At 39.1% G+C, this 57,671-nt stretch carries 39 protein-coding genes (2 of these 39 cut by a window edge); 32 read left to right on the top strand and 7 right to left on the bottom strand.

All coding sequences use genetic code 11. The annotated features are described in order from the left end of the window. Positions 1-909: the 5' portion of an ROK family transcriptional regulator gene (locus J2S74_RS02930; protein WP_307321630.1), read on the bottom strand. Its footprint begins 273 nt before the window's first position; only the first 909 of its 1,182 coding nucleotides appear in the window; it begins with the start codon at positions 907-909; its stop codon lies off the left edge, out of view. A gap of 410 nt (positions 910-1,319) precedes the next feature. Between J2S74_RS02930 and J2S74_RS02925 the strand changes: the two genes are divergently transcribed. From J2S74_RS02925 to J2S74_RS02885, 9 genes are all read left to right on the top strand, one after another. Then, a complete protein-coding gene (locus tag J2S74_RS02925) occupies positions 1,320-2,618 on the top strand; it encodes an extracellular solute-binding protein (RefSeq protein WP_307321627.1) in 1,299 nt (432 codons plus the stop codon). Between the two features lie 90 nt (positions 2,619-2,708). Further along, positions 2,709-3,647, top strand: coding sequence for a carbohydrate ABC transporter permease (locus J2S74_RS02920; RefSeq protein ID WP_307321624.1), 939 nt, complete (start codon positions 2,709-2,711; stop codon positions 3,645-3,647). 15 nt (positions 3,648-3,662) lie between these two features. Then, positions 3,663-4,499: a carbohydrate ABC transporter permease gene (locus tag J2S74_RS02915; protein WP_307321621.1), complete on the top strand. Its 837-nt coding sequence runs from the start codon at positions 3,663-3,665 to the stop codon at positions 4,497-4,499. A 144-nt stretch (positions 4,500-4,643) separates the two neighbouring features. Beyond that, entirely contained in the window at positions 4,644-5,255 is a 612-nt protein-coding gene (locus J2S74_RS02910; protein WP_307321618.1) for a YesL family protein, read from the top strand. Positions 5,256-5,417: 162 nt separating this feature from the next. After that, a complete protein-coding gene (locus tag J2S74_RS02905; RefSeq protein ID WP_307321616.1) occupies positions 5,418-7,019 on the top strand; it encodes a glycoside hydrolase family 43 protein in 1,602 nt (533 codons plus the stop codon). A gap of 63 nt (positions 7,020-7,082) precedes the next feature. Continuing rightward, positions 7,083-8,240, top strand: a complete 1,158-nt coding sequence (locus J2S74_RS02900; protein WP_307321613.1) for a Gfo/Idh/MocA family protein — start codon at positions 7,083-7,085, stop codon at positions 8,238-8,240. 34 nt (positions 8,241-8,274) lie between these two features. Then, the gene (locus tag J2S74_RS02895; RefSeq protein ID WP_307321610.1) at positions 8,275-9,378 is read left to right on the top strand and encodes a Gfo/Idh/MocA family protein; all 1,104 of its coding nucleotides are present in this window, start codon (positions 8,275-8,277) and stop codon (positions 9,376-9,378) included. 82 nt (positions 9,379-9,460) lie between these two features. After that, on the top strand, positions 9,461-10,003 hold the full coding sequence (locus tag J2S74_RS02890; RefSeq protein WP_307321608.1) for a D-lyxose/D-mannose family sugar isomerase: 543 nt from the start codon (positions 9,461-9,463) through the stop codon (positions 10,001-10,003). A gap of 250 nt (positions 10,004-10,253) precedes the next feature. Further along, the gene (locus J2S74_RS02885; protein ID WP_307322288.1) at positions 10,254-14,240 is read left to right on the top strand and encodes a family 43 glycosylhydrolase; all 3,987 of its coding nucleotides are present in this window, start codon (positions 10,254-10,256) and stop codon (positions 14,238-14,240) included. A 218-nt stretch (positions 14,241-14,458) separates the two neighbouring features. On the opposite strand, the gene J2S74_RS02880 is transcribed toward J2S74_RS02885, so the two are convergent. Further along, complete coding sequence (locus J2S74_RS02880; RefSeq protein WP_307321606.1) at positions 14,459-15,226, bottom strand: helix-turn-helix domain-containing protein; 768 nt, start codon at positions 15,224-15,226, stop codon at positions 14,459-14,461. A gap of 282 nt (positions 15,227-15,508) precedes the next feature. On the opposite strand from J2S74_RS02880, the gene J2S74_RS02875 reads away from it, so the two are divergent. The 20 genes from J2S74_RS02875 to J2S74_RS02780 all read left to right on the top strand — a co-directional run bounded on the left by J2S74_RS02875 (position 15,509) and on the right by J2S74_RS02780 (position 47,598). Continuing rightward, positions 15,509-16,900 (top strand): ABC transporter substrate-binding protein, encoded by a 1,392-nt coding sequence (locus tag J2S74_RS02875; protein WP_307321604.1) that lies wholly within the window; start codon positions 15,509-15,511, stop codon positions 16,898-16,900. Between the two features lie 242 nt (positions 16,901-17,142). Next, entirely contained in the window at positions 17,143-19,938 is a 2,796-nt protein-coding gene (locus J2S74_RS02870) for an extracellular solute-binding protein (protein WP_370875950.1), read from the top strand. A 57-nt stretch (positions 19,939-19,995) separates the two neighbouring features. Next, positions 19,996-20,913 (top strand): carbohydrate ABC transporter permease, encoded by a 918-nt coding sequence (locus J2S74_RS02865; RefSeq protein ID WP_307322287.1) that lies wholly within the window; start codon positions 19,996-19,998, stop codon positions 20,911-20,913. Between the two features lie 74 nt (positions 20,914-20,987). Then, the gene (locus J2S74_RS02860) at positions 20,988-21,791 is read left to right on the top strand and encodes a carbohydrate ABC transporter permease (protein WP_307322285.1); all 804 of its coding nucleotides are present in this window, start codon (positions 20,988-20,990) and stop codon (positions 21,789-21,791) included. 16 nt (positions 21,792-21,807) lie between these two features. Further along, positions 21,808-23,271, top strand: coding sequence for an NHL repeat-containing protein (locus J2S74_RS02855; RefSeq protein ID WP_307321600.1), 1,464 nt, complete (start codon positions 21,808-21,810; stop codon positions 23,269-23,271). 4 nt (positions 23,272-23,275) lie between these two features. Further along, positions 23,276-23,890, top strand: coding sequence for a YIP1 family protein (locus J2S74_RS02850; protein ID WP_370875949.1), 615 nt, complete (start codon positions 23,276-23,278; stop codon positions 23,888-23,890). 16 nt (positions 23,891-23,906) lie between these two features. Next, positions 23,907-26,462 (top strand): DUF5696 domain-containing protein, encoded by a 2,556-nt coding sequence (locus J2S74_RS02845; RefSeq protein ID WP_307321595.1) that lies wholly within the window; start codon positions 23,907-23,909, stop codon positions 26,460-26,462. Beyond that, a complete protein-coding gene (locus J2S74_RS02840) occupies positions 26,459-27,373 on the top strand; it encodes a carbohydrate ABC transporter permease (protein WP_307321593.1) in 915 nt (304 codons plus the stop codon). The genes J2S74_RS02845 and J2S74_RS02840 overlap by 4 nt, the downstream gene beginning before the upstream one ends. 78 nt (positions 27,374-27,451) lie before the next feature. Continuing rightward, positions 27,452-28,396: a carbohydrate ABC transporter permease gene (locus J2S74_RS02835; RefSeq protein ID WP_307321590.1), complete on the top strand. Its 945-nt coding sequence runs from the start codon at positions 27,452-27,454 to the stop codon at positions 28,394-28,396. A 1,073-nt stretch (positions 28,397-29,469) separates the two neighbouring features. Then, the gene (locus tag J2S74_RS02830) at positions 29,470-30,786 is read left to right on the top strand and encodes a glycoside hydrolase family 10 protein (protein ID WP_307321588.1); all 1,317 of its coding nucleotides are present in this window, start codon (positions 29,470-29,472) and stop codon (positions 30,784-30,786) included. 205 nt (positions 30,787-30,991) lie between these two features. Further along, positions 30,992-32,944 carry an ABC transporter ATP-binding protein gene (locus J2S74_RS02825; protein ID WP_307321585.1) on the top strand — a complete coding sequence of 651 codons (1,953 nt, stop codon included), beginning with the start codon at positions 30,992-30,994 and terminating at the stop codon, positions 32,942-32,944. Between the two features lie 152 nt (positions 32,945-33,096). Then, positions 33,097-34,113: an endo-1,4-beta-xylanase gene (locus J2S74_RS02820; protein WP_307321582.1), complete on the top strand. Its 1,017-nt coding sequence runs from the start codon at positions 33,097-33,099 to the stop codon at positions 34,111-34,113. A gap of 380 nt (positions 34,114-34,493) precedes the next feature. Next, the gene (locus J2S74_RS02815; protein ID WP_307321580.1) at positions 34,494-35,525 is read left to right on the top strand and encodes a Gfo/Idh/MocA family protein; all 1,032 of its coding nucleotides are present in this window, start codon (positions 34,494-34,496) and stop codon (positions 35,523-35,525) included. Positions 35,526-35,780: 255 nt separating this feature from the next. Beyond that, positions 35,781-37,466: an extracellular solute-binding protein gene (locus J2S74_RS02810; protein ID WP_307321575.1), complete on the top strand. Its 1,686-nt coding sequence runs from the start codon at positions 35,781-35,783 to the stop codon at positions 37,464-37,466. A gap of 65 nt (positions 37,467-37,531) precedes the next feature. Further along, a complete protein-coding gene (locus tag J2S74_RS02805; RefSeq protein WP_307321573.1) occupies positions 37,532-39,280 on the top strand; it encodes a sensor histidine kinase in 1,749 nt (582 codons plus the stop codon). Further along, positions 39,273-40,910 carry a response regulator transcription factor gene (locus tag J2S74_RS02800; RefSeq protein ID WP_307321572.1) on the top strand — a complete coding sequence of 546 codons (1,638 nt, stop codon included), beginning with the start codon at positions 39,273-39,275 and terminating at the stop codon, positions 40,908-40,910. The genes J2S74_RS02805 and J2S74_RS02800 overlap by 8 nt, the downstream gene beginning before the upstream one ends. 39 nt (positions 40,911-40,949) lie before the next feature. After that, on the top strand, positions 40,950-42,359 hold the full coding sequence (locus tag J2S74_RS02795; RefSeq protein ID WP_307321569.1) for a family 43 glycosylhydrolase: 1,410 nt from the start codon (positions 40,950-40,952) through the stop codon (positions 42,357-42,359). Between the two features lie 460 nt (positions 42,360-42,819). Then, positions 42,820-44,367 carry a glycoside hydrolase family 43 protein gene (locus tag J2S74_RS02790; protein ID WP_307321567.1) on the top strand — a complete coding sequence of 516 codons (1,548 nt, stop codon included), beginning with the start codon at positions 42,820-42,822 and terminating at the stop codon, positions 44,365-44,367. A 216-nt stretch (positions 44,368-44,583) separates the two neighbouring features. Continuing rightward, positions 44,584-46,875, top strand: a complete 2,292-nt coding sequence (locus J2S74_RS02785) for a glycoside hydrolase family 95 protein (protein WP_307321565.1) — start codon at positions 44,584-44,586, stop codon at positions 46,873-46,875. Between the two features lie 78 nt (positions 46,876-46,953). After that, entirely contained in the window at positions 46,954-47,598 is a 645-nt protein-coding gene (locus J2S74_RS02780) for a YesL family protein (RefSeq protein WP_307321563.1), read from the top strand. 107 nt (positions 47,599-47,705) lie between these two features. On the opposite strand, the gene J2S74_RS02775 is transcribed toward J2S74_RS02780, so the two are convergent. The 5 genes from J2S74_RS02775 to J2S74_RS02755 all read right to left on the bottom strand — a co-directional run bounded on the left by J2S74_RS02775 (position 47,706) and on the right by J2S74_RS02755 (position 53,070). Beyond that, positions 47,706-48,818: a Gfo/Idh/MocA family protein gene (locus J2S74_RS02775; RefSeq protein WP_307321560.1), complete on the bottom strand. Its 1,113-nt coding sequence runs from the start codon at positions 48,816-48,818 to the stop codon at positions 47,706-47,708. Between the two features lie 26 nt (positions 48,819-48,844). Next, positions 48,845-49,570 (bottom strand): ThuA domain-containing protein, encoded by a 726-nt coding sequence (locus J2S74_RS02770; RefSeq protein ID WP_307321557.1) that lies wholly within the window; start codon positions 49,568-49,570, stop codon positions 48,845-48,847. A gap of 301 nt (positions 49,571-49,871) precedes the next feature. Beyond that, entirely contained in the window at positions 49,872-51,038 is a 1,167-nt protein-coding gene (locus tag J2S74_RS02765) for a Gfo/Idh/MocA family protein (RefSeq protein ID WP_307321555.1), read from the bottom strand. 17 nt (positions 51,039-51,055) lie between these two features. Then, entirely contained in the window at positions 51,056-52,090 is a 1,035-nt protein-coding gene (locus J2S74_RS02760; RefSeq protein ID WP_307321551.1) for a LacI family DNA-binding transcriptional regulator, read from the bottom strand. 134 nt (positions 52,091-52,224) lie between these two features. Then, positions 52,225-53,070, bottom strand: a complete 846-nt coding sequence (locus tag J2S74_RS02755; protein WP_307321549.1) for an AraC family transcriptional regulator — start codon at positions 53,068-53,070, stop codon at positions 52,225-52,227. Positions 53,071-53,395: 325 nt separating this feature from the next. Here J2S74_RS02755 and J2S74_RS02750 point away from each other — a divergent pair, with 325 nt between their 5' ends. From J2S74_RS02750 to J2S74_RS02740, 3 genes are all read left to right on the top strand, one after another. Then, positions 53,396-55,402: a beta-galactosidase gene (locus J2S74_RS02750; protein WP_307321546.1), complete on the top strand. Its 2,007-nt coding sequence runs from the start codon at positions 53,396-53,398 to the stop codon at positions 55,400-55,402. Positions 55,403-55,508: 106 nt separating this feature from the next. Further along, positions 55,509-56,336, top strand: a complete 828-nt coding sequence (locus tag J2S74_RS02745) for a sugar phosphate isomerase/epimerase family protein (RefSeq protein WP_307321543.1) — start codon at positions 55,509-55,511, stop codon at positions 56,334-56,336. Between the two features lie 336 nt (positions 56,337-56,672). Then, positions 56,673-57,671 carry the 5' portion of an ABC transporter substrate-binding protein gene (locus tag J2S74_RS02740; RefSeq protein WP_307321541.1) on the top strand. It continues 351 nt past the right edge of the window, so only the first 999 of its 1,350 coding nucleotides appear in the window; the start codon lies at positions 56,673-56,675; its stop codon lies off the right edge, out of view.

Raw genomic sequence — 57,671 nt, 5'->3', positions numbered from 1 at the left:
TGCCATAAAGTGGATAAACTTATCTACTATTCTAACAGCATAATTCTCTTTAGTATTATAAGCGTTTTTTAATTCATTAAATGTTACGTCCCTTCCTTTATACTTACTATATTCCATTAAAAGAGATTTCTCCGACGCATATTGTTCAAAGCAACCGTAGTTGCCGCATGGACACTCCAACCCATGTGGTACTAAAATGGTATGTCCGATCTCTCCGCTAAACCCTTTACGCCCTTTAAATAGTTTATTATCAATAATTATTCCGGATCCAATACCAGAGCCTATACTTATACAAATTAAATTTGCTGTATTCGTAGAACAAAACTTTTCTCCAAGAGCAGATAAATTGGCTTCATTTTCTAGAACTATTGGAATATTAAAATGCTTCTCTAATTCTTCAGAAAAGTTAAGTTTACTTAAATTGTAATTAGGTGAAAATATAATTTCATTGTCGTTAATGATTCCGTGAATTCCGATAGAAATGCCAATGATACCATAATAAGTTTTTGGAGAAGCTTTAATATAATTATTAATTATCGTTATTAGTTCATTTAAGATAGATTCTCTTTTAATTTCAACTGTCGTATTTCGATAATCTATTTTGGTTCCATCTAAATAAGTAAGCATGGAAGAGATATAATTATAGCCAATATCTATACTTAATGATAAACCAGCCTTTTCTTGAAACCGGAACATAACAGGGCGGCGCCCCCCTTTGCTATCTCCGATTCCTACTTCTTCTATTAAGTTTTTTTGGACTAAGCTTTTAACAATAGAGGAGACTGTAGCTTTGTTTAGTCCGCAAACTTTTGAAATCTCAGCTCTTGAAATTAACCTTTTCTTAATGATCATTTCCAAAACCTTACTTTCATTTAGCTCTCTAATAAAATGGCTATCAACTATTGTCAAGATGTGCACTCTCCTTAACGGCAGCAATTTTCTTTCTAAAGCTATATTAACATTTTTTGTCGAAATTATGTCAGAAATTTCTAAAAATACTACTTTACAAGTAATAGAAAATAAATTAGAATGTTCTTAAAAGTTAGTTTAAAACCTAAACAAACTTACGGATTTCACCTTATATAAAGTACATATATGCTTTTGATATCTTAAAGATAACACAGAATTATCAAAAAACTCAATAAACTTACTTTAGTCATTAAACAAAGGATATGTACATTTATATTTTTACACATTTGTAAGCGCTTTATAGTCTGAAGAGACGCACTATTTTAACTTATTTAATTTATAAATAATAGCGTGCTTTACTATTATTTATAAATTTATAAGATATAAAAAATCATAGGGAGGCAATTCTAATGAAAAAGTTTTTGTTTATGCTTGGATGTCTTGGTTTACTATTTGGACTAATTGCTTGTTCATCGGAGAGTAGTACAGACAATGGTGATACAGGTGGGTCCGGTGATGATGGGGGATCTGGAGATCCGGAAGAGGTAGAATTAACGATGTGGCTATGGCCGGGAATGGGGCTTGATGAGAAAATAGCTGAATATCAAGAATTAAACCCACACATTAAGATTAATGTGCAAGAGGCTGAATATAGTGACCATCATACGAATCTCCTTACTGTATTAGGTGCAGGTTCTGGTGCACCAGATATTGCAGGTGTTGAGCAAGGCCATTTACAAAGATTTAAAGAATTCCCTGAACAATTTCATAATCTACTAGATTTTGGTGCAGCAGATATAAAAGACGACTTCCTAGAGTGGCGTTGGAGAGAAGCATCTTCACCGGATGGGGAATTTGTATTCGGTGTTCCGACAGATGTGGGACCAATGGCTATGGCATATAGAATTGATATTTTCGAAGAAGCAGGCCTTCCAACAGATCCAGACGAGGTTTCTGCAAAGTTAAGTACTTGGGAAGATTACATTGCTGCAGGAAGACAAGTTAAAGAAAGAACTGGCAGCAATATGTATAACTTTATTGGTGATATGTTTAACGCTACAAGAGAGCAAGGTGAACTTCAATATTTTGATGCAGAAGGAAATCTTATCATTGAAGAAAGTGAACTTATTAGAAGAGCTTGGGATTTATCCATTGAGTCTATTGACATTCATAACAACACACCAAGAGGTGAAGCAGAGTGGGGTGCAGCTTTAGCAGCTGGAGATTTCGCTACTGTATTCCTTCCGCCATGGATGTTGCAAAATATTAAAAACAATGCACCTGATACGGCAGGCTTATGGAATATCGCCTTAATGCCTGAAGGATCTGGAAACTGGGGCGGATCTTTGTTAACTCTTCCAAAACAAGGGGAGCATCCGCAAGAAGCATATGATTTTATCAGCTGGTTAATGTCTCCAGAAAATCAGTTGGATATCTTTAAAACTTATGGTAACTTCCCTTCAACACCATCAATTTATGATGATCCGGCTGTACAAAATCATGCTGACGAATTCTTTAATCGTGATGATTTAGGCGCTATTTTCTCTGAAGCAGCACAGCTTGTAGACTTTGTTTACAGATCTCCGGATACTGGAACAATTAACACCATTATGGGTGATGCTTTAACGACTGTTGCAGATGGCCAGGCAACTCCTGAAGAAGCATGGGACAATGCTATGCAAGAAGTACGTCGACAAATTAGTCGTTAGTTATTATATGCCTGAAAATAAGAGGCTGTATTTTCCGCCTCTTATTTTCATTCTATCTTCTAATTATTCTAAGTTAAAGGAGGTTTACATATGAGTAACGTACCATTATCAACAGAAAACAGCCTGAAAAATAGAAAGAAGTTTAGAAGGAAATATAGCCAAAAAGCTTCCGATAGAAAATCAGGTTATTTATTTATATCTCCCTTCTTTATTTTATTTGGGATTTTCGGTGTTTTTCCTCTATTATTTACGGCCTATATATCCTTTCATAGATGGAATGTTTTAGGAACAAAGGAATGGGTAGGTTTCCGGAATTACCAGTTACTCTTTACGGACGACCCATTATTTTGGAAGTCGATAGGTAATACATTTAGTATTTGGTTTTTATCTACTATACCGCAATTAATTGCGGCCTTGATCATAGCTTTTCTACTAAATCAAGCATTCTTAAAAGGGAAAGCCCTGTTTAGATTAGGTATCTTTATGCCAAACGTAACATCCGTTGTTGCAGTTGCAATCGTCTTCTCTGCGATGTTCGGTACACAGTATGGATTAATCAACTATGTCATTACTCTCTTCGGATTGGAGCCAATTCATTGGAGGGGATCCTACTTTGGGACACATGTGGCAATCTCGGTGATGGTAATGTGGCGCTGGGTAGGTTACAATGCCATTATTTATCTAGCAGGATTGCAAAGTATTTCAAAGGATTTATATGAGGCTGCAACCATTGACGGTGCTAACAAAATGCAACAATTATTTTATATTACTATTCCAATGTTGAAGCCAATCATTATCTTTACGGTTCTACAATCAACCATTGGCGGAATGCAAATATTCGCTGAGCCGTTATTATTCGGTGTTGGTGGTAATAACCAAGGTTTAACAGTTACCTTATACCTGTATGAAGAAGCATTTTCAAGGTTTGCATTCGGTTATGCCGCAGCTATCGCCTGGTTACTATTCTTTATCATCATTATTTTCTCATTAATCAATGTTTTATTGGCGAGAAAAATTAAGTCAGCGTAAAAAGGAGGAGGACAAATGAAAGAAGTTGGAGAAAAAAAATTACCGAAGATACTGTTATATATCTTTTTAACGATTAGTGCTTTGTTATCAATCTTTCCTTTTTATTGGATGTTTGTTATTGGGTCCAACACAACGACTGCAGTAAATAGGTTTCCGCCAGCAGTAGTTCCAGGTGGGAACTTTGGAGCGAACGCCGCATTGGTATTTGAGAGAATTGATTTCTTTGGAGCTATACTTAATTCCATCATCATTTCAACTGCAGTTACGGCATCTGTTCTTTTCTTTTGCTCATTAGCTGGATTTGCTTTTTCCAAGCTTCATTTTAAAGGTAGAGATGCGTTATTTATCTTCTTATTAGCAACAATGATGATTCCACCGCAGTTGGGGCTTATTCCTAACTTTATGATTATTAGTGCATTAGGGTGGCTAGACGACCTAAGAGCGGTAATTGTACCAGCGATGGTAACGGCATTTGGAGTATTCTGGATGCGCCAATACATGTCAACAGCTGTCCCATATGAACTTATTGAAGCAGCAAGAATTGATGGCTGCAGTAACTTTAGAACATATTGGAACATAGCTCTGCCGGCAGTGCGACCAGGTCTTGCCACATTAGGTATTTTTACATTTATGGGTACTTGGAACGACTTCTTATGGCCGTTAATTGTATTAAAAGATAGAAGTGTTCATACCATTCAAATAGCACTTAGAACCTTAAATGATGTGTACTTTACGGATTATTCTATGGTATTAGCAGGAACCTTTATGGCGACCATTCCAATATTAATTGTTTTTCTTATCTTTAATAAACAATTTATTGCTGGTATTACAGATGGGGCAGTCAAAAACTAAAAATCCATCTTTCAGGAGGAAAGGGTATCAAAGGGTCATTCACAACCATTTGATACTCTTTTAATTGCAATGTTAGATGAAAGTTTGTAGATTTAGAGTGTAGAAAACTTCTAGGAGTATCATAAAAAAGTCAGAGGTGTAGGAATGAATAGAGTTTTTGTATTTGCAGAGTGGTTATATGAATTATTAAAGTTACACTTTTACTGGATAGTATACATCTTGAAAGGTTTTGTTGTTTTGGGAATATTCCCTTCCACTGCTGCAATGTATAGTGTTGTTCGACATTGGCTTAGGGATGAATACCATGAAGAACAATCTAAATTATATAAAAAATTTTATAGTGAAAACTTTGTCGTAGCAAACATTTATGGGTGGATGCTGACAGCTACGAGTGGAGTTATAGCATTAAATGTCTTGTTTATTCCATATTATACTGACACGTTAAAAATCATTATGTACGCCATCATTATATTTTTTACTATACTCCTTATAATTTTATGGAGTTATACTTTTCCGGTTATAGCTCATTATGCTTTACCAACAAAAAACTATTTTCTTGTTATCTTGAAAACAGGCGTATTTTCTATAACGGCAACGATCATGCAACTATTACTGTTAGGTATCTATCTTTTCATCATTTATTTTTTTCCACCTCTAGTTATATTATTTGGGATCACTCCATTTGTTATCGTCCAAATGGCTATAAGTAATAATATTTTTAGAATGGTAGATAGGGCGCCTAGTAAAGAAAGTTAAATTGTTAAAGTGTTGTGGAAGATAGGAGGCAATTTCAAAGTGTTGATTTGGGTAAGTGAAGACGGAAACTTACATAGATAAAATAAATGACCGTTGTTATAATAGTTACAATTAAAATTTTGCAAGCGCTTTTATGGGGCATTAAAAAAGGAGGTTTTTACATTGGGTTACATAAAAAATCCAGTATTAAAAGGTTTTAATCCAGACCCATCGATTATCCGTGTAGAGGATGATTACTATATTGCAACGTCTACATTTGAATGGTTTCCAGGGGTACAAATTCACCATTCAAGAGATTTAAAGAATTGGAAGTTGATTACTCATCCATTATCAAGGAAAACTCAGGTTGATATGGTGGGAAACCCCGATTCTGGAGGAGTGTGGGCTCCTTGTTTAAGCTATGATAATGGAACCTTTTATTTAATCTATACGGATGTAAAAAGTCACTCTGGCGGCTTTAAAGATACACATAATTATTTAACGATGGCAAATGACATAATGGGCCCGTGGTCTGAACCTATTTACTTAAATAGCAGCGGCTTTGATCCTTCCCTGTTCCATGATGAGGATGGGAAAAAGTGGTTAGTAAACATGGTGTGGGATCATCGTAAAGGGAGAAATTCATTTGGTGGTATCCTACTACAAGAATATTCTGCAGAAGAAAGGCGTTTAGTGGGACCAATAAAAAATATTTTTAAGGGTACAGAGCTTGGATTGACCGAAGCTCCCCATTTATATAAGAGGGATGGCTATTATTATATAATGACCGCAGAAGGTGGAACTCGTTTAAAGCATGCCGTAACGATGGCAAGATCTTCCTCTATTTGGGGCCCCTATGAGGTAGATCCAACTAACCCAATACTTACCTCTTATGAAAAACCAGAACTCACCTTACAAAAAGCAGGACACGGAAGTCTTGTTCAAACACAGTCTGGTGAATGGTATATAGCCCATTTATGCGGACGTCCCCTTGAGCCATCTGGTTATTGCAATCTTGGAAGGGAAACGGCGATTCAAAAGTGTGAGTGGACGGAAGATGGCTGGCTGCGTATTGTTGGCAATGATGCTCAAGTTAAAGTAGAAGCCCCTTCTTTACCAGAGCATTCTTTTGATCAAGAGCAACGAAAAGATGATTTTGATAGTGAGAATTTGAATATAAACTTTAATTCTTTAAGAGCTCCCGTAGAGGAAGACTGGGCGTCATTAAGAGCTAGACCTGGCTTCTTACGTCTTATTGGTAGAGAATCTTTAAACTCTGTACATAAACAAAGTTTAATAGCCAGAAGACAACAGGCCTTTCGTGTAAGTGTGGAAACGGTTGTTGAGTTTACACCTGAGAATTTTCAACAAATGGCTGGGTTAGTTTATTACTACAACACGAAGAATTACTATTATTTACATGTGAGCTATGATGAAGAAATTGGGAAGTCTCTTGGGATACTCTCGAATACACGTGGTCTTTATGACGAACCTTTAGATGGCAGGATATGTGTGGAAGGTTTAGACCGCTGTTACTTAAAAGCCGTCTTACATTATTCTGATTTACAGTTTTATTTTTCTAGAGATGGCCAGGAGTGGGAAGCGATAGGACCTGTGTTAGATGCAAGTACCATATCCGACGAAAATGCAGAGATTAATATTAATGGATTCTTTTTGGATCAAGGCTTTACTGGCGCGTTTCTTGGAATGTGTGTTCAAGATTTAAGCGGCCAAAAGAAGCATGCTGATTTCGACTATTTTATTTATGAAGAATTAAGTGAGTAATTAGAAAATAATCTAGTTTTATAGGTTTTAAATAATAAGAAAAGTATTAAGGGAGTTGAAATGATGTTAAAAATAGCGATAGTTGGTACAGGAGCTATAGCTTCATCCCATATTGAGGGATATCTCCAGTTTGATGATAAGTGTGAAATTGTAGCTCTTTGTGATACCTATTTAGAAAAAGCGGAAAAGAAAGTAGCGGCATTTAAATTAGATGCAAAGGTTTACGACGATTATAAAAAAATGGTGGAGGAAGTAGATTTTGATATTATATCTATTTGTACGCCGCCATATACTCATGCGGATATAGCAGTGCATTGTTTAGATGCTGGGAGGCATGTCCTTGTAGAAAAGCCAATGGCTTCTTCTTTAGAGGAATGTGATGCCATGAATGAAGCAGCGAAACGGAATAATAAAATTTTGTCCGTAGTTTCGCAAAACCGATTCAGAACACCGATGATGAAGCTGAAGAGTGTACTAGATTCTAAGTTAGCGGGACCTGTTGTACATACTCAGGTAGATTCTTATTGGTGGAGAGGTCACTGTTATTACGATTTATGGTGGAGAGGAACTTGGGAAAAAGAAGGTGGCGGCTGTACGTTAAATCATGCTGTACATCATATCGATATTTTTAAATGGATGAATGGAATGCCTTCAGAAGTAACGGCAGTAACAAGTAACACGGCACATGATAATGCTGAAGTAGAGGACATCTCCGTTGCTATTTGCCGATACGAGGATGGCAGTTTAGCACAAATCACAAGCTCTGTTGTCCATCATGGTGAGGAGCAGCAATTGATTTTCCAAGGAAAGGATGCTCGTGTCTCTGTCCCTTGGAAGGTAAAAGCTTCTAAATCAAAAGGTAATGGTTTCCCTGAAGATAATCCTGAATTAGAAGAGAAAATCCAAGCCCTTTATAATAGTGAACCAGATTTAGCACATGAAGGGCATGCAGGGCAAATTAATGACATCCTTACAGCGGTAATGGAAAATACGCCAGTTTTAGTAGACGGGGTACAAGGTAGACAAACGTTAGAACTTATAACAGCAATCTATGAATCTTCGAGCCTAAAAAGGACAGTAAAATTACCGTTAGATGACAGCAGCCCTTTCTACACGCGAGAGGGTATCATGAAGCATGCCACACGATTTTATGAAAAGAAAACATCCATTGAAAACTTTGCGGACGAAGTTATAACCACTGGCGGGAATTATGAGAAATAAATCTACAATGATCATTGTTTAAGGGGGAGTAATTTTGAGTAAACAGGACGGAATGAATTATGCACCGAAAGGGAAAGTAAGCAAGGTGGTGGAAGCAGGGGAATTTCTTTTTGCAGCTATAGGCTTAGACCACGGTCATATATATGGGATGTGTAATGGATTAATCGAAGCAGGAGGAGAACTTGTTGCCGTTTATGATCCAGATCCAAAAAAGGTGGAAGGGTTTGTTAATAAATTCCCTCAGGCAAAGGTAGCAAAATCAGAGGAAGAGATACTCCAAGATCCTACGATTACCTTAATTGCTGGGGCAAGTATTCCTTCAGACCGAGCTGCCTTAGGACTTAAAGCTTTAGATCATGGTAAGCATTACTTTGTAGATAAGCCAGCTTTTACAACGATGGAACAGTTGGAAAAGGCGAAGGCCAAAACGAAAGAAACAGGTTTGAAGTGGGGGATTTACTACAGTGAACGCCTCCATGTAGAAAGTGCCATCTTTGCTGGTCAGCTTATTGAAGAAGGAGCGATTGGCCGGGTTATTCAAGTGATTGGTACTGGTCCACATCGCGCCAATCCAAAAAGCAGACCTGACTGGTTCTTTGATCCAGAATTTTATGGTGGTATTTTATGTGATATCGGAAGCCATCAAATTGAACAATTTCTCCATTATACAGGAGCAAAGGACGCCCAAGTCCTTCATAGTAAAGTAGCAAACTATAACTTTAAGGATTACCCTAAATTCCAGGATTTTGGTGATGCTACCTTAGTAGCGGACAATGGGGCAACCTTTTACTTCCGTGTAGACTGGTTTACTCCTGATGGACTAGGTACATGGGGAGACGGACGGGTGCTTATTTTAGGAACAGAAGGATATATTGAGGTTAGAAAATATATTGATATTGCCCGGGATTTATCGGGCGATCACCTATATCTAGTTAATCAACAAGGAGAAAAGCATTTCGAATGCCATGGCAAAGTTGGCTATCCATTCTTCGGTGCATTCATTTTAGATTGCTTAAATGGTACGGAAAATGCCATGACACAGGAGCATGCATTTAAGGCCGCTGCCTTATGTATAGAAGCTCAAGAGAAGGCCGTGCATATTGAAACAGCGGACACACCAGTCCCATCTAGCAATTAATTTAACAGGAGTGGCAGTAGGAACAAACGTTAACTGCTGCCACTCTTTTTTTCGTATCAACTTATAAAGGAGTGAGCCAATCATGTTGTCAAAGAAGGAGCATTTACAGGCACAGCAAAAGACTGTCGAGCTGTTAGAACGTGCAGGAATCATTTTAACAGAAGAAGAAAAGCAGGTCATTGAGGTAGCTGATTTTGGATTGAACGAATTACAATCCCAAGGGTTACAAGTAATAACCTATATTAACAATGAACATTATTGTGCCAAGGAATTAGTATTATTTCCCCATCAAACATGCCCTGAGCACAAGCATCCGCCAATTAACGAAAAAGAAGGAAAAACAGAAACGTTTCGCTGCCGGCAAGGAAAAGTATGGTTGTATGTGGAAGGGGAAGCACCTGAGACAATAAAAGCAAACCTTCCTAAATCAAGTGAAGATTACTATACCGTTTTCCACGAAATTGAGCTCCAGGCTGGGGAGCAATACACCATACCGCCAAATACACTCCACTGGTTCCAAGCAGGAGAAGAAGGTGCTATTATTTCTGAATTTTCCACTACTAGCAGGGATGAATATGATATATTCACAGATCCAAATATAGTACGAGTACCGGAACTTAACTAGCCTTAGTTATCTAGGGCTATTTTTATTATACTTTTTATATTTGTTATACGAACGATTTAGAAAAAAAGCCTCTGGCTATAATCTAGAACTTGAAGGGTGAATTAGGAACTAATCCGCAGGTTGTTCCCTATTTGTGCAAGCGTTACAATTTTTTTAGTTAACGTAAGGGGGAATGTCCTTGAAAATAAAGAATAAACAATTAGTAATTACATCTGCCGTCATAATATGTTGTTTAGCAGCAGTCCTTATTATGTCTAATCGACCGAGTGATGTTACTACAACTAGTAAGGAAAACACCTCTACCTCCAATGAAATAGCCTCAAATCCGATTATCTACGCCGATGTGCCTGATCCTTCAGTGATCCGTGTTGAAGATAATTATTATATGGTGAGCACTACGATGCATATGATGCCTGGATCGCCCATCATGCGGTCTACGGATCTTGTAAATTGGGAGATCATTGGGTACCCATATGATCGGCTTGAGGAGAATAGTACGTATCAGTTACGGGATGGTCAAAATGCTTATGGTCAGGGAACTTGGGCGAGTAGTTTGAAATACCATAATGGCACGTTTTATGTCCTTACGGCAGCCTTGGATACAGGTAAAACCTATCTATTCAGCGCAGAAGATCCAAGTGGAAATTGGGATAGGACGGAGTTTCAAGGGTATATGCACGATCCGACTTTACTGTTCGATGATGACGACACAGCTTATATCATCTATGGCGTGGAAGACTTCCACATCAAGGAGTTAACGGAGGATTACAAGGCAATCAACCCTGACGGCCTGGACAAGGTTATTCTATCTTCTGGTAAAGAGGGGATGGAAGGTGCACATGCACACAAAATCAATGGAAAGTATTACCTTACCTTTATTTGGTGGGAAACAGGGGAGATTCGAAGGCAGTATGTTTATCGTGCTGACCAGATTGATGGTCCGTATGAAGGGAAGCTTGTCCTCAGTGATACGATGGGCAATAACCAAAATGGCGTAGCCCAAGGTGGTTTAGTAGATACACCAGATGGAGATTGGTATGCCATGCTCTTCCAGGATCATGGTGCTGTCGGGCGGGTTCCTGTATTAGTTCCAGTACACTGGGAAGACGATTGGCCTGTTTTTGGAGATGCAGATGGAAAGGTTCCATTGCAGTTTGAAAAGTCAGGATCTAGTAATTTTACAACACAATTAACAAAGAGTGATGATTTCTATCAAGAAGAACCAGTAGTCGTGGAATGGGAGCCAGTTCAATCAGAATCGACTGCCTCTTCTTATAACGGGCTAGGAGAGGAACTCGTTAAAAATGGTGACTTTTCGATGAGAATCATGGATTGGTGGGCCAAGGATGGAGCTAAAGTGTCGATTATCCCCGATGACTCTGATTCGGATAATTTTATCGCCCATATAACGGAACGCCCATCTACCATTGCTGGCATCGGACAGAACTTCACAGGGCGCATCGTGCCAGGCGAACGATATAAAGCAAATTTTCGAATTAAATATGAAGAAGGACCTGAAACGAAGGAATTTGTTCTGACAGCAAAGAAAATCCAAGGCAGCGACACGAGCTATGCTAACTTGGTTCGCGGTACCGTAAAGCGAGGAGAATGGACCGAGCTGTCCGGGACTTTCACGATTGATGGCAATCCGAATATGCTGCAACTATTTTTTGAAACACCGTGGACGGAAAATCCAGATCCAGTAAATGACAATATGGACTTTTACCTCGATAGTGTTTCGATTAAAGCCAGTCCTCAAAGTAACGAAGATTTGTCAGAAGCGATGCCGAACGGGTCGGAACTGGGCCTTCACTGGCAGTGGAATCATAATCCAAACAATTCAAAATGGTCACTAACGGAAAGAAAAGGTTTTCTTCGATTGACGACAGATGGTGTTGTCAGTGATATTCACCATGCAAGGAATACACTAACTCAGAGAAGTCAAGGTCCTGAAAGCTCGGGTTGGATTGCTATGGATACTAGCAGCATGCTCGATGGCGACTATGCTGGCTTAGCCGCTTTCCAACAAGAATATGGATTTATCGGTGTTACGCAAGAAGGTAGCGATCGTTTTATCGTAATGGTCGATAAAGGTATCGAGAAGGCAAGAAAAGAGTTAAAGCAGGAACTAGTTTATCTAAAAATCGATTTTGACTTTTTAACAGACACAGCAACTTTCTTCTATAGTTTAAATGGCTCAAACTGGACCGAATTTGGAACGGAATTGCAAATGCAATATACACTCCCACATTTCATGGGATACCGCTTTGCGCTTTTTAATTATGCTACTCAAATAGAGGGAGGACATGTCGATTTTGACTTCTTTAAATTCAGCAATGAGAAAACAGGAAGTACAACACCATCCCAATTGACAGCCTATTTAAAAGAAGATGTTATTGAGTTAAGTCAGGAAACGGATAGGACTTATGATGTTCGATTGCTGTTAAATGACATACCAGAGGGAAAAGATGTCCGTGAAATTAATGCGATGATTCAAATTCCTGAGGTAATGGAGGTTAGGGAGGTAATTCCGAATTCGAATAATTTACAAGCGGACAATGTCTTTTTTGAGCATGTAGAGGAAGGGATTTTACTTAAGATCCATAACAACGAAGATTCTGCTGTATTTTTCACCAACCAGGATACTACTATGGAACTGGTTACGATAAAAATTAAGCAAAAACAGGAGTTGAAGGAAATAATGAGTGATGAAATTAAGGTAAATAATTTGGAGAGTGTCGATTCTGATGGTCAATTGGAAGCATACGATGTCCGTGGTGCGGTTAGCAAAGTAAACTTTACTCCACCTAACAGTGCACTTGGTAAGCTTCCACCTAATGGAAACCCCCTTGTTTCTCATAAATTTGGTGCGGATCCATTTGCTCTCGTATTTGAGGATCGGGTATACATCTATGCTACGAATGATGTACTAGAATATGACGAGCATAACAACGTAATAGACAACACGTATGGTAACATTAACAAGCTTTCGGTTATTTCGTCTGATGATTTGGTAAATTGGACGGATCATGGTGTAATTAACGTTGCAGGTCCAGACGGCGCTGCTAAATGGGCAACGCAATCATGGGCACCTGCAGCTGCACACAAAGTGATTGATGGAGAAGATAAGTTCTTCTTATATTTTTCTAACAATGCCAGTGGTATCGGTGTGTTAACAAGTGAGAGTCCATTAGGACCTTGGGTGGATCCGATTGGTGAACCACTTATTTCAAGATCCACACCAGGGGTGGAGGATGTCACATGGATATTCGATCCTGCAGTGTTGGTAGACGATGACGGGAAAGGGTATCTCTATTTTGGTGGTGGTATACCTGAAGGTGAGTATGAAAATCCGAATACCGCACGAGTCATGGAACTCGGTGAAGATATGGTGAGTGTAGTTGGGGAAGCTGTTCCTATTCCGGCTCCATTTATGTTTGAGAATTCAGGAATTAACAAAGTAAACGGTATTTATTACTACACCTATTGTTCAAATTTCTATAACGGTGTTCGTCCTGAAGGTAGTCCAGCAGCAGGAGAGATTGCTTACATGACGAGTGATAATCCGATGGGACCATGGACGTACCAAGACACTATTCTAAAAAATCCAGCCTACTTCTTTGAGGTTGGAGGCAATAATCACCACGCCATTTTCCAGTTCCATGATACTTGGTACATTGCATATCATGCACAGACTTTATCCAAGGAGATGGGAATTCCGAAAGGGTACCGCTCTACACATCTTAATAACGTGTACTTTAATGAAGATGGTTCGATTCAAGAGGTTAATGCTGACATGAAAGGGGTGGAACAAATCAAACATGTTAATCCATTTGAACGTGTTGAGGCGGAGAACTTTGCATGGAACGCAGGAATACAAGTTGAACCGATAGTTACGGAAGAGGACGATGCTGTCCATTCTACAAATCTAGCAGTAACTGACATTAACAATGGAGATTGGACGGCAGTTTCTGGAGTCGATTTCGGTGAAGGAGCATCCGAATTTTCTGCATCTGTTTCTAGTGGAACAGATGGAAGTGCGATCGAACTTCGTTTAGGCGATCCTACCGGTAAGTTGATTGGGACACTCACTGTACCGAATACGGGGTGGAATCAATGGACAAATGTAAGTACGGAAGTTTCTGGTGTTGAAGGTGTTCATGACCTGTACTTTGTTTATAGAGGAAAGTCCAATCAAAAGCTATTTATGTTTGATTCCTGGCAGTTCAGTGAATAAGTTGTAATTATAGAAGGGAGAGTATAGAAACGTAGGGTAAGATAACAAAAAAAAAGAAGATTGCATCCTGGAGCATGCAAAATCCAGAGGTGCAATCTTCTTCATTTTATAAACCTAGTATTGTACATGTACTAGATTATTATAGTTTGAGAGGCATAATAAAAGAACGTCTCAAATCTATGATAGGATGACGTCCTTCATCGTGTTACATTTCATAATTACTTAGAAATAGATAATTTTCTATTCCTATATTCAGTGGCGCTTATGCCTACGTAAGACTTGAATTTCTTGTAGAACCAGTCTAATTCTATATAGCCCACTTCATTCGCAATTTCATAAATTTTCATATTTGTATTTTCAAGCAGGAGTTTGGCTTTTTCCATACGTCGTTGCAGTAGATACTCGTTGAAGGTCATTTTCTCATGCGTTTTAAATTTTTGCCCCAAATAAGAACAGTTATAGTTCAATGTTTTGGAGATCTTCTTCAAGGTAATGTTCTCGCTTATTTCCTCCTCAACATAAGCCTTTACCTTTTCTAATATATTGTTTGATGACTTATTAGGATGAATGGAACGCTTTGCAAGTTTCCTATTCCATTCGCCGATAGGGAAGCTAGCTTCTAAATTCTTCTTAATGGTGAATATACATGACTTAAATTCATCTGGATCCACCGGTTCAGGTAAATAATCACTGATCTGAAGATTCAGTGCTTTCCTAACAAGTTGAAAGTCCAAGCTTCCTCCAAGAAGGATGATAGGAATTCGACTTTCCTTTCGGATATGTTCACATACTTGCAACCCCTCATAGTTCAATTGGGTCATATTAATAAGAATAAGTGCGTACTGGTGCTTATTAAATAAGTCCAAGGCGCTCTGCATCGAGTCAGCATGGTCCTGCATAGTAAAACCGCAACGTTTCCAATCGAGCATTTCCTTCATCTTTTCTCTTGAATAATGATCTGGATCAACATGCATTATCCTATACACGACCATACCCCCTAAGTCCATTCTTTAGATTTTATGTACTACTCATTTGAATACGCTTTCATTATCTAACATCCAGCACTCAAAAAAAATGTGCTTTTTTTTATATTGTAAACAGATGTTTATATCTTTAAAAAAGCTGTGACTAAGGAGGATTTATAGATAGGCTTAGCTAGAATTTGATGGGTTAAATAGCTAGTTTATGGCAGGTTGTTGCCCCCTGAATGAAAGCGTTATATTTATTGGTGTAACAAGCAAAAACCAATTTGATAAGGGGGATTAAACATGAAAAGGAACTTAGTTTTTTTGCTTTTATGTGTGTTATTTTTAGTTCTTGCAGCTTGCAGCAGTGACAGTGCCAGTGAAGCTCCAATCGACGACGGTACTACCGAGGAGGCAGACGTTACTACTGAAGATGGTACAACAGAAGAAACTGGTGATGATGCAGAAACGGAAGAAGCTGCCTATTACCAAACTCCAGAAATGGATTTTGACTTGGGAGGAAAAACAATTAAAGTTGTATCTTGGTGGGATATGACAATTGGAGAAGACAATCCAGATAGTATCCAACGTAAGGAAAATCTTGAAGCATTGATGGAGAAGCACAACTTTGAAATTGAATATATTGCTATCGATTTCGGTGAGTATCAAGAGAGAGTGACAGCATCTTTACTAGCAGGAGACCCATTGGGAGATATCATTCGATTAGGTAGAAACTACACCATTCCAACGTTAGTGCAACAAGATCTGTTGTGGCCTATCGACGAATATACTCAGAACCCTAATGCTTTCAACCAGCTAATGACAAATGAGCTATTCGTTCATGAAGGTCGCGGTTATGGTTTTACTGAAGATCAAACTAATCTAATTCAGGGTATTTTCTATAACAGAACTTTGATGAATGAACTAGGTATGAAACCACTGCAGGAATATGTAAACGAAGATAATTGGAATTGGGATACATTCATAGAAGTTGCTAAAGAGGCTAATCAAGATACGAATAATGACGGCAGGGTAAATACATGGGGGCTAGCAAGACCTTCTGTCCTTCTTTATGCTTTATTCTCAAACAATACGAGTCTTACTGTAGGTGATCAGCAAAATCTTGACGATCCTGCTACAGTCGAAGCCCTTAATTTTGTATCACAAATAGCGACAGAAGAAATCGCAAGACCAACAGAAGGCGGAGATTGGACGGAGCCTGGTCAGTTCTTCCGTCAGGGCAATACGTTGATGTACCCAGGTGCATATTATGAAATTGGCGGTTTAAATAACGATATGCCTGATTATGATATTGGATTTATTCCTTTCCCGAAAGGGCCGAGCGCTACTACCTATCATTCTGCTGAACCAGCATTACAAGCTTTGGCGATTCCAAGGACGGTAGAAAATCCTGAACAGTTATTGTATATCTGGGAGAAAATAAATGATATTGATTCCATTTATGATTACCCTGGACAGGCGAGTTTCGAGACCAACTTCTCTAACCAAGATGACATTGATAACCTTTTGCTTGTTCAACCTAACCTAGTTGTACTAGCTCATGATACCTTCCCGAATTTTGGGTATTGGGATTTCGAAGCTGAATTGTTAAGTGGTAATTCGGTATCCACAGTTATTGAAACATTTTCAACTCAGTTCCAGGCAGCAATTGACGAAGTTTATGGCTCTAACTAATTAAATAAAATTTTATACAAGGTCCCTATATAGTCTCTAGTAAAGTAGCTTCTACGTTACTGATTTGGTTTCTATACTAGGGACCACCTTAATTAAATGTCAATCTTTGCTGTAGGAGGGGAGAAGAGTTGTACATTATAAAGAAGAAATATGTCCAGGTTACCTTAATCATTGCTGTGTTATTTTCATCTATTTGGGCTTTCTACCCTTCGAATTCATCCGATCCAGGATACGTTCAGGCGATGGCTGACTTTGAAGCTGTTTTTCATGAAACGCGAGAAGATAGCTATGACAATTATTTGATTACCCATTCGGAAGCGGAACGCCCTGATGAAACGATTCGTATCGAGGGGGAGGACTTTGTTGAGGTTATCGGAGAAGGTTTCCAAGTCGTGGATCGATTTGAAGGTTTAGATGGAAAAGCGGTTATTACGCCTGAAGAAGGAACGATATATTGGGATGTTCAAATTGATAATCCAGGTATGTACAATATTAGAATTCATTATTATCCAATGGAAGGAAAGAGTTCTGCGATTGAACGGGAGTTTGCCATTAATGGAGAGGTTCCTTTTCACGGTGCTGATTTACTGATATTTGATCGTGTTTGGGGCAATAGGTATGAAGAAATTCAAAGAGATGATAGAGGAAACGATTTACGTCCCGGACAAGTGGAGCACCCTGAGTGGTTAATGATGTCATTTAAGGAAAGCGAAGGTTATTTTGAAGGGCCTTATTCTTTTTATTTTGACGAAGGGGAACAACGCATTTCCCTGTCAGCCTTACGTGAACCAATGGCAATTGATTACATCGAGCTATATCAAGAAAAACCCGTCAAGACGTATGAAGAAGTGAAGAAAGAATATGAGGCTAAAGGATTAAAGCCAGTGGATAACCAGTTTATTCAAATAGAAGGTGAAGCAGCCGTAAGGAAATCTTCACCTACATTATTTCCGCTTTCCGACAGGTCAAGTCCGACGGTAGTCCCTTACCATGTCTCCAATATTCGAATTAATACTATTGGTGGACTGAATTGGAAACTACCAGGCCAGTGGATTGAATGGGAGGTCGAAGTAGAAGAGGAAGGGCTCTACCAAATCGCCCTAAAACGTAAGCAACAGGAGCTTCGTGGTTTATACGCAACAAGGAGCCTTACAATAAATGGGGAATATCCATTTGAAGAAATGAAACGAATTCGTTTTAATTTCAATAGAGACTGGGAGAATCAAATTCTCGGTGAAGAAGAACCTTACTTATTTTATTTGAAAGAAGGAACAAACCGTGTACGAATGACAGTATCACTTGGGGAACTTGCACCGGTCTTAAGAACGATTGAATCTAGCGTTCTACAGCTCAACGAAATGTATAGACAAATATTGATGATTACGTCAAATACCCCAGATCCATTCCGTGATTACCAATTAGAAACTCGAATCCCAGGTCTGTTAGATGTATTTTCAGAGCAAGCTGAGATAATTCAAAGTGTAGCGGATTATCTAGTGAAGTCAACAGGAGAGCGAAGTGATAAAGTTGCGGTCCTCCACTCAATGGTTAGACAACTAGAAGACATTGTGGAGAAACCAGAGACTATTGCAAGGCGCCTCGATGATTTTAAGGTAAATGTCGGTGGGCTAGGAACATTTATACTAACTGTTCGTGAACAACCACTTACCTTGGATTATCTTGTTTTCTCTTCGCCTGGTCACGAGCTACCGAGAGCAGAAGCAACATTGATAGAAAGGTTTAAACATGAGTTAGGAGCTTTTGTCGCTTCATATACCATGGATTACGACAGTATAGGTAACGTTGAAGCGTTGGATCGTTCGGTTGACGTCTGGATTACGACTGGACGAGATCAGGCCCAAGTATTGAAAGGCTTGATTGACGAAACATTTACACCTGAGTCAAATATTTCGATAAAGTTAAGGTTAGTTCCACCAGAAATTCTACTGCCGGCAACACTTGCCAACGAAGGGCCGGATGTGGCATTGCAGATTGGTGAGGACATGCCTGTCAACTACGCAATGAGAAACGCAGCGGCTGATTTGACAGTCTTTTCTGATTACGAGGAAGTTGCTACGCGGTTCCGTGAGAGTGGATTAAAACCTTATAAGTATGATGGGGGAGTATTTGCCCTTCCTGAGCAACAAATTTTTCCTATGTTGTTCTATCGCAAGGATATTCTTGAGGAACTAGGATTGACTCCGCCAAAAACTTGGTCGGATGTATACAATATGATTGGAGTTCTGCAGAAGCATAATTTGGAATTCTTCTTACCAATAGATGACCCGATGATGCAACAAGCTCAACAACAAAACATGGTTCCAAATGCGACTTTCGCTATGCTACTTTACCAGAATGGTGGTCAGTTTTACCAAGAAGATAACAAGGCAAGTGCCTTGGATTCGGATATCTCTATGGAAGCATTTAGAGATTGGACCAACTTCTATACTAACTATAGGTTCCCATTAATGGCCGATTTTCCTAACCGATTCCGAGTTGGAGAGATGCCGATAGGCATTGCCGATTACACTACTTATAATATGTTGACAGTTTTAGCACCAGAAATTAGAGGAATGTGGGATTTCACAATGGTTCCTGGAACGGAAATGGAAGACGGTACAATAAACCATAGTGTAGCTAGCCATACAACTGCAGTGATGATGCTGGAGAATGCAGATGATAAGGATTCCGCTTGGGAGTTTATGAAATGGTGGACAGATAAGGATACCCAGATTGCTTTTGGGCGTGAGATGGAAGGACTGATGGGTGAGGCCGCTCGTTATCCTACGGCTAACATTGAAGCACTCCAAGAATTGCCGTGGCCTGTGGATGACTACAACAACCTAGAGAGTCAGTGGCAGTGGGTGCGTGGAATCCCTCAAGTTCCAGGTGGATATTTCACTGGACGACATTTAGACAACGCTTTTAGACGAGTCGTTAATGCCAATGAGAATCCTCGTGAAGCCTTATCGGATTATATTTTATACATTAATGATGAAATTGAAATCAAGCGTAGAGAGTTTAATTTACCGTATTAGGTTAGGAGGTGGTAGCAGGTGCAAACAAAAATTAATCACCAACCGACAACAGGCTCCATTTATCAGGCTAAGGAGTCACGATTAGCCAAATTTAAGAAGGAGTTGAAAAGAGGAAAACATTACTATATCTTGATGGCTCCATATTTTATTATTTTCGGTTTATTTACACTCATTCCTGTTGCGGTTTCTTTCGTACTTAGCTTTTTTCATTTTAATATGTTAGAATTCCCAAATTTCATCGGCTGGGATAATTATTCTAGATTATTTTTAAATGATGATATTTTCATGATTGCTCTAAGAAATACGTTTATTTTTGCAGTCATAACAGGACCGATCAGTTATATTGCTTGTTTTCTTTTTGCATGGATTATCAATGAGCTATCACCAAAGGTACGTGCGTTCATGACACTTATATTTTACGCCCCTTCACTTTCGGGGAATGTTTTCTTTATATGGCTTATTATCTTTTCCGGTGATAGCTACGGTTATTTGAATGGTTTCCTAATGAGCGCTGGTTTTATCTTAGAGCCTATTCAATGGCTAAGGGATGAACAGTACATTCTTTGGGTAGTTATTCTCGTTCAACTATGGTTAAGCTTGGGAACTGCTTTTCTTGCCTTCATTGCTGGTCTTCAGACAATTGATCGTTCATTGATCGAGGCAGGGGCTGTAGATGGGATAAAAAACAGATGGCAGGAGCTTTGGTTCATTACACTCCCATCTATGAAACCGCAGTTACTATTTGGGGCTGTAATGCAGATTACGATGGCATTCGCAGTCGCGGATATATCGATTGCACTGGCTGGTTTTCCAAGTGTTAACTACGCAGCGCATACTGTGGTAACACATCTTATGGACTATGGGTCAATTCGATTTGAGATGGGATATGCTTCTGCTATCGCAACAGTGCTGTTTACACTAATGGTGGGCACGAACTTAGTGATTCAAAAACTACTAAGAAAGGTAGGTGAGTGACATTGTTCCGAAAGAGGAGGAAGATTTTTCGAATTAAAAAGAGGCTTAATCGTTCCTTTACTGTAAGCTTTCTAATGTTTGCTCTCCTTGCCGTGTTTGGTGCCTTCATGGCGCTACCGTTAGTGTATGCGATTAATAATGCATTCAAACCGCTGGATGAAATATTTTTATTCCCGCCACGATTCTTCGTTAGGAATCCGACCATGGATAATTTCTTTGATTTAGTAGCCATAATGGGGAATTCATGGGTACCGCTTTCACGATATTTTGCTAATACGTTAGTTATTACAATTGTGGGAACTGTAGGTCATATTTTGCTGGCATCAGCAGCGGCATATCCCCTTGCAAAATACCGCTTTCCTGGTTCCAAAACGATTTTTTCCATTGTTATATTAGCTTTGATGTTCTCACCGCATGTTACGGCTATTCCAAACTATATGGTGATGTCATGGCTCGGTTGGATTGATACGCATTTAGCGCTTATTGTGCCGGCCATGGCTTTCCCACTGGGATTATTTCTTATGAAACAATTTATGGAACAAATACCAGATGCATTACTAGAAGCGGCCAAGATTGATGGAGCTAGTGAGTATCGAATTTTTTGGACTATTGTCATGCCAAATGTTAAGCCGGCATGGTTAACGTTAATGATTCTACAGTTTCCTATGTTGTGGGGAACTAATGGAGGGAACTTCATTTACAGTGAGAGTTTGAAAACCCTTAACTATGCACTAGAACAGATTGTACTTGGAGGTATAGCCAGAGCCGGGGTCGGAGCTGCAGTAGCCTTATTTTTAATGATGGTACCGATTACGCTCTTTGTTATTTCTCAGAGCAGTGTCATCTCGACGATGGCTAATTCAGGAATAAAAGATTAGAAGGGAGTTGTGCACGATGGTGAAAAAGTTATACAAGTTGAGTGCATTCCTTCTTGCTGCAATGTTTTTTCTCCTTCACATAAGTACGGGGCCTGGGACAGTACACGCTAATAATGGTTCCGATTCTTATAACTATTCATTTTGGGGAGAGTCCGTTCCAGCTCCTGCTGCCTTCCAAGCTACAAAGCTGGTGAACGGTGCAAGCTTGGGGATTGATGCGCTTAGAGAACCGAATGATTTGTACGTAACAAGCGACAATTTTATCTATGTGATGGATACCGGCAACAACCGTGTCGTAATAATCGACGAAGAATTCCATTTGGTGGATACAATTGATTCCTTTTTACATGATGGAAATAATGATACATTTTCTAATCCTCGCGGTTTGTTTGTGACGGATGATAAGCATGTTCTGATAGCTGATACTGGTAATCATCGCGTGGTTCATTTGGATCAGGATTTCAATTTGGTGAAAATTGTTGATGAACCACAGTCTGATCTTTTGAGAGATGATTTTGTGTTCCAACCTGTAAAAGTTGTTGTAGATAAGGCTAACAGGATTTATGTTTTAGCTTCAGGTGTATTTGACGGTTTCATGGAATTTGACATTGAGGGGGATTTTACTACATTCATAGGTGCTAACCGTGTACAGGTTGATCCAATCGAGTATTTTTGGAGACGTGTTGCGACAAGAGAGCAACGGAGCCAAATGAGGATGTTTATACCAACTGAATTTTCCAATTTAGATATTAATGACCAAGGCTTCATCTATGCATCAAGTACTGATGGTGCAGACGATAGTATCAAAAAACTTAATGCAAGAGGAACAGATATTTTAAGAAGAGAAGGGTATTTCAGTCCTGTAGGAGACATTCGATATGATTATGATTTGGGACCTTCCCGGTTGATCGATATTGCTGTTACGGACAGTGAGATTTATTCCGTACTTGACTCTAGGCGAGGTCGTATCTTTACGTACGATGGTGATGGACATTTAATGTACATGTTCGGTGGTCTCGGGAATCAATTGGGGAAATTCAATACCCCTATAGCGATCGATTGGTTTGGAGAAGATTTTCTCGTTCTGGATAGGGCTTTAGGGGAAATCACCGTTTTTCGTTCGACAGATTATGGTCGGACACTCACAGAAGCAGTAAGAAGTTATTATCGAGGTGATGAAGAAAAGGCGAACTATCTTTTTGAACAGACGATCAATATGAACGCCAATCTTGATTTTGCATATAGCGGTATTGGCAAAGCCCTTTTACGGCAAGGAGATTACTATGGGGCAATGCATCACTTTGAACAAAGTTACGACCGAAATAATTACTCGAAGGCATTCTTGCTTTACCGAAATGAAGTGCTTAGACAACATTTTTCTACGATTATGACGGGAATTATGCTAATTGCGGTAGGGTATTTAAGCTTTAAAATATACCGTAAAGTTACGAGGAGAAGGAGGGGGTTTTCAATTGAATAAAGAGATGATTAAGTATCCATTTTACCTCATCGTTCATCCTTTTAACGGATTTTGGGATTTGAAATATGAACACAATAAGCGAATTAGCCTGATTATTTCCTTTGTAATCTTGTTCTTGCTTGTGGTAACGAATGTATTGAGCAGTCAGTATAGCGGGTTCCTCGTTAATTTGTATAACCCAGAGAATATGAACAGTCTCATGGAGGCCTTATACGTTGTTGTCCCCGTATTATTTTGGTGTGTTGCTAATTGGTCCCTAACCACTCTAATGGATGGGGAAGGAAAGTTTGATGAAATTTTCACATCAACATGCTTTGCATTATTACCGTTGGTTCTTATTAACTTCCCATGGATTTGGCTTAGCAATCTGATTTCGATTCAGGAGGCCATGTTTTACTACTTCTTCACTAGTTTTGCGGTTCTCTGGTTTGTGTTTCTATTGTTTGTTGGAAACATGACGGTGCATCAATATACACCATCCAAATCAGTAGGAACCATCTTACTGACAATTGTGGCAATGGGCTTTATGGCATTTCTATGCTTATTGTTCTTTAGCTTGGTTCAACAGATGGTAGCTTTCTTCAGCGTAATTTATCAAGAAATTGTCAATAGGTATTAAGGGAGGGTGGTAAAAAATGGTTATAGATAGAAAGGTACTACTGCATGTGTGCTTTCTTGTTACCATCATCCTTGTAGGGTGTTCAGAACCCACCACAATCGGTGGAACGGATGATAGTGACGAGATAGATATGGAATTTACACCAGGAGAGCCGTTGCAAGCCGCTTTCTCCGATGACCGCCTTACTGGTATGAAAGGGATAGCTGAGAATGATCACTTGCAATTGTTTGTAGATGATCAAACAGGAGCAATAGCAGTTCATAATAAGCAGAGTGGAAAAATATGGAGAAGTAATCCGGAGAATTGGGATCAGGATCCGATCGCATCTGGTGAAAACCAAGCTTTATTGGGCTCTCAGATGCAACTGGAATTTTATAATAATTTTGGTCAAAGAAATGCCATTAACACTTTCTCTGGCAGTGTTGTGCACGAACAGATTAAATTCGAAGAGATTACTAACGGTGTTAGGGTTTCTTACCTATTTGGTAAAGCGCAGAGAGGTGCAAACGATTTGCCTCTCATGCTGAGCGAAGATAGATTTGAAGAGCTGTCAAGTAGATTGGATTCTACGGGGCAACGTGCATTGATGATTGCGTATAGACAGAATTCAGAAACATCTGTTTATGAAAGAAATGACAATGCTTTGAGTGGACTTCAGTTAGAGCGAGCATTACAGGCGTTTGAAGATGCTGGATACACCGAGGAGGATTTGGCGCAGGATATGGCAGAACTGAACTTTACACAAGAGTCAGCTGAAGCACGTATCTTCCGAGCATCTATGGAATATACGTTGGACGATAATAATCTTGTTGTGAACGTGCCAGTTTCAAGTATTGAATATCCTGAGAATTTTCCTGTAAATAGGGTTTCTTTCATGAATTTCTTTGGTGCAGGTGGGGCAGAGGACGAAGGGTCCCTGTTTGTACCAGACGGTTCAGGTGCTCTCATCCACTTTAATAGCGGTAAAACACAGTACCCGTCATACAGGCAATATATATACGGATCAGATTTAACTTTGTCTGTGACGGATGATAGTAATAGTAGTGAGGAAAAAGTTAGATTACCTGTTTTTGGAATTATTCAGGAAAGCGAAGCATTATTTGGGATTATTGAAGAAGGTGCCTCTGTTGCGAGGATTAATGCAGATATAAATGGCAGGTTAAATAGTTACAACTACGTTTACCCAAGTTTCTATGTAATTAATAAGGGGGATGTAACGTTAAACGCGAATGAGCAGCAGCGTACACTACCAAGATTCCAAGAAGACCCTATGAGGACGGACTTCACAGTACGGTATGCATTTCTGAGTGGTGAAGATGCTTCTTATTATGGGATGGCAGGATATTATCAGGATTATCTCGTACAAAATAATGGATTGCCTGAGAGACAAGTGGTTAGTGAAGCGCAGGATACTCCGTTCTACTTACAGCTCGTTGGAAGTATCTCTAAAAGGAAGCATTTTGCAGGCATTCCGTATCAAGCGCTTGAACCTTTAACTACATTTGAACAAGCAGAAAGCATTATTAATCAGATGCAGGAGAGAGATATTTCCAATATTAAATTAAATTATACTGGTTGGTTTAATGGAGGAGTTAATCACAAGATTCCAGATAATATTTCAGTCGATAACGCCGTTGGCGGGAGTAGGGGATTACGCGATTTTGTAACATTTACAGAAGAAGAGGGGATTGAACTCTTCCCGAATGTTAGTATTCTTACAGTCAATTCAGGGAAGGGCTTCAGAGAATCAAAAAAAGCATCAAGAACGTTAAGGGGTCTTCCTGCGGAGTTATACCCAATGGATCTGACGCTAGATCGACGTGATAGATCCAAATCACCAACTTATATTTTATCACCTAAGTTTGTAGGGGATTATACAGAGAAAATGCTAAAAGGTTTACGTTCGTATGAGACTGGTGGAATCTCGCTGAGGGATTTAGCAGATCAACTTAATAGTGATTACAGAAGGAATAATCAAATTCATCGTACAGAGTCTGAGAGTTTTTCCCAGCAGGCGTTGGAAAAGATTCGTAAAGAGAATTTGAATATCATGGCTGACGGCGGTAATGCCTACACCTTCCCTTACTTGTCACATATTACTAATGCACCATTGAGTGATACGGGCTATAAGATTGTGGATGAAGTCATTCCTTTCTATCAGATAGTGATTCGTGGGTTTATAGATTATACAGGTGAACCGTATAACCTATCTAATTTTTTAGATGCTAGGCAATATGTGTTGAGGAGTCTAGAATATGGTTCAAACGTATATTTTAAATGGATCTATGAACCGAATTACAAGGTAAAAGATACGAATTTTAACCATTTATATGCTGTTAATTACGAGCTATGGATCGATCAGGCTACGGAAATCTACCATGAGATCAACGAATTTTTAAGTAAGGTTAAAAATGAGCCTATTATAAGGCATGAGAAATTAGGTGAGGGAGTCTACAAGACAGTCTATAACAACGGTGTTTATGTAATTGTGAATTACAATCGTTATTCAGTGACAGTTGAAGGAAAGACGGTAGAAGCCCAAGGCTATATGACAGGTGGTGAGGCTCAATGAAACCCATAGCTAATATTCGTGAGAAATTACAATCATATGAAGGTCAAAAGGCATTTTGGGGCTTTATCTTTGTTTTCCCTTGGCTAATCGGTTTCATCGTTTTCTTTATGATTCCATTGATTAACTCTTTACGATACAGCTTAAGTAATATCGAAGCAAGCTCTGAAGGTATACAGATCACCTATATTGGTTTTACTAATTATGTACAGGCTTTAACAGTTAATACAACTTTTAACCGTATACTTGTGGAATCGCTTATAGATATTATCGTTAATGTACCGCTAATAGTCATTTTTAGTTTGTTTTTGGCAGTCGTACTTAACCAGAAGTTTTTTGGAAGATCCGTCTCAAGAGCTATCTTTTTCCTTCCGGTAATACTGGCATCTGGGGTCATTATGAACTTAGAATCGTCAAGCCTTGTACAAGCGGTCAATCAACAGGCTGCTAGCTCTAGTGGAGCTATCAATGCCTTATCATCTTTTGAACTAGAACGAATGATGCTAAGGGCTGGAGTTCATGAAACTATTGTTCTTTATCTTTCAGGAGCAGTTAACCGCATCTATGACATTGTAAGTCAGTCAGGGGTTCAAATATTGATCTTCCTTGCAGGTATCCAGTCGATTTCACCTCAATTATATGAAGCGTCTAAAGTAGAGGGAGCTACAGGGTATGAAGCATTCTGGAAGATTACGTTACCAATGGTTAGCCCGCTTATCTTAGTCAATGTGATCTATACGATTATTGACTCATTTTCTAGGAGTCCAGTGACGGATGTAATTATGTCAACTGGCTTTGACACCTTTAATTTTGGACTAAGCTCGGCCATGGCATGGCTGTATTTTCTTTCCATTATGTTGATCTTAATGGTAAGTACGTATTTCATATCTAAGAGGGTCTTCTACCAAGAATAGACAAGGCTCATGAGCATAAAGTAGAAGCAAAAACAATCGATCCATAGAAATCGACTTAATTAGATAGGGGGGAACGATTTGAAAATAGCTAGATTATTATCGCTAGACAATTGGAAGCGTTGGCTATGGTCGACGGTGCGATTCGTTCTGATTGTTGGATTAGCGTTTGTCATCCTATATCCTATTCTCCAAAAAATTTCGACAGCGTTTAAGCACCAAAAGGACCTTTACTCACCGGTTGTAGTATGGGTTCCAGAGCATTTTTCACTAGAAAACTTTAGGATTGCAATATGGATTATGGATTATTGGAATACATTGCTAAACACTATCCTTCTGGCAGGAATAACAACAATTTTAACAACTGCTTCTTGTGCATTAGCAGGTTATGCATTTGCACGGTTAAAGATAAAAGGGGGGAAAATACTTTTTGCCGGGGTCATACTTACTATTTTGGTTCCGCCTACTACGATCCTTATCCCCATATACATGAATTTAAGGGAGTTTACCTTTATGGGAATAATTCCTTTATTAACAGGGGATTCAGTTAATTTGTTAAATTCTTATTGGCCGTTTATTTTGACAGCAATTACGGCAAGTTCTCTTAAAGCGGGACTCTTCATCTTTATTTTCAGACAATTCTTTAAGGGAATACCAAAAGTAATTGAGGAAGCGGCATATATTGATGGAGCAGGAGTTGGGACAACGTTTTTTCGAATCATGCTCCCGAATGCCCTGCCAGCAATAGTGACGGTTATGCTTTTCTCATTTGTGTGGCAGTGGAATGATACGTTTTATACTACAACGTATTTGACATCAAGTAATGTGTTGGCTACTCAATTATCATCTTTACCATATAACTTGGCTATCCAACTCGATGGAGAGGCAGGCACTAATGATCCGTTTTTCCAGAGCATGGTGCAGGACACGGGTATTCTACTCTCTATGCTGCCACTGATTATTATGTATCTATTTGTTCAACGGTACTTCGTTCAAAGTGTTGAACGAAGTGGGGTTGTAGGATAAGCTATTTCTTTTCACAGCACCTTGCGGAAGTTCTATTTTAGGTTTCTGTAAGGTGTTTTTATTATCAAGGTAGCCCCTCATGCAACTTTTTAGGTTGCACCATGGTGAATGAAAATTATATTAATCAGCGTTGGTGTGAGCGGAAGCCCTCGAGACTCCTGCGGGATAAGCGAGCCAGGCAAGACCCCGCAGGGCGCTTTTCCCGAGGAGGCTTGCGGTTCGCCCGCGGAAAGCGAGAGGGCTGTAGCGAGCTCCAACGTAGCTATTTTCAGGGTAGACTTTCATGCCAATATTAATTCGCACCATGGTGGATCAAAAATGACGGCAATGGCTCCGCTCGCCGCGCGCTATCTATGAGAAGCCCACTCATAGATAGCTTTGCAAAGATGGCGGCGGCTTCGCTCATTGCTTCGGTGACATCAAAGGTAAAGTGCGACCTTTGATACCACCTATTTTCAGGGTAGCCATTCATGATAAAGAATTTTCTCACCATGGAGGATGAAAATAAGCGTTGAGGAGAAGTGAATGAGCGAAGACTCACGACACTCCTGCGGGACTATGATCTAGACGAGCCCCCACGGAAAGGGAGTAAGTCGTAGCGAATGAACGAACCTACTGATGCGTATTTTCAAGGTAGCCCCCCATGCAACTTTTTAGGTCGCACCATGGTGAATGAAAATAGCTTTGAAACAATGAATGAGCGAGGGTTTGCGACACTCCTGTGGGAGAATGATCAAGACGAGCCCCCGCAACGGCGCAGTCGTGAGGAGGCTTGTCAGATCACCCACGGAAAGGGAGCGAAACCGTAGCGAATGAACCCTATAGAAGCGTATTTTCAGGGTAGACTCCCATGATTAAGTATTTTCTCACCATGAGGGATGAAAAGTGACGGCAATGGCTCTGCGCACCGCGCACTAACTATGAGAAAACCATTCATAGCTAGCTTTGTAAAGATGGCGGCGGCTTCGCTCATTGCTTCGGTGGCATCAAAGGTAAAGAGCGACCTTTGATGCCACCTATTTTCAGGGTAGACTACCAGGATGTATTTTTTAGAAAGGTGGGAACTAAACCAGATGAAATTGAATAACAAGCAAAAGACTTTCATTATTAATGCGATAATACTTTTAGTCGTTTTTTCCATATGGCTATTGCTGAGCGGGTGTCAATCAAGTGAAGAAACAATGAGCGACAGCGAAAATGTGGATGCTGTTGAAGAGTCAAATGAACAAGAGGAAAGGGAAACTAATGAGTCGAATTCGGAAGAAGAGGCGGAGGTCAAGGGTGAACAAGTGGATGACAACTCGGAAACGGAGGTAACGGAAGAACCTCCTGTTCCATCAGTTGAGGAGGATATCCCTTCACTTGCGGAAACATATATTGACTACTTTCCGATTGGTGCAGCGATTGAACCTTTCCAAACTACCGGACTGATATCGGATTTACTAAAGAAGCATGTAAACTGGCTGGTAGCAGAGAATGTGATGAAGCCTGATGCACTTCAACCTTCAGAAGGTAACTTCACTTGGGAGAACGCTGATCGAATTGTCGAATTTGCCAAGGCAAACGATATGGAGTTACGATTTCATACGCTAGTTTGGCATTCCCAAGTAAGTGATTGGTTCTTTATAGATCTTGATGGAAAACCGATGATTGATGAAACCGATCCAGAAAAGCGTGAAGCAAATAAGCAACTACTTCTCGAACGGTTAGATAATCATGTTCGCACGATAGTAGAGAGGTATAAGGACGATATCATTTCATGGGATGTAGTGAATGAGGTAATTGAACCGGGTACCCCAGATGGTATGAGGGAAAGCGAATGGTACCAGATTACAGGTACAGATTTCATTGAGACAGCATTTCGAGCAGCGCGTGAAGCTGGAGGTCCAGACATTAAGCTTTACATAAATGATTACGGAACAGATAATCCTGTAAAGCGTGACCGACTCTACGAGTTGGTAAAGAAGATGCTGGACAAAGGAGTGCCGATTGATGGGGTTGGTCACCAGACGCATATTGACATTCATGGACCATCTGTATCGTCAATCATTGAATCTATGAAATTGTTCAGCGAGCTTGGCCTTGATAACCTTGTTACTGAATTGGATATGAGCCTATATTCTTGGAATGATCGTAGTGATTTCGGTGATGATATCCCCGAGGAAGTGCTGATGAAACAAGCAGAAAGATATCAAGAATTATTCGAAGCATTTAGGGAGCATAAGGATATTTTAAGTGGTGTTGTTTTCTGGGGAATCGCCGATAGCCATACTTGGTTGCACTCGTTTCCTGTAAACCGCACCAATGCACCGTTACTGTTTGACCACCAGCTTCATGCGAAACCAGCTTTTTGGGCTGTTGTCGACCCTTCGAAACTACCTCAAGACTAACTTTGGAAAATAAAGGGTTTCTGATAGTGGAGCAGTATGCATCGTTGCAGCTGCTCCGTTTTGTTAAAAAAATTTAATTTTTTGAAGTCTGAAAGCACTCTATTTCTAGCGGTGAGTATATTCACGAATGGACTTCGCATAGAATTATCGAATACGGGTACGTCACAGTGCTATACTCGCGAAGATATATAATTGGGGGTATTTGATGGATAGTGATAGGAAAGTTTCAAAGAAAGTAATGAAAGAAGAAATGGATAGAAAGAAATTATTAAGAAAGTATTGGAGGTTCATTCGGCCCTATCGTTTTGTTTTTATGCTAATCATTGTTTTAGGGATACTCCAATTAGCTGTACCGCTAATAGCTCCTTATATTACAGGGATTGTTTTAATTGACCATGTTTTCGAAGGGGAAGGTTCATGGACGCTAGAAGGTGCTGTACTAGTTTTGTTAATCGTATTTCTGTTTGGAGTAACGATGGAATTTATTAGAAACTATGTAACTGCTAAGCTAGGAAATAGGATGGTTGTTGACATACGGCAAAAACTATATCAACATCTGCAATTACTATCTCCTAAATTTTATGATAACAAACATGTTGGTGGGGTCGTATCTCGCGTATTAAATGATGTTAATGGAGCACAAAATCTTGTACAAGGTGGCGTTATCAACATTATCGTAGATTTATTTGTCGTATTTTTTGCTGCAGCTATGTTATTTGTTTTAGACTGGCGCTTAGCCCTTTTAGCTTTATGGATTCTCCCAATGTATTATTTAACTTTTACGAATTTAAACGTGCGCATTCGCTTTGCTTGGAGATCCGTTCATCGGCAAATGGAACGTATATCTGCTGTTTTAGTGGAGCGAATTAGCGGAATTAAAATTGTTCAAGCTTTTAACCGAGAAAAGACAGAAATGAAGCGCTATGATAAACAAGCGAAACAACATTTTAACTATGCCATGAAAGCCCATATATTATCCAATATACTAGGACGTATTACACAATCCTTTAATCATATAGGAACAGTCATAGTTTGGTTCGTAGGTGGATTATTTGTTATGAGAGGGGAATTTACTGTTGGAGGCTTAGTTGCCTTTCAAGCTTATCTTATGCAAATGTATCGTCCTATTCAACGTTTTGCAGAAGTAAATGTAACGATACAAAATTCCATGGCAAACGTGGAACGAATTTTTGAAGTGTTTGATTATGATGTTGATATATTGAATCGGGAAGATGCAAAGCCATTAAAACATAGTAATGGAGAGTTAGTTTTTAATAATGTATCTTTCGTGTATCAATCGGAACGTCCAATCTTTAAAAATAGAGATAAAGATGGGGATCCAGATATAGTGGAAGAATTTAAAGCTGATAAGAAGTTTTTTTTAGTACCGCCTAAAATACCGCCAAGGGGAAGGCCCGAAATTGAAGGATATGAATATGAGGAGTACAAAGCTTTAAAAAATATATCTTTTCACGCTAAACCTGGCGAGGTCATTGCATTAGTAGGTTCCAGTGGAGCAGGAAAATCCACTTTAGCAAATCTAATCCCCCGCTTCTATGATCCTGATCAAGGAGAGATTCTACTCGATCGGGTCAATATTAAAAATTATGATCTATATGATCTCCGAAAACAAATTGCATTAGTACTTCAAGATAATGTTCTCTTTTCTGGAACTGTGTATGAGAATATCGCTTACGGAAGGCCTGAAGCTTCTAAGGAGGAAGTAATTCAAGCAGCCAAAGCAGCTAATGTTCACAATTTCATTATGGAATTAAAAAATAATTACGACTCCATCTTAGGGGAAAGAGGAATGAGATTATCTGGGGGGCAAAAACAGCGGGTTGCTATCGCTAGGGCTTTACTCAAAGATCCCCGTATATTAATTCTTGATGAGGCAACTTCTGCGTTAGATGCTGAATCGGAAGCACTGGTGACAGCAGCCTTAGAAAAGCTCATGGAGAATCGTACAACCATTGTTATTGCACATCGATTAGCAACCGTGGTACGTGCGGACCAAATATTAGTATTAGAGCGTGGAGAAATTGTGGAGCACGGCACACATAAAGAGCTATTACAGTTAAATGGTGTTTATCGAAACCTTTATGAAAAACAATTAAAAGCAATGAAGCCTGATGAATTGGAGAACGTCCACTCATAAATTTTTGTACTTTTCATAAATAGCTAAGAGGTAAAGGGTGATTTACCAAGTGTTTGACAGGTTGTTACTGTTTTATATGCACGCTACACTAACTCTAGTAATACAGTTATCTTATTTTTATTGAATATAGATAAGAATTGGAGGAGAAATGTATGGAAAATTTACGTTTGACTGAGAACTTAAAATTGCATGAAGCCTTTAAGCAGCATTTTTTAATTGGAGCGGCAGTAAATCCGTTGACGTTGGACACTCAAAGTGAACTGCTTAAACATCATTTCAATAGTGTGACTGCAGAGAATGAAATGAAATTTGTAAGTGTACACCCTGCAGAGAATGAGTACACGTTTGACAATGCGGATCGCTTGATGTCTTTTGCTAAAGAGAACGGAATGGGGGTTAGGGGACATACCCTCGTGTGGCACAATCAAACACCTAACTGGATGTTTGAGAAAGCGGATGGAAGCACTGTTGACCGTGAGACACTTCTAGCCAGGATGAAGTCTCATATTGAAACAGTTATGACCCGATATAAGGGGAGTATTTATGCTTGGGATGTTGTGAATGAGGCTGTTTCAGATAAAAGTGAAGAACTACTGCGACCGTCTAAATGGCTCGACATTGCTGGAGAGGATTTTATTAGTAAAGCGTTTGAATTTGCTCATACTGCGGATCCGGATGCGTTGTTATTCTACAATGATTATAACGAGTCTGTTCCTGAAAAGAGAGAGAAAATATATACGTTGGTAAAATCACTAAAGGACAAAGGGGTACCAATTCATGGAGTTGGTTTGCAGGCGCACTGGAATTTAGAGTCACCTTCCCTTGACCTTATTCGTCAAGCCATTGAGAGATATGCAAGCCTAGGCTTAAAGCTGCATATCACTGAGTTGGACATATCTGTATTCAATCATGACGACCGTCGAACGGATCTGAAGGAACCGACTACGGAAATGATGGAGCGTCAGGCAGAACGATATGGACAAATATTCAAGTTATTCAAGGAGTACAGTGAGTACATCACGTCGGTGACCTTCTGGGGGGCAGCAGATGATTATACATGGTTGAATAATTTCCCGGTGAGAGGTAGAAAAAACTGGCCATTTCCTTTTGATGCAGAGCATAAACCAAAACAATCCTACTGGGAACTAGTAAATGTAGCAAATTCTTAAACAAGGAAACTTTATATAGAGTCTGTTCAAGAGTTTGTTTTTGAACTTTATACGAAAATTATGTTTTAATACATTGTTTATTTTCAAAAGAAGTTGATTGAAGCGAAAGGCACGAGACTCCTGCGGGAAAAGCAACGGCTGAAGACACCGCAGGGTGGGTTTCCCGAGGAGGCTGAAGCGTTGCCCGCGGAAAGCGAGTGCCTGAAGCGTAAATCAACTCCCGAATTTAGCACAGTCAAAAATAGTTCTCATTTATCGTGGTGTCTATAAAGACATGGGAGTTTTGAACAGACTCTTCTAGAAGGTAAGTAAAAAAAGTTTGGCTCCAAAGCTAATTAGCTTTACAGGCCATTCTTTTCTTTTTAGGAGGAGAAGTGTGTATGGGTACACAAAATATTGTCGTTGTTGGCTGTGGTAGTATGGCGAATACGTGGGTGAAGGATGCCTTAGATCGGAAAGATGTAAACATTGTCGGTCTTGTAGAAATCCATTTAGATAGTGCTCAGTCCTTAGCAACTAGATTCGGGTTGAAATGTGGGCTTTATACAGATCTATCCGAAGCGTTGAGGGAGACGAAGGCAAATCTGGTGTTCGATGTTACGATTCCGTCTAGCCATTATCACGTTTGTTCTACGGCTATGGAGATGGGAGCCAATGTGTTTGGAGAGAAACCAATGAGTGAATCAATGGAAAACGCACGTAAATTGATCGCTATTGCGGAGCGCACGGGCCGTTCCTATTCCGTTATGCAAAATCGCCGATATAGTGCAGCGATTCGAACACTTCGTGATCAGATAAAGGAAGGAAAGATAGGCAAGGTAGGATATATTGGTGCTGATTTTTTTATCGGACCTCACTTCGGTGGCTTCCGCGATGTAATGGACAGCCCATTAATATTGGACATGGCCATTCATACGTTTGACCAGGCCCGTTTTTTGACAGGTTCGGATCCAATCTCTGTTTACTGTCACGAGTTTAACCCTCCGGGATCATGGTACACAGGTAATGCATCAGCAATCTGTACGTTTGAGATGTCAAACGGAGAAGTATTCGCCTATCGTGGCTCCTGGTGCTCAGAGGGAATACCTACTTCATGGGATGCTGAATGGCGTATTAATGGGGAGAAAGGTACCCTAGTTTGGGATGGAGCTAGCAAGCTTTATGGTGACGTAGTTGCCAATGGCGATCAGAGTGGACAATTTATCAAAGATTATGAAAGAATTGAATTTTCCCTTGATTCGAGCAACAGGCAGGGGCATGAAGGTTGCTTTGACGAAATGTTCGAATCCCTTGATAAGGGAAGGTTGGCAGAGACAGACTGCCGAGATAATATCAAAAGCATGGCTATGGTATACGGTTCGATTGATAGTGCGAGATTAGGAAAGAAAGTTGATCTTCGTAACTATTACTAGGAATTGAAACTCTTATGATTAAACTTATATTGATAGAATGATAATTTATGTTTTTATTTATGGGGTGTCGTTATGATACCCTTTTATAATTAGCTCTGTTAAACTTTAATGTTGATTTTCGCTTCAAGATACACCGAATAGCAAAGAGATGGTTATAATCTAAAGAAATGTGTGTTGCAAAATTCTTAGAGTGATAGGATAATTGATGATTATACTCTATATTAAGATACTTAATATGAAAAGGGGTTACGTTTTATGATGTTTAGATTAAATAATTTAAGTTTTCTGATTATACCAACACTTATCATTTTATCTTTAACATCATGTGACAAGACTAATAGGGAAAATGGTCATCAAAATTTGGACGAGTTTGAAAAAGAGGGTAGTATTTATGAACACCCTGGCTTATCTAAGTATGACCCACCAATCGAAATTCACTTAATCAGGGAAACAAATACCTTTTTGGAGGATCTACTAGAAGAGCTACCGGATGAAACTTTAGAAGATAATCGGTGGAGCGAGCTTTATGAGCAGTTGTTGGGGGTTGAAATCAATTACGATTGGGTAGCGAGTGGGAACTTCTATCAGCAAAAATTAGCTGTAGCACTTGCCTCCGGGAATCTGCCTGATGTTGTGAGAGTAAACTCACAGCGGTTGAGGGAGCTGAGTAATGCAGGCTTGATCCAAGACCTATCGACAGTTTATGAAGAATATGCTACGCCATTTACGAAGGAGATTTTTAATCAAGAAGGAGCTGGATCATTTGAATCCGCTACTATCGGTGGGAAGTTGATGGGGATTCCCGAAATAGAATCTTCTATTGAGAGAGCACAGTTTATTTGGATTCGTACTGATTGGATGGAGCGGCTCGGGTTAGAACCACCTAAAACGATGGACGATGTATTGACCATCTCAAAAGCGTTTACAGAGGGTGACCCAAATCAGAGTGGAGAAAATGATACCTTTGGACTAGCGATTACTCATTACTTATGGGATCCTGTTATGGGATTATTAGGTTTCATGGCGGGCTATAATGCTTATCCAACCCTTTGGATCGAGGACGGTTCTGGGGGACTTGTGTTTGGGGGAATACAACCTGAAGTAAAGGCAGCTTTGAAAGCGCTTCAATATATGTATAGGAATGGTCAACTTGATAGCGAGTTTGGGTTTACAGAGGGAAACAAAGTGATCGAACAAATCGCAGAGGGTAAAATAGGCATGTTCTATGGAGAACAATGGGGATCCTTTATAGCTGGTAACAACCGCAATGTTGATCCCGATGCGCAATGGCAAGCTTACCCAATCGTGTCTGACTCGGGAGAATTGGCGAAGGTGCCGTTAAAGTTTGGTGGTCATCAGTTCTTGGCTGTAAGGGAGGGTTATAAGCACCCCGAAGCAATTATAAAAATGATCAATCTACACTTGGAGAAGAACTGGGGTGAAACGGCTGATTATGAAAAATACTATAGTACTCCAAAGCCTGTGTGGCAGCTTTCTCCTGTAACGCCTTTTCCACCATTAAAAAATTTGGAAGCGTATCGTCAGCTTGAAAAGGTACGTCAAACAGGGGATAGTTCTATATTAAAGCCTGAAGCAAAAGCCATCCAAAAGAACATTGATAACTATTTATTAAGAAATGAGGAATCGGGTTGGGGATGGGAGCGAACTTATGGACCTTCGGGAGCTTTTGCTATATTGGAACAATACGTTCAGAATAATCAATTATTGTACGACCGCTTTGTGGGTGCTCCTACGGCTACAATGATTGAAATGAAACCGCTAATGAATGATCTTATGCATGAAACGTTTGTCAACATTATACTCGGACGTCCTATAGAGGAATTCGATAAGTTTGTGGATGATTGGAATCAAATGGGGGGCTCTCAAATTACAGTTGAAGTCAATCAATGGTATTCCGAAAGAGGTCGTATAGAGGATTAAATAAATTGTTTTAGGTAAACTCTATCATCTAGACTACCGAATCAAGCAGCAACGGAGGGAGTTAGTTGTTTAACATTCCTGTTCTTTTTTTACGAAAAACTATATTGGTACGCCTCCTTATCATGTACCTTGCCGTAATCCTTCCGATTATTTTGCTAGGTATATATTTGTATCATTGGAGTTATAACAATGCTAGCCAGGAAATCTCTAGAAATACTTCAGTGCAATTAACCTCCTATTTAGATAATTTAAATCGAGAAATCCAATGGATGGAAATTCAACAGTTTGATATTTTGCAGGATAATGAATTACAAAAAATGGCACTAACTTGGAGTATAATGGATAATGTGGAAAGGAAGTCCAGTATGAGCTATATGGTGAATCGACTGACCTCGATTAAGAACACTAGCCCATATATTAAGGATATCTTTATACACATTATTTCCATAGACAAAACCATATCAGCTAGTAATGCGGTACAAGATTTTGATTATGCAAAATACGAGTATATTCTCACAGGTATCCAAGGGAATGAAAGACGACTTATTAAGCAGGAAGACACTTTAAATCTTAGCACTTCCATAATGGATAGAAATAATGTCGAGGAATCTATTGCCGTAGTACAGATTGAATTAGATAATGAAAAGCTAAAAACTGCTCTGAATACGTTAAACGTGTATCCAAATAGTGGAACGTTCTTAATATCGGAAGAAATGGGGGTAATATTAGCTGCTGGTATGGAATCGACTAGTATTATACAAAGCTATGAAAATGCTGTCAATAGATCAATAGATATTACAAATCTAATAGATGTAGAAGATGAAAACTACCATATTGACAAGGCTTATTCCGAAGAATTGGGGCTCTTTGTTGTTACCTATTTACCTGAAGAGGAGGTTAGCAGGCCTCTAAATAAGTTTAGTAATTGGGCTATTGTGTTCGCTGTTACGTCCATCACCGCTCTATTAATTTATGCATACTCGACTTATAGGCTAGTTCATAGACCATTGCTACTTCTAGTTGAAGGTTTTAAGAGGATGGAAAAGGGACGCTTGGATACCCCAATTGAACACGAGAAAACAGACGAATTCGGATTCTTATACGACCGTTACAACAAAATGCTCATTCGATTAAAAATGTTTATTGATCGGGATTACAAGCATAAGATGATGATGCAAAAGGCAGAGCTGAAGCAGCTCCAGTCTCAAATCAATCCTCATTTTCTGTATAATAGCTTTTTTATACTGAATTCGCTAGCGAAAATTGAAGATACGGAGCGACTCGAGTTATTTACGAAAATGCTTGGAGAATATTTTCGATTCATCACAAGGAATGGAGAAAACGATGTCTTACTAGTGGATGAAATCAAACACGCTCGGACGTATACGGAAATCCAAAACTTACGTTTTTCTAGACGTATCACTGTTCAATTCGATGAATTGCCTAAGGAAATGGAACGAATAAAGGTACCGCGTTTGATTGTACAGCCTATCATCGAAAATGCTTATGAGCATAGTCTCGAAAAAAAGGTAGACGAGGGTTTGCTTCGTGTTACGTTTGAGATACATGATAATGAGGCCTTGATAATTGTAGAGGATAATGGAGACACCATGAGTGATGAGGAGATTCATCAGCTAGCTCAGCGAATAGCTAATGTGGATGAAACTCAGGAAATGACTGGTATGATCAATATCCACCGAAGGATTGTATTGACTTATGGTGAAGAAAGTGGGTTATTCTTGTCGAGAAGTTCCCTGAATGGTTTAAAAGTTATGGTACGGATCAAGCTAGAAAAGGAGAATTCGGATGTATAGACTATTGATTGTAGACGATGAGGAAATTATAACGGATGGTTTGTATGAGGTATTCAGTCGATTTATGCCGGACCAGTTGGATGTCTGCAAAGCATACTCCGGTAAAGAAGCTTTAGATTGGATGATGCGTACAAGAATCGACATCGTTCTCACCGATATTGCCATGCCTGGGATGAATGGGTTGGAATTGATGGATAGTATCCAAGCTTATTGGCCAAGATGTAAAGTAATTTTTCTAACTGGACATAGTAACTTCGAATATGCATATCAGGCAATTCAACAGCCTCATGTCAGATATTTGTTGAAAACGGAAGGGTACGATAAGGTAACGGAAACCGTTTCTGAAGTAATGAGTGAAATCGAACAGAGAAAAAGTGAGAGTATTTTGGTAGAAAAGTCCCGTGAACAGATATATGCTTATGAATTTATGGCACAAGGTGACTTCATGAGACATTTGCTGCAGGATAGTAAAGTCATCTGCTCCAACCAAAATGAAATAGTTAAAGAATTCCAGAAGTTAAATATAGCATTAGATCCGACAAAGGGAGTACTAATGATCCTTGGACGTTTAACTTATCCTAAAGGAAAGACATATACGGAAAAAAGTGAGATTCTCTCATCTGTCAGAGCCACCTGGGATATTCATTTCTCAGGAAAAGTACACAGTATAGGAATCGTAGATAAATTCGGTGATATTTTGTGGCTTATACAACCATTTTCGGATACTAAGGAGAAATTAGATCATTACTTATTGCAGTTTTTGGAAGGTACCATAGAGATTATTCAAGAGGAATGCCTTAGTTCTCTTGGTTTAACGATTGGATTTACTGTAAGCGGTGAGTGCTGTGAATGGGAGAGAGTAACTAAAAAGTATGAACAGCTTCGCCAACTGCAATTGCAAAAAATCGGAGATGGCATCCCAGTTATTTTGCGCGACTGCCCAGAACAAACAGGTGAATGTACTAGTCATGAACGAATGGTTACTAGTAATAAAATCGAAATCATGGCATCCCATCTTGAAACAAACAGGGCAGCGGAATTTCTTGAAGAGTTGGAACAACTAGGGAATTATTCGCAGAATGGTAATGCGCTGCAAATGACAGAAACTTATTTCTCTATAGCTATTGTGTTATATTCCTACATTAACAAATTAGGGTGGCATAGTAGAATTGATAAGTGTGAGAAGCTATTACGTTTGGACGATCATACTTCTATGAAAGAGGGATTCCAATATTTAAGAGGAATCACAGAAGAGATCTTTAAGTTAAAACAAACGGATGAACGGGATAGAGCTACTTGTGTAGTAGATCGAATCTGTCAATATATCGAGACGCATTTAAACGAGGACTTATCCTTAGTTCGACTAGCAGAAATTCATTACTTCAATCCCTCTTACTTATCGTATTTCTTTAAACAGGAGTGCGGAATTAATTTATCAGAGTATATCGATAAATGTCGCATAAGAAAAGCGAAAGAGCTTTTATTGGATGGAGACTTAAAAATACGGGAAGTTAGTGCTGCCGTTGGTTATAATGCAGCCCATTCCTTTACTCGTTTTTTTAAGAAAGTTACAGGAATGACGCCAAAAGAGTATCGCGATACTCTTCTCCAAATTCAGAATAACAAGTAGAGTTAATATGAGAAATGAATAGATATGGAGTGAGAAATAATGGAGAAACAAGGACTGAATCCTTTCCTCCCTTCATGGGAGTATATTCCCGATGCGGAACCTTATGTTTTTAACGGTAGAGTCTATATATATGGCTCTCATGACCGATTTAATGGTCATGTATTTTGTTTAAATGATTATGTATGTTGGTCCGCGCCAGTGGATAATCTGGCAGATTGGCGGTATGAAGGTGTGATTTATAGAAAAACAGATGATCCACTTAATCATGCTGGTAATATGTGCCTGTATGCTCCTGATATTACGGTTGGACCAGATGGAAGATATTATTTGTACTATGTCCTAGATAAGGTATCCGTTGTATCAGTAGCCGTTTGCGATACACCAGCAGGAAAATTCGAATTTTATGGATATGTACATTATTCAGATGGAACGCGCTTGGGAGAAAGAGACGGGGACCAACCGCAGTTCGATCCTGGTTTACTGACCGAAGGGGATAGAACGTATCTGTATACTGGTTTTTGTGCAGCAGGTGACAAATCGAGAAAAGGTGCGATGGCAACCGTACTCGGACCGGACATGCTTACCATTTTGGAGGAACCGGTATTTATTGCACCTAGTGAGCCTTATAGTGCAGGTAGTGGTTTTGAGGGACATGAGTTTTTTGAAGCACCATCAATGAGGAAGGTAGGGGATACCTATTATTTAATTTATTCCTCGATCGTAATGCATGAACTCTGTTATGCTTCCAGTAAACATCCCACACAAGGTTTTGAATATAAGGGAGTTATTGTGAGCAATAATGATCTTCATATTGATTCTTACAAACCAGCGGATAAACCAATGTTTTATGGTGGTAATAATCACGGTAGCATTATTGAAATAAATGGAAAATGGTATATTTTTTATCATAGACATACGAATGGATCTAGTTTTAGCCGACAGGGATGTATAGAGAGAATTGAAATTCTTGAGGATGGTACGATTCCACAAGTGGAGATGACCTCTTGTGGTCCTAATGGTGGACCCCTTGTGGGGCGTGGAGAGTATCCAGCTTACTTGGCATGCAATCTGTTCTGTAAGGATGAAGCAGTGTATACAGGTGAGCTATGGATGGACAGCCAATTTCCGAAGATCACCCAAGATGGTAAAGATGGCGATGAGGAAACGGGTTATATTTCCAATATGAAGGATTCTGCAACGGCGGGATTTAAATATTTTGACTGTCAGGGAATAAAGAAAGTCAAAATTAAGGTTCGGGGATATTGCAGTGGTGCTTTTGAAGTAAAGACCTCATGGAATGGGGAAGCACTAGCCAAGATACCGGTTGATTTTACAAATGTATGGACGGAATACGCTTCTGACATAGTAATCCCAGATGGTGTACAGGCGCTGTATTTTACCTATACAGGAAATGGCACTGCCAGCCTAGCCTCTTTTTCACTAGAATAAAAAACCTAGAATATAAGGGGTGAATTAGGAACTATTCGACAGGTTGTTCCCTAAATATGAAAGCGTTACACTCTTTTTAGTAACGTGAATGGGAAAATCTTCTTGACCCCAGTTTAAGAGATATTAAAAGATTTATCGGACTGGGGGTCAGGAACACTAGTCTCATGTTTCAAATTTAATTAAATTTTTTTTATAACTGAATGAATTTCATTAATTTATGCTCTTTTATACTTAGGCTTTTTAAGCATGAAAAAAGAGTATCTCCCCAAATGTCATTCCTTTTCTATTTTGAAAACAAAATGGAAGACCAGTTAGAATTTTACTTTTTTTCATAACAAATTCATGGAACATGTATCGTACCAGAAGCATTATTTACCTGTCTCATAAAACGTTCAGTGTTTGATTTTTTTAAAGTGAATTATAAAATTGATTTAAATACACAAAAGAAGGAGTAAACAGTATGAAAGTATTTCAAAATCCAATATTACCAGGTTTCTATCCAGACCCATCCATCTGTCGAGTAAATGAGGACTACTATCTTGTTACTTCCTCCTTTGCCTATTTCCCTGGTGTACCTATCTTTCATAGTAAGGATTTAGTGAATTGGGAGCAGATCGGACATGTATTAGATAGGCCATCTCAGCTGCCATTAGATGGTCAAGGGCAATCACGAGGCATCTTTGCACCTACCATTCGCTATAATGATGGCATTTTCTATATGATAACAACTAATGTTGGGCAAGGTGGTAACTTTTTTGTTACGGCAACCGACCCTGCAGGACCTTGGTCTGATCCCTATTATTTGAATGCACCTGGTATTGACCCATCTTTATTCTTCGATGATGATGGAAAAGTCTATTATCATGGTACACGCCCAGCACCTGAAGGGGAAAAGTATAGTGGCAACTGGGAAGTATGGATTCAAGAGCTTGATTTAGAAACAAAACAACTCGTAGGAGAGCCACTAGGATTGTGGAGAGGGGCATTGAGGGATGTAATATGGCCTGAAGGTCCTCATATCTACAAAATTGATGACTATTATTATTTAATGATTTCTGAAGCTGGAACAGGGCATCACCATGCTGTTTCTATTGCACGAAGTAAAGATGTGACAGGTCCCTATGTAGGAAATCCAGGAAACCCGATTCTTACTCACCGACATTTAGGAAAAGATTATCCAATTGTAAATGTTGGACATTGTGATCTTGTGGAAACGCAAAATGGGGAATGGTGGGCCATAGGGTTGGCATCACGTATTTATGGAGGATATTATCGTAATCTTGGACGAGAAACCTTCTTGCTTCCTGTTAAGTGGGAAGATGGATGGCCAATTATGAGTCCAGGAACTGGTAAGTTGGAAATGACATATCCAATGCCAAACTTACCAGAAGTAAAGTCTCATATCCCTTCCGCATGTGACCATTTTGACGAGGAAAAACTCGATTATAAATGGAACTTCTTACGTACTCCAAAAGAAGAATTCTATAGCTTAGTGGAACGCCCAGGACATCTAAGTTTGAAGCTTAGACCTGAAAAGATAACGGAATTAGTTACCCCTAGCTTTGTTGGACGTAGGCAACAGCATATTGATTTTACAGCTTCTACTGTCATGGAATTTACACCATTAAGTGACAATGAAGAAGCGGGTATTGTGTTACTTCAAAGCAATGAGTACAACTTTAGCTTCGTTTATTCAAAAAATGGGGATGAAAAAGTAATTAAGCTAGTCAAATGTACAAATGGAGAAGAAGAGGTCTTAATGGAGTTGCCGGTAGATGCATCTAAATTATATTTAAAGGTTACGGCACAGGGGCAAGATTATAGCTTCTACTTTGGAATAAGCCCTACTAACTACCAGACACTAATGGAAAATGTAGATGGAAGAATTTTAAGTACGGATGTTGCAGGAGGGTTTGTAGGTACGGAAATCGGTCTATATGCAAGCTCTAATGGTAAAAGTAGCAATACTAAAGCTTATTTTGACTGGTTTGAGTATGCAGGGGTATAAAAAGGGTTTTTTATCGAATCTAATAACGAAATTGCATACAACATAAGAATCGATGTAGTTAGTGAAAGAAGGCAATTTTCCCACCCTTTGGGCACTGTGGGGCTTGCCTTTTTTCGTATATGGCAAATATGCTGTCAAGACTGTTATGAGGTTGTGATATATAGGAGACCTCCAAGCAGATGATAGTGTTTTACTATCTTCAAAGAGGTGAAAGTGGTGAATAGGAATAATAAGTTACTCTGGTATGAGGAACCAGCTTTAGATTGGAACGAGGCTCTACCTATTGGAAATGGTAGACTTGGTGGAATGGTCTTCGGTCAAGTTGATAAGGAAAGACTGCAACTTAATGAAGAGTCTGTTTGGTATGGGGGACCAAGGAATCGCAATAACCCTGATGCAAGAAGTAATTTATCAAAGGTAAGGAAATTACTTTCAAAAGGAAAAATCAAAGAGGCAGAAGAGCTAGCTTCCCTCGCATTTACTGGAATCCCTGAATCCCAACGTCACTATGAACCACTTGGTGATCTAATCATATATTTTGATCATAAGGGAAAGGAGTATTCCAAGTATAAGAGAGAACTAGATCTAAAAAAAGGTTTAGTACAAGTTCGATATACTTGTGATGATGTTGTTTATAACCGAGAGATATTTGCCAGCTATCCTAATCAAGTTATTGCTATTCGATTAACAGCTTCTAAAGGAAGATCTATTTCCTTTCATATGTACTATGATCGAGGTCATACAAGGAATTTAGATAATATGGAAGCAGTAAACTCCGATAGTCTTATTATGAGAGGTAAGACCGGAGGAGAAGAAGGGATTAGCTTTCGAAGTGCGGTCAAGGCAATAGCGGAAAACGGAGAAGTTACGACGATAGGAAATAGGCTGATTGTCAAAGAGGCAGATGTCGTTACTTTGTTATTAACTGCTGCAACATCCTATCGCTTTGAACAGCCTGAGACTCAATGTCTAGAGACAATAGTACATGCAGCAGAAATGACGTATGATGACTTACTCAAAACCCACCTAAAAGATTATCAAACTTTGTTTAACCGAGTTGACTTAGAGCTTGGTTATGAAAGAGATAAATGTGGATTACCAACGAATAGGCGATTGGAGTTGGTTATGAATGGTGAAGAGGACTCCGATTTAATGAGCACCTATTTTCATTTCGGTCGCTATTTACTTATTGCATGCAGTCGGCCAAATTCTCTACCGGCAACATTACAAGGTATATGGAACGCTAGTATGCTTCCTCCATGGGACAGTAAATATACGATTAATATAAATACGGAAATGAACTATTGGCCAGCAGAGGTTTGTAATCTGTCAGAATGTCACCAGCCTTTATTTGAACACATTGAAAGAATGCGAGAGCCAGGAAGGAAAACAGCAGATGTCATGTATGGATGTCGTGGTTTTACTGCTCATCATAATACTGACATTTGGGGAGATACAGCACCTCAGGACATATTTATTCCAGCAACCATTTGGCCTTTAGGAGCAGCTTGGCTATGTTTACACTTATGGGAGCACTTTGAATATACTGGTGATCTTGAGTTCTTAAGGAAATCTTATGAAACAATGAAAGAGGCTGCTTTATTTTTGGTTGATTATCTCGTAGAGACTCCAAATGGTGAACTTGTTACTGCACTATCAGTATCACCTGAAAACACCTATATTTTACCTAATGGAAATAAAGGAAGTTTATGTGAAGGTCCTTCCATGGATAGTCAAATTGTTTTTGCTTTGTTTACCAATTGTATTAATGCAAGTAAAATATTAGACTTGGATAATAGTTTTCAAGAAAAATTGGAAAGATTAAGAGAAAGACTACCGAAACCGAAAATTGGTAAACATGGACAAATCCAAGAATGGTACTTAGATTATGATGAAGCAGAACCAGGTCACCGTCATATTTCACATCTGTTTGCCCTTCATCCTGGCAAGCAAATATTACCAAGAAAGACCCCTGACTTGGCGAAGGCTGCTAAAATAACCTTAGAAAAAAGGCTTAAGCATGGTGGTGGTCATACTGGTTGGAGTCGTGCTTGGATTATCAATATGTGGGCTAGGTTAGAAGAAGCTGAGTTGGCTTATCAAAATCTATTAGAATTATTAAAATCGTCTACCTTACCTAATTTATTTGATAATCATCCGCCATTTCAGATAGATGGAAATTTCGGTGGAACAGCTGGAATTGCAGAGATGTTAATTCAAAGTCATGCAAATGAGATTCATTTACTTCCTTCTCTCCCTTTAGCGTGGAAAGACGGAAGTGTGAAAGGTCTTAAGGCGAGAGGGGCTTTTGAAATAAATATGAAATGGAAAAACTATCAGCTGAATCACCTAGCAATTTCGTCTTTAATAGGTGGCGAATGTACATTAAGATTAAATCATGCAGAACACTTAGTACAAAAATATAGTGGACAACTTAAAAAACAGGGGGATAATTTATATTTAATTAATACAAAACAAGGAGAAACCTATACATTTAATATTGAGTAGAACTAAGGTATTTATTCAATTTATAGATAGAAAAAAAGTTTACTAATATAATTAGTTAATTCAGAAAGGGGACGTTCTATGGAATTTAGTGGAGTAATGGGCGGTCTATTTAAAATATCGGAATGGATTACAAGATTAGCTTATGTTAATATTCTATGGATCTTCTTTTCCATATTAGGTTTATTTGTTTTTGGATTTTTTCCTGCTACAGTGGCTATGTTCACGGTAATGCGTAAATTGGTGCTTGGGGAAGTGGACATTCCTATTTTTCGAACATTCTGGACGGCTCTGAAAAAAGAAATCGTTAAAAGTAATATATTGGGATACATAGTCCTTTTATTTGGAGGTATCTTGTACTTAAATTTTAGTATTATACAAGAATCTACATCAAATATAGGTTATTTATACTACCCAACTTTAATTTTAATTTTCTTATTTATCCTAACATTATTTTATATTTTTCCTGTATATGTACATTTTCAATTTAATATTTTAACTGCTTTAAGAAATTCGTTGTTTTTGATGATTATTAATCCCCTAGCTACATTTACTATGATATTCGGAAGCATAGTAATATTTATAATTTTAGATTTCTTCCCAGCTCTGATAGTATTTTTCGGGGGCAGTGCATTTACACTTCTTTTTATGTCTATTTCAATGTGGGCATTCAACAAAATAGCTCTTAAGAGACAAACGAGTACTAAGGAAGTAGAAAGTGCTTAACTGAGTTATGGTAGGAAGGAGTCAACCTATTTTAGAGGCCACTGAAAAAGGCGTTCTTTCCTTTTTCAGTGGCCTCCCTATTTTATGGACTACCTTCTTTTTTTTATTTAAATTTTAGTTTCTACGTGTGGAAAACGATGCCCAGCTGGCAACGGATCTGGCTTATGACAAGTGCTCTTCATTTGATAATGGCTTCCAGTAGAAGAAGCAATATGGAACCCATGCATTGCTTCTAAAACGTGGTAGCCCATTTCCCCACTCGCACGATGCTTTTCTCCATAAATAATAGCTTCAGCCATTTCAGCTACACCGATCCCACGGCTGTTCTCATCATAATGATGGGTTAAAGGCACCTCAACGAATTCGTGCTCATCACGCTTCCTGATTTTCACTGGACCGTGGAAGGTATTTGGATCAGGAACAAGCAAAGTTCCTTCACTTCCATAAATTTCAATAGGTGGAAGTGAAGATCTACCGAAGGCATCAAAGCTGGTGGTAATCGTACCTATAGCTCCACTTGCAAAGTCGATAACGCCTGAAATATGGGTTGGTGTTTTTACTTCTAATTTTGTTCCTGCTTTCGGCTGACTTAAAATCGTTCTTTCAGGGTAGCTAATACGAGTAGAGCCTGACAGGCGAATCATTGGACCTAGCAGAGCAGTAAGTGCTGTTAAATAATATGGTCCCATATCAAACATTGGACCGCCTCCAACATCATAATAAAACGCAGGGTCCGGATGCCAATGTTCGTGCCCACGTCCAATCATGAAGGCGGATGCCCCAATAGGTGTTCCGATTTCTCCCTTTTCAATTACTTGGATAGCCGTTTGGATGCCTGCTCCTAAAAAAGTATCTGGTGCGCTGCCTACGAGAAGACCCTTTTCTTTAGCCTTTTCTAAAATTTGTTGCCCTTCTTCCATTGTAACTACTAAAGGTTTTTCTGTGTATACATGCTTTCCGGCCTCTAAAGCTTTCAGACAAACCTCTGCATGAGCTTTAGGGATGGTTAAGTTTATTACTAAGTCAATTTCCTGATCTTGAAGTAATTCATCCACCGTACAAGCCTTCGGGATGTTATATTTATTCCCTTGAGTTTGTGCTCTCCTGAGATCTAAATCTGCACAAGCTACAATAGCAAGATGATCAAATGTAGTGCAGTTTTGAAAATAAATGGAACTTATATTGCCGCAACCAACAATTCCTGCTTTTACAATGCTCATAAATTTCCTCCGTTTGATTGAAGTAATTATTGACTATCTCCCATACCTGTATAAGTTCCTTGCTTACCAGTATATAAACCAGAGTATAATTCCTTTCCTTCTGCAGCCCATAAGAGGCCTCTACGCATGATTTCCGTTACTTCTGGCATGGCTACAATATTTGCCACATGTCCTAAAGAACTATAGAAAACACGACCTAATCCCCAGCGTTTTGTCCAGACAACAGGCATATCCACTGCCTTGTTGTAGGAATGCGGTCCTTGTACTACAGGAAAACGAGTGGTTGCAAGAACTTCGACTGCAGGATCAACATGTAAATAATATTGTTCACTGCAAACCTTAAAGTCTTTGATACCTTCGAGTAACGGACTTGAAGAATGTTTAATGTTAACCATATACTCTACACCATCGTTTCCAGGGTGAGCCACCCAATTTCCACCAGTAATAAATTGCCAGTCTACGTTATTTCGGAAAGAGTCACACATTCCCCCGTGGCAACCTGCGATTCCCACACCACTTTGTATAGCTTCGGAAATATTTTGAACGTATTTCTTCGGGATTTCACCCATAGTCCAATGGGGAACAATCAAATCTAAACCTAATAGTTTTTCTGTATCTGCGTATGATTCCAGGGAGTTAGAAACTTCTACATCAAAGTTTTCTTCCTCAAGAATTCCTTTGTAAATATTTGCAACCTGCTCTGGTTCATGTCCGTCCCAGCCACCCCATACAATTAATGCTTTTTTAGACATCATAAATTCCTCCAATTTTTTTTAATGGACTACCCTGTAAATAGGTGGCACAAAAGATGGCACTTTATCTTTTGTGCCACCGAAGCAATGAGCGAAGCCGCCGCAATCTTTACAAAGGTAGCTATGAGCGGTTTTCTCATAGGTACCGTGCGGCGAGCGGAGCCATTGCCCGCGGAAAGCGTCCGCCTGTTACGGATTCGAGAGACAATGTACAAGTTTCATTCTCCATGGTGCAAATTTTTACTTGCATGGAGGTCTACTATGAAAATAACAGTCTCTTATGCTTTGCTTATGAATGTGCTTATAAATCAGACACCTTGATCCATTGGCGTTTTTCAATGGACATGTCGACTGCCTCTAATACTTGCTGACATTTTACCCCGTCTTTGAAATTCGGAACTGGCTGACGGTCCTCGCGGAATGCTTCCATCAACTCCACGACTTCATGGATAAAGGTATGTTCATAGCCAATTGTGTGTCCAGCTGGCCACCATACATCGGAATAAGCGTGTGCTGCATCCGTTGCTAAAACTCTCCGGAATCCTTGTACATCTTCCTTATCATCAACAAAATAAACCTGTAGTTCGTTTAATCGTTCAAAATCGAAAATAACACTTCCTTTGCTGCCGTTAATTTCAAAGGAATTAGTACTTCGGTGTCCAGTAGCAAATCGAGTAGCTTCGAAGCTTCCCAAAGCACCATTAGCAAACTTGGCCATGAATAACGTAGCATCATCCACAGTAACGGGTCCTTTCGGCGCATCTTTATCACTGCTTCCGGTAGCGGATAATCCTGTCATTTCCGTAGGTAGAGGGCGTTCTTTAATAAACGTTTCATTCATACCGATAACCTCGGAAATATCCCCGATGAGGTAGTGGGCCATATCAATGAGATGTGCTCCCAAATCCCCATGTGAACCGGAACCTGCAATGTCTTTTTGTAGTCTCCAAACAAGGGGGAAATCAGGATCAATGATCCAATCTTGTAAAAACCAAGCACGGAAATGATAAATATCTCCTAATCTACCTTCATCAATTAGCTTTTTTGCTAACATAACTGCGGGTGTAAATCGATAGTTAAAGCCAACCATATGTTTAACGCCAGCAGCTTCCACAGCTTCTAGCATTTCTCTGGAATCTTCTAATGTAAGCGCTAACGGTTTTTCGCAAAAAATATGTTTTCCAGCTTTTGCAGCAGCAAGAGTAATCTCCTTATGGGCATCACTTGGTGCATTAATATCAATTAAATCAATGTCATTGCGATTGACCAGTTCTTTCCAATCAGTTGTGTATTCTTCCCAGCCAAACTGAGATGCAGCCTCCGCTACCCCTTCAGGATTACGTCCACAAATAACTTTCATTGCAGGGCGAAGGTGCTTCGGGAAAAACATAGGCAGGTCACGATAGGCGTGGCTATGTGCTTTCCCCATAAACTTGTAACCAATCATTCCGATATTAATAGATTCCATATTTGCATCATCTCCTTTTATGTAATTTGTTTACAACAAGATGCTCTTTCCTTAAGGGTTACTGGCAGCCTTATATGAATTTGTTCTGTTATTTCATGATTCAGCATTTGTATTATTTTTTCAGCAGCTATCTTCCCCATGTCAAAGAGAGGAACCTTCACAGAGGTTAATGGGGGATTTACCATACTTGCTATATCTGAATCGTCATAGCCAATCAGGGCAAAATCTTTACCGACTTTGTAACCTAATTCGCTTAAGCCTTGCATCAGTCCGATGGCCATTCGGTCATTCGCTGCAAAGATGGCATCTAACTGCGGGATTAGAGGTGCAATCTCCTTGGCAATTTTAATCCCGCTTGATCTGCTGTAATTTCCTTGAAAAATCCAGTTTTCCATAGGCTCTATTCCTGCTTTCTTCAAAGCATCTTTATACGCTGCAAACCGTTCACTACTATTTGAGAAATCATTGGAGCCGTTTACAAATGCAATGTTTCGAAAACCTTTGTTGATTAGGTATGATACTGCTTTGTAGCTCCCTTCATAATGTTCAGCGTCAATAGTATGAAAGGGGTAATCTAGGTAGGTTTGATTGACAACTATGAAAGGAAGATCTAAATGATGAAGATGAATTAATGCTTCTTTGTCACTCTCATGGTTTTTAGCACCTAGAATAATACAGCCATCAATCTTTTGGGATTGAAATAATTGTACGTAGTTTTTTGGTTGGTCTGGTGGCTGGAAAACTAGGAGTAAGCTGTAGTTTGATTCTCCAAGCCTCCTTCCAATTCCACTTAAGATTTCAGAAAAATAATAAGTGGATAACATATGCACCTTTGGGAAAGATGGAACAATTACACCAATATTCCCACTCTTTCCTCGGGCAAAGCATTGTGCAATTGAGTTTGGCTGATAATTTAAGGCTTTTGCTGCCTGAAGAACCTTATTTTTCGTTTCTTCCCGAATAGGTCCCACATTGTTTAAGACACGGGACACAGTAGCTTCTGATACACCAGCTAATTTTGCAACATCCGATCTTTTAACTAAGGTATTCACCCCCAATAAAAAATAATGTACACGCGTTCATTATGCTTTATTTTTAGATAATTGTCAATTGTCACACTTGATTAGGGCAAAGATAAGAACGCTAGATGTGGAAAGGAAACTACACACCTTTAGGGGACACTCCCTTATAATCCTCCATTCATTCTTCGATACTGGTCAGGGGTGACTCCGACCATTTTATGAAAGGTAGCAACGAAGTGACTTGAAGAGCGAAATCCCACTTGAGCAGCAATTGATTTTATTGTTCTTAAGTTATTTTCTAGAAGCAGCTTTTTCCCCTTCTGAATGCGTAATTTTATAAAATAAATGTAGGGAGTGACATGTAAGTTTTTTCGAAATAGATCATTTAAGTAGCGTTTTGAAATTCCTAAAAAGCTGGCCATTTCCTCTAGTCCAACATCAGGGTTCCCGATCTCCTCTTTCATCCAATCAATTAGTGGATATAAGGTGGATAGTTGATTCGAACTAGTCATTGGAGTACTTCTTGCTTTACCATATCTATTCAATGTGATTAGAAAAGAATAAACATCCGTGGAAGCTTGGAGACTGAAAATATCGCTCTCCCTATCTCCCCGTTTAATTACCTCATCAATAAAGGTAGTTAGAGGGGTTTCTTGCTCCCAATGATAAAAACTAGATTCATTTATTTCAAGATTTTGAAGAATAGTAGCAACCATGCTACCATCGAATGTTAAATAAAAGGTTTCCCACGGGATACTAGCTTCAGGATCGCTTTCATACGAATGTTCCACGTGGGGGAACAATAATATCCCTGTATTCGGTGGCAATTTAACCGTATGATCTCCATAAGTAATCATCCCTTCCCCCTTTGCGGTCTGAATCCAATGATAGAAAGGGTAGCCATTAGGGCGAAAAATCTTCTCCTGATCCTTGTTACACCCAACCGTTTCCGCATACACAGGCAGCTTTGATTCATTTAAAGGTATGAAGAACTCTCTATGTTTAATCATTGTACTCCTCCTTAACAAAAGCTTGTTGCGACCGAAGGCTATCGTGACAGTTCGCCCTGTTATTTCATTTACATGACGTATTTAAGCGAACTCAAAATTATTTTCCTAACCTTTTATTCCATATATTGATACGAATTTCTATAATGTTATATTCAATCGTCTTTTGTATCCGTATACAATGTAATTATAATTATATCAAAAATGCTATGAATATTAGATTATTTCTTTTATTCGTAGGATGTTTTCTAAATATTTTTGAATAGCTAACGGAAATTACCTATTTACTAAAGGAATTATTAAACCTTAAAAAAGGAGACTACTTATTATGAAATCAATATCTGAAGTTGTTCCACATATGGCATATGGTGGAGATTATAACCCTGAGCAATGGTCGGAGGATGTATGGTTAGAAGATGCAAAATTAATGCAGAAGGCTGGAATAAATCTTGTTTCTGTTGGGATTTTCAGTTGGGCTGTGATTGAGCGAGAAGAAGATGTCTTTGACTTTGGTTGGCTCGATAAAATTATGGATATTCTCCATGAGCACGGTGTAGGTGTATGTTTAGCAACGGCAACGGCATCCACTCCTGCGTGGTTATCGAAAAAATATCCTGACTCAATTGCCGTGGGCAGAAATAAAAATCCGTATAACTTTGGGTCACGCCAGCATTATTCACCTAATAGTCCTTCCTATAAAAAAGCAATTAAAAAGCTAGTAACAAAATTAGCAGAAAGATATAAAGATCATCCTGCATTAAAGCTTTGGCATATTAATAATGAATATGGGTGTCACGTATCTGAATGCTTTAGTGAACACTCTGAAGCAGCCTTTCGTGACTGGTTAAAAAATCGCTATGAAACAATCGACGAATTAAATGCCCGATGGGGGACAAACTTTTGGAGTCAACGATATAATAATTGGGAGGAGATACAGCTTCCAGTAAGTCTACCAACCTTTTATAATCCTGGGCAAATGTTAGACTACAAGCGTTTTATGAATGATGCACTGTTTAATTTGTATAAAATTGAAAAAAGTATTTTACGAGAAATTACTCCAGAAGTTCCTGTATTCACTAACTTCATGTATGAATTTAAGCCGTTGGACTATTTTAAATGGGCAGATGAGTTAGATGTGGTTACGTGGGATTCCTATCCCGATCCACGGGAGGGTATTCCCTTTGCCCATGCAATGCAACATGATATTATGAGAAGCTTAAAACAAGGACAACCATTTTTATTAATGGAGCAAGTTTCCAGTCAAGTGAATTGGAGAGATATCAATTTAACGAAGGATCCTGGGGTTATGAGATTGTGGAGTTATTCCACCGTCGGACGTGGTGGAGACGGGATTATGTTCTTCCAATGGAGACAAGGATGGGCAGGTGCTGAGAAATTCCATGGTGGAATGGTACCCCATTCTAACGACGAAGAAAGTAGAGTATATCGAGAAATTAAACAATTGGGTAATGAGTTGAAGAAGCTAGACTCTCTTGTTGGTGCTACGACTCCGGCAAAGATAGCTATCATATTTGATTGGGAAAACTGGTGGGCAGTGGAGCTGGAAGGAAAACCACATAACAATTTAGATTATGTTCGACGAGTGCAAACGTATTATAAAGAATTATATGAACGAAATATTGCAGTTGACTTTGTCCGAGCGGGTGATGACCTTTCTAAATATGAAATCGTTGTTGCTCCAATGATATATATGATTAAACCAGGAGAAGCAGAAAATCTAGAGCAGTTTGTTTCCGATGGTGGTACATTGCTTGTATCATTCTTTAGTGGAATTGTAGATGAAAATGATCGAATTCATTTAGGGGGATATCCTGCTCCCCTTAGAAAACTCCTTGGGATTAGTGTTGAAGAGTTCGTGCCATATGCAGAGAATGGGAATAACGAGATTATCTTTAATGGACAAACGGCTACATGCTCCATGTGGACAGATATTATTCGGTTAGAAGGGGCAAAGGCAATTGCCACATATAAAGGTGGCTGGTATAAGGGTAAACCTGCTGCGACAGTGCACAATTTCGGAGATGGAAAAGCAGTTTATGTCGGTACAGAACCTGAATCGAAGTATGTTGGTCAATTATTAGAAGAGTTACTTCAAGAAAAAACAATCGAAGCACCTCTTCAAGCTCCACCTAACGTAGAAGTGTTACAACGAAACACAAATGATGCAAAGCATCTGATTATTGTGAACCATAATACAACAGAAGTTAATTTAACATTACCAGATGAATTACAATACACGAATCTATTAACAGGTGAAACAATAACATCAACAATTACTATAGAAGGTGTAGGAGTGGCTGTTCTCCGTTATTGATTTTCATAGAATGTTATTCATTCTAAAGCCTAAAGGTTATTCGTTATCTTTAGGCTGTCTTTTTTATTTAACAAGTGACAGGCACCATTAAAAGGAGGAAATACTTATGTCTGTAGGATTGTTAGCGCATTTATTTGGAAAGTTACCTTATAAGCAATTGGCATACAAAGTTAGTTCCCATGGTTTTAAGCACGTGCAATTGGCCTTATGGAAAGCAGTAGAAGATTACGATTTTTCTAAGCCAGGTTTATTAAACCCAGGTTTAGCGAAGGAAATAAGAGAGGAATTTGCTAAACATGGTGTTTCCATTTCTGTCCTAGCTTGTTATTTACATTTCTTCGATCGCAATGAAGTTCAACTCCGTGAAAATGTTGAGCGTTTTAAAGAATTAATTCGGTATGCAAGTTTTTTAGGGGCACCTGTTGTAGCAATGGAGGTGGGGCGGCCTTCTGGAGAGGCAGACGAGAGTAATTGGCTTCGATTAAAGGCGACCATCGAAGAGCTTGTGGAAGAAGCGGAAAAATGGGGCGTTTTTGTTGGAATCGAGCCTGCCAACGGTCACCTTATTGGTACTGCTGTCGAATTACACCAAATGCTAGAGGAAGTCCCTTCAACAAATATTGGTGTGGTATTAGATCCAGGGAATTTATTAACGGCAGAAAATTTCCATCAACAAGATGATATTATCAAAGAAGCCTTTCAACTATTAGGTAGTCGCATTGTTGCTTGTCACGCAAAAGATCGTGTGTTCAGGGAGGATGGGAAGTTGGATGAAGTTCCTCCTGGAGAAGGGGATATGAATTACCAATTATATATGAAGCTCTTAGATCAATATAAACCACATTGTAATATCATTATGGAAGTAACAAAACCACATGAAATGAAAGAATCAAAGTTTTACATTGAAAAAATCAAGCAGTTAAATTTAAGATAACTAAAAACTTTAAATAGTAATAGTTTGCACATACCTGTTTCATTACTAATGCCTTAAGGCTACATATACCTTAAGGCATTTTTTCTATTATAAAGACTATTTATAAAAACTTTGTTGCTTTTTGAAAGCATAGAGAAGCGGAAACCGTCCGCCAGTAGCTTCTCTAAGCTACATAATTACTAAAAAACACAAATCTTTAAAAAAACAATTTTTACAAAATATTAAAATTGTGTTACTTTTCAAAAGTGTTTTAACATTTATTATCTACAAACGCTTACATTCTAGTTATAAAATAAAGTTGTAAGCACTTACAAAAAATACGAAGGGGGAAACACAGTGAATATCAAATTTGGTAAATGGTTCTTAGTAACAATGCTAGTTTTCATTTTTGCTTTAGTTGGTTGTTCGAACAACTCAGATGAGACATCCAGCCCTACAGAAAATGACGAGAACGACAGTACGGAAGAAACAGGTACAGGAACAGATGCTGGTCCTGAAGACGTTACGATCCGTGTAGCATGGTGGGGAGGACAAGAGCGACATGATAGAACGCTCGAAGTAATCGAGTTATTTGAAGCTGAATATCCTCACATCACTGTAGAACCAGAATATACAGGGTGGGATGGCTATTGGGAAAGGTTAAGTACGCAAGCAGCGGGAAGTAACCTACCAGATGTAATTAACATGGACAACTCAAGACTAAACGAGTATTATGCAAATAATTTACTAGTGGATTTAACTCCTTTCATTGAAGAGGGATTAATTAATTTAGATGACGTTGACGATGTTTATCAAGATATAAATGTATTTGGAGATGAAGTAATCGCCATTTCATTAGGAGCAAATGCTCTTGGAATTTCGTTTAACCGCGACATGGCGGAAGAGTATGGTATCACTTTTGAGCCAGGATACACATATGAAGATCTTTACGATATGATGCTAGAAATCAAAGAAGCCAAAGGTGACGAAGAGTTCTTCGGCTTTGATTTAGCAAATGCAGAATATGAAATGTTCTTTACGTATGCTAGACAACATGGGCAATCTGTTTATAATGCGGAAGGTAACGGCTTAGGCTTTGAAGAGCAAACATTAGTTGACTTCTTTACATGGGTACAAACGATGGTAAAAGACGGAGCAGCACCTTCTCATGATATTACAATGGAGTATATAGATGGTGGAAATTCCATGCTTCAAGAAGGGTCGGCATTTGCACAGATGGCCGCTAGTAACCAAATTATCGGGCATGCTGCAGGAACGGATTATGAGTTAGGATTAAATATACTTCCTACTTTAGAGGGTGGAGAACACGGTAACTGGATTCGCCCGAGTATGTCC

Origin of the sequence: Evansella vedderi (genome assembly GCF_030813435.1) — a bacterium.
In the GTDB taxonomy this organism is placed as follows: domain Bacteria; phylum Bacillota; class Bacilli; order Bacillales; family Salisediminibacteriaceae; genus Evansella; species Evansella vedderi.
This window is presented reverse-complemented; position numbering and strand designations above follow the sequence as displayed.

What these genes read in the sequence shown, in the direction of transcription:
- J2S74_RS02925 (WP_307321627.1), top strand. Translation starts at nt 1,320, where the DNA reads ATGAAAAAGTTTTTGTTTATGCTTGGATGTCTTGGTTTACTATTTGGA.
- J2S74_RS02920 (WP_307321624.1), top strand. Translation starts at nt 2,709, where the DNA reads ATGAGTAACGTACCATTATCAACAGAAAACAGCCTGAAAAATAGAAAG.
- J2S74_RS02915 (WP_307321621.1), top strand. Translation starts at nt 3,663, where the DNA reads ATGAAAGAAGTTGGAGAAAAAAAATTACCGAAGATACTGTTATATATC.
- J2S74_RS02910 (WP_307321618.1), top strand. Translation starts at nt 4,644, where the DNA reads ATGAATAGAGTTTTTGTATTTGCAGAGTGGTTATATGAATTATTAAAG.
- J2S74_RS02900 (WP_307321613.1), top strand. Translation starts at nt 7,083, where the DNA reads ATGTTAAAAATAGCGATAGTTGGTACAGGAGCTATAGCTTCATCCCAT.
- J2S74_RS02890 (WP_307321608.1), top strand. Translation starts at nt 9,461, where the DNA reads ATGTTGTCAAAGAAGGAGCATTTACAGGCACAGCAAAAGACTGTCGAG.
- J2S74_RS02885 (WP_307322288.1), top strand. Translation starts at nt 10,254, where the DNA reads ATGTCTAATCGACCGAGTGATGTTACTACAACTAGTAAGGAAAACACC.
- J2S74_RS02875 (WP_307321604.1), top strand. Translation starts at nt 15,509, where the DNA reads ATGAAAAGGAACTTAGTTTTTTTGCTTTTATGTGTGTTATTTTTAGTT.
- J2S74_RS02870 (WP_370875950.1), top strand. Translation starts at nt 17,143, where the DNA reads ATGGCTGACTTTGAAGCTGTTTTTCATGAAACGCGAGAAGATAGCTAT.
- J2S74_RS02860 (WP_307322285.1), top strand. Translation starts at nt 20,988, where the DNA reads ATGTTTGCTCTCCTTGCCGTGTTTGGTGCCTTCATGGCGCTACCGTTA.
- J2S74_RS02855 (WP_307321600.1), top strand. Translation starts at nt 21,808, where the DNA reads ATGGTGAAAAAGTTATACAAGTTGAGTGCATTCCTTCTTGCTGCAATG.
- J2S74_RS02850 (WP_370875949.1), top strand. Translation starts at nt 23,276, where the DNA reads ATGATTAAGTATCCATTTTACCTCATCGTTCATCCTTTTAACGGATTT.
- J2S74_RS02845 (WP_307321595.1), top strand. Translation starts at nt 23,907, where the DNA reads ATGGTTATAGATAGAAAGGTACTACTGCATGTGTGCTTTCTTGTTACC.
- J2S74_RS02840 (WP_307321593.1), top strand. Translation starts at nt 26,459, where the DNA reads ATGAAACCCATAGCTAATATTCGTGAGAAATTACAATCATATGAAGGT.
- J2S74_RS02830 (WP_307321588.1), top strand. Translation starts at nt 29,470, where the DNA reads ATGAAATTGAATAACAAGCAAAAGACTTTCATTATTAATGCGATAATA.
- J2S74_RS02825 (WP_307321585.1), top strand. Translation starts at nt 30,992, where the DNA reads ATGGATAGTGATAGGAAAGTTTCAAAGAAAGTAATGAAAGAAGAAATG.
- J2S74_RS02820 (WP_307321582.1), top strand. Translation starts at nt 33,097, where the DNA reads ATGGAAAATTTACGTTTGACTGAGAACTTAAAATTGCATGAAGCCTTT.
- J2S74_RS02815 (WP_307321580.1), top strand. Translation starts at nt 34,494, where the DNA reads ATGGGTACACAAAATATTGTCGTTGTTGGCTGTGGTAGTATGGCGAAT.
- J2S74_RS02810 (WP_307321575.1), top strand. Translation starts at nt 35,781, where the DNA reads ATGATGTTTAGATTAAATAATTTAAGTTTTCTGATTATACCAACACTT.
- J2S74_RS02800 (WP_307321572.1), top strand. Translation starts at nt 39,273, where the DNA reads ATGTATAGACTATTGATTGTAGACGATGAGGAAATTATAACGGATGGT.
- J2S74_RS02795 (WP_307321569.1), top strand. Translation starts at nt 40,950, where the DNA reads ATGGAGAAACAAGGACTGAATCCTTTCCTCCCTTCATGGGAGTATATT.
- J2S74_RS02790 (WP_307321567.1), top strand. Translation starts at nt 42,820, where the DNA reads ATGAAAGTATTTCAAAATCCAATATTACCAGGTTTCTATCCAGACCCA.
- J2S74_RS02780 (WP_307321563.1), top strand. Translation starts at nt 46,954, where the DNA reads ATGGAATTTAGTGGAGTAATGGGCGGTCTATTTAAAATATCGGAATGG.
- J2S74_RS02775 (WP_307321560.1), bottom strand. Translation starts at nt 48,818, where the DNA reads ATGAGCATTGTAAAAGCAGGAATTGTTGGTTGCGGCAATATAAGTTCC.
- J2S74_RS02770 (WP_307321557.1), bottom strand. Translation starts at nt 49,570, where the DNA reads ATGTCTAAAAAAGCATTAATTGTATGGGGTGGCTGGGACGGACATGAA.
- J2S74_RS02765 (WP_307321555.1), bottom strand. Translation starts at nt 51,038, where the DNA reads ATGGAATCTATTAATATCGGAATGATTGGTTACAAGTTTATGGGGAAA.
- J2S74_RS02755 (WP_307321549.1), bottom strand. Translation starts at nt 53,070, where the DNA reads ATGATTAAACATAGAGAGTTCTTCATACCTTTAAATGAATCAAAGCTG.
- J2S74_RS02750 (WP_307321546.1), top strand. Translation starts at nt 53,396, where the DNA reads ATGAAATCAATATCTGAAGTTGTTCCACATATGGCATATGGTGGAGAT.
- J2S74_RS02745 (WP_307321543.1), top strand. Translation starts at nt 55,509, where the DNA reads ATGTCTGTAGGATTGTTAGCGCATTTATTTGGAAAGTTACCTTATAAG.